Consider the following 52,652-nt stretch of genomic DNA (forward strand, 5'->3'; position numbering starts at 1 on the left):
GTTCGGTGGGCCTGGTGATCGAGCGCGAGCGTCTGCCGCACGAGCACGATGGGCTGCAATGGTATTGCCCGCAATGCAATCACCAGCTGTATGCGGCGATGTTCCCGCTGCGCAATATCGAAACCGATTTCCCGCCGGTGTTCGATCACTTCTATCGCTCGCTGACGCTGCGGACCTGCACGCAATGCGGCCACGTGCATCCTGCGCCCGAGCGCCATGCCACCGCCGAACAGTGAGTGGGCAACGGCATGGGGTCATGGCGGGCACACGCAGCGCAATGCAGGCGATCGCCCGTGCTGAAGTGAGCGTGCTGAAGTGAGCGCGGGCCCCGCGCGCGAAGGTGTTCAGCGCCACGGCGCAGCCTGCCAAGCAGCCGGCACAGAGGCACCGCAGGGCTGCGGAATGGGAAGGAACCTGCCCCACGAATTTGTCATGGTTCGGCCACATCGCCCGCATCGGGCTTGCGCGCACCGGCCACGCGGTTGTTTCGATCGCACTGGCGACGATGCTGCCCGCGCCCCTTGCCTCGGCGCTGCTTGCCCGCCGCCGCGCGCTTTCCTCGCGCCGCGCCGCATGTCTTGCGCACCCCACGCCGCCAGGTGCCCGATGCAGCGCACCGCTAGCCGCCGCCTGGCGAAACCCGACGTCTGCCTGGCACCGCCATTAATTCCGTCATCGGCACCATGCTGCGCGCACTGATCGACCTCAAGCCGCGCGATGTGCCGCTGCGCGTTGCCTTGCGCAATACGGCTGCGGTGGTGCTGCCGCTGGCGGCAGGCGTTGCTACCGGGCATGTCGCGGCCGGACTGGCAGTGTGCAGTGGCGCGCTCAACACCATGTTCTCCGACCAGCCCGGCCCGTATCGTGCGCGCCTGCAGCGCATGCTGATGGCCGCACTGGCGGCCGGCCTGGCGGCCTTGCTGGGTGTGTGGGTCGGGCACGACACGCCGGCCCTGGTCCTGGCCGGGCTGCTGCTTGGCCTGGGTGGGGGCCTGCTGGTCGCGCTGGGCCCGGTGGCAGCACGGGTCGGGCTGACCAGCATGATCCTGTTGGTGGTCAGTGCCGACATGCGGCTGCCGGTCGACCAGGCACCCGGCGTGGCCGCACTGATCTTTGCCGGCGGACTGCTGCAGGTGTTGCTCGCACTGGCGGCCTGGCCCTTGCAACGTTATCGCCCGGAACGCTTTGCGCTGGCCGAGCTGATGCGGCAACTGGCCGCCATCGCACGGCAACGTCCTGAAGCCAGCGCCGCACCACCGGCCACCCAGGAAGTGCTGGACGCGATGGTGATGCTGCACGGCGAACATCGCTCGCGCGCGATCGCGGTGCAAAGCTTTCGCATCATCGCCGAGCTCTGCGACCGCGTGCGGCTGGAGCTGTTGTCGCTATCCGACGCCGACACCCGATTGAGCGATTCGCAGGCGCGCCCGGCGATCGAACGCCTGCTCGAACGCAGCGCCATCGTGCTGGAACAGCTGGCGCATGCAATGACGGCAGGCGAAGACCCGCGGGCGGCCGATGCATCGATGACCGGCTTCGACGATCTGATCGCCGCATTGGCGCAGTTTCAGCACGACAACGCCGACACCCGCGAGCGCCGGCTGGTGCGCGTGGCAGTGGCCCGTGCGCAAGGCCTGGGCGGCCAATTGCGTGCCCTGGTCCGCAATGCGCACTGGGCCAGCAGCCGCGGCGAAATCCAGGCGCAGCTGGCCGAAGCGCGGCTTCCCGCGGCACTGCGGCCGGCCGCGACCTGGGCCACCCTGCGTGCGAATCTGGATCTGTCCTCGGTGGCGTTCCGGCATGCGCTGCGCTGCGGGGTGTGCCTGGCGCTGGCGATCGCCTTCCAGCGCTGGCAACAGATTCCGCACGGTTTCTGGATCCCGATGACCACCGCCATCGTGCTCAAACCGGATTTCGGCGGCACCTTCAGCTTTGGCGCGCTGCGCGTGGCGGGCACCTTCGTCGGCCTGCTGCTGGCCACCTTGCTGGCGCACCTGGCGATGGATGGCGCCAGCATCCGCCTGGCCCTGCTGGCACTGTTCTGCCTGGGCTTCCGGCTGCTGACCCAGGTCAACTATGGCATCGGCGTGGCCTTTCTCACCGGCATGCTGGTGCTGCTGCTGTCCTTCGAAGGCGTCACGCCCGGCGAAGCCGTCGGTGCGCGCCTGCAGGCCACCGTGGCCGGCAGCGCGCTGGCGTTGATCGCCTATGCGTTGTGGCCCACGCGCGAACGCCGGCATATCCGCAGCGCGCTGGCGCAGTTGCTCGCTGCCTACCGCGAGCACCTGCACAATCTGCTGCTCGGGCGGATGGAGCACCTGAGCGACAGTCGCGCCGCCGCGCGCGTGGCGCGCACCAATACGCAGGCCTCGATCGAACGGCTGCGTGGCGAGCCACGTAGCCGGCGCAACCTGCAGGAGCTCAAACTCGCTGAGTCGCTGCTGGCCAACGGCAACCGGCTGATCCGCGCGACCTTGCTGCTGGAAGCGGTGTTGCGCGATGGGCATCGCTTGCCCACGCTGGATGCGCTGCCGGCATTTGCCGAACGCGCCGACCAGGCCCTGGCCGAGCTCATTACCTGCCTGGCCAACGGCGGCACGCCGGCCGCAGCCACGTTGCGCAGCGCCGAGCGCACGCTCTCCGATGCGCTGGCCGCCTTGCCCGAGAGCTCGCCAGCCACCGCTGCGCTGGCCGATACCATCGACCGGGTCACCGACAGCATCGGCACGCTCACCCATCTGCTGCGCCCCGTCCGAGCGACCTCGACCGACACGGCGGCAGCGCATGACGGCGCCCAGGAAGCCGGCGGGTAAACTGCCGCATCGATTCAGACCACTGCGAGCCCGATGACCACCGACTCACTGTCCCGCTCCCATGCCGCGGCGCTGGATGCCGCCGACCCGCTGCACACACTGCGCGATGCCTTCCTGTTTCCGCAGCATGCCGGCGCCGATCAGACTTATTTCGTGGGTAATTCGCTGGGCCTGCAACCCCGCAACGCGCGCGCCATGGTGAGCGAGGTGCTCGATCTCTGGGGCGCATTGGCGGTGGAAGGCCACTTCACCGGCCCCACCCAATGGCTGACCTATCACCAGCTGGTGCGCGACGGACTGGCGCGCGTGGTCGGCGCGCAGCCTGGCGAAGTGGTGGCGATGAACACCCTCAGCGTCAATCTGCATCTGATGATGGCGAGCTTCTATCGCCCGACTGCAGAGCGCGGCGCGATCCTGATCGAAGCCGGCGCGTTTCCATCCGACCGTCATGCGGTGGAATCGCAGTTGCGCCTGCACGGGCTGGATCCGGCCACCCATCTGATCGAGGTGCAGGCCGATGAAGCCGATGGCACGCTGTCGATGGCCGCCATCGCCCAGGCCATTGCCGCGCATGGTCCGCGGCTGGCGCTGGTGCTATGGCCCGGCATCCAGTACCGCACCGGCCAGGCCTTCGATCTGGCCGAGATCGTGCGCCTGGCGCACGCGCAAGGCGCCGCGGTGGGATTCGATCTGGCGCACGCGGTGGGCAATCTCCCGCTGTGCCTGCACGACGATGGCGCCGACTTCGCAGTGTGGTGCCACTACAAATATCTCAATGCCGGCCCCGGCGCGGTGGGCGGCTGCTTCGTGCATGCGCGTCACGCCACCAGCGATCTGCCGCGCATGGCTGGCTGGTGGGGACATGAGCAACCCACGCGGTTCCGCATGGAGCCGCAGTTCGTGCCCTCGCCCGGCGCCGAGGGCTGGCAGCTGAGCAACCCGCCGGTGCTGGCACTGGCACCGCTGCGCGCTTCGCTGGCGTTGTTCGACCAGGCCGGCATGGCCGCGTTGCGCGCCAAGTCCGAACAGCTCACCGGCCATCTGGAACAGCTGATCCACGCGCGCCTGCCGCAGGTGCTGCAGATCGTCACCCCGGCCGAACCGGCGCGGCGCGGCTGCCAGCTGTCGCTGCGGGTGGCCGGCGGGCGCGCGCAGGGACGCGCACTGTTCGAGCATCTGCATGCCGCCGGCGTGCTTGGCGACTGGCGCGAACCGGACGTGATCCGCATTGCGCCGGTACCGCTGTACAACCGTTTCAGCGATCTGCACACCTTTGTGGAGCAGGTGGAAGCCTGGGCCGCCACCTGAGCGCGGCAGGCTGACTGCTGCGCCACCAGGCCGCGTGGCCGGCACGCGGAATCGCTGCATGCCCACGTACACTCCGAGCCCCGCCCAGGGCTGATGCCAGGGCGGCCGCCATTGCCAGTTGCTGTCTCCCCCTTTTTTGCCGGCGCTGCGTCCGGCTGCTGCCGGACATTGCATTGAGCCCAGTCTCCCCTCGCTCCCTGACCCTGATCGGCGCCGGCCTGGCCGGTTGCCTGCTGGCCATCCTGCTGTCGCGTCGCGGCTGGCAGGTCACCGTCTACGAACGCCGCGGCGACCCGCGCATCAAGGGCTATGAGTCCGGGCGCTCGATCAACCTGGCATTGGCAGAGCGCGGCCGCCACGCGCTGCGCCAGGCCGGCGCCGAAGACGCAGTGATGGCCAAGGCGGTGATGATGCGCGGGCGCATGGTGCACCCGGTCAGCGGCGAGCCGCAGCTGCAGCGCTACGGCCGCGACGACAGCGAGGTGATCTGGTCGATCCATCGCGCCGCCTTGAACATTGCGCTGCTGGATCTGGCCGAACAGGCCGGCGCACGCGTGCACTTCTATCGCCGCCTGCACACGGTGGACTTCGATGCGGGCTATGCGCGCTTCATCGACGACCGCGACGACCAGCCGCACGAGATCCACTTCCAGAGCCTGATCGGCAGCGACGGGGCCGGCTCGGCGCTGCGCGCGGCGATGCAGCGCAAATCGCCGTTGGGCGAGCGCATCGAGTTCCTGGATCACTCCTACAAGGAGCTGGAAATTCCGCCGCTGCCCGATGGCGGCTTCCGCATCGAACGCAATGCGCTGCACATCTGGCCACGCGGGCGTTACATGTGCATCGCGCTGCCCAACGATGGCGGCACCTTCACCGTCACCCTGTTCCTGCCCAACGCCGGTGAGCCCAGCTTCGCCACCACCCGCACTGGCGAAGAAGCGCATGCCCTGTTTTCCCGCGATTTTCCCGATGCGCTACCGCTGATTCCGCAGCTGGAAGAGCACTGGGAGGAACATCCGCCCGGCCTGCTCGGCACCCTGACCCTGGAGCGCTGGCACCTGGACAGCCGCGCGCTGCTGATCGGCGATGCTGCGCACGCGATGGTGCCCTTCCACGGCCAGGGCATGAACTGCGCGTTCGAAGATTGCGTAGCGCTGGCCGAACAGATGGATGCGCACGACGACATCGGCAGCGCATTCGCCGCGTTCGAAGCAGCGCGCCGCGACGATGCCGCCGCGATCCAGCAGATGGCGCTGGAAAACTACCTGGAAATGCGCGACCGCGTGGGCGATGCCGACTTCCTGCTGCAACGCGAACTCGAGCAGCAACTGCAGGCGCGCTGGCCCACCCGCTTCGTGCCGCACTACACCATGGTGACCTTCCTGCGCACACGCTATTCGATCGCGCTGGCGCGCAGCGAGATCCAGCGGCAGATCCTGGTCGAGGCCACGCGTGGGCACAACGACCTGTCGCGGATCGACTGGACCGCGCTGGAAGCGGTGGTGCATGCACGCCTGGAGCCGCTGGAAGGCGCGCACTGAGGCAGGCATGGGCGGGGCGGGAGTTGTGCGGGCACCATGCCCGTTCTCCCCCCGAACGGCCATCGGCACCTCGCGCGCCGACAACGGTGACGTGCCGACGCCCGGCAGGCGTGGTGGCGCCTCCAGGGTAGACGGATCCGCAGCATGGCCCTTGGCCCGCTCAACAGGTTGGACCGCCTCGCCTTGCCAAACGCGTGGCACAGCCATGCCTGCTGCTGCAAGGCGGCCGTGGACGCGTGCCGCGCGGGCAGGCAGGCCATTACCACACCGGTCATGCAAACCGCCCCGCCGGCCACGCTCATCGCCGATGGTCCAACCAATTGCCACTTGGTGGAAGAGCCTGCACCGCATGCACTGCATGACTGTTCCTGCGCTGCCGGCATGTGCCGGGCCACCCGCACAGCTGTGCCTCAGCGTGCCAGCGCCGCGATGAGGGATACTAGCGATCACTAGGCGGCGCATACGCCGTGCGCCGCGGATCTGGATGTCGCAACCGCATGCCCGAGAGCTTTCTCTTTTACGACCTGGAAACCTTCGGCCAGGACCCGCGCCGCACCCGCATTGCGCAGTTTGCAGCCGTGCGCACCGATGCGCAGCTGCGCGTGATCGAAGAGCCGATCAGCTTCTTCGTGCAGCCCGCCGACGACCTGCTGCCCTCGCCCTACGCCACCATGGTCACCGGCATCACGCCGCAGCATGCGCTGCGCGAAGGCGTGACCGAAGCCGAGGCGTTCGCACGGATCGCCGAGCAGATGAGCCGCCCGCAGACCTGCACGCTGGGCTACAACTCGATCCGCTTCGACGACGAGTTCGTGCGCTGCGGCCTGTTCCGCAATTTCTACGACCCGTACGAGCGCGAGTGGCGCGGCGGCAATTCGCGCTGGGATCTGCTGGACGTGCTGCGCCTGGTGCATGCACTGCGCCCGGACGGCATCGTCTGGCCGCAGCGCGAGGACGGCGCCACCTCATTCAAGCTCGAACACCTGGCCAATGCCAACGACGTGCGCGAGGGCGATGCGCATGAAGCGCTGTCCGACGTGTACGCCACCATCGGCATGGCGCGCAAATTCCAGCAGCACCAGCCCAAGTTGTGGGACTACGCGCTGCGCCTGCGCGACAAGCGCTTTGCCGCCACGCTGCTGGATGTGATCGGCATGCAGCCGGTGCTGCACATCTCCCAGCGCTATCCGGCCTCGCGCCTGTGCGCGGCAGTGGTATTGCCGCTGACACGGCACCCACGCATCGACAGCCGGGTGATCGTGTTCGATCTGGACGGCGACCCGGAGGTGCTGCTGCGGCTGAGTCCGGAGGAAATCGCCGAGCGGTTGTACATTCGCGCCGCCGATCTGCCCGAGGGCGAACACCGCATTCCGCTCAAGGAAGTGCATCTGAACAAGTCGCCGGCACTGGTCGCCTGGCAGCATCTGCGCGACGCCGATTTCCAGCGCCTGGGCGTGGACCGCGACGCAGTGCTGGCCAAGGCCGAACGCCTGCGCGGCCTCGGCCCCGCCCTCGCCGAGAAGGTCCGCCAGGTCTACGCCAGCGAGCGTGGCGCCGATGCCGCAGGCAACGATGCAAACGATGCAGACGCCTCGCTCTACGACGGCTTCCTGGCCGAAGGCGACAAGCGCCTGCTGGCCCAGGTGCGCGCAAGTGCACCCGCCGAGCTGGGCGCGCTGGAAGCGCGGTTCCGCGACCCACGCCTGATCGAGTTGCTGTTCCGCTACCGCGCGCGCAACTGGCCGCACACATTGTCGTTCGACGAGCAGGAACGCTGGACCCAGTATCGCCGCAAGCGCCTGCTCGAAGACCACGGGTTGGGCGAAGTCACCCTGGACCAGTACCGCGCGCAGATTGCGGATTTACGGCTTGCTCACCCCGACGATGCTACCAAGCAAGCCCTACTCGACCAGCTCGCCGCCTGGGGTTCGGACCTCCAACGCACGCTATGACCACCTATTTTTCCGACGCCAGTTTCAAGTTCCTGCGCGCTCTGGCCCGCCACAACGACAAGACCTGGTTCAACGACCACCGGCATCAGTACGAGGCGCACGTGCGCCAGCCGTTCCTGCAGCTGATCACCGATTTGCAACCGGGCCTGGCGCAGGTGAGCGAACACTATCGCGCCGACCCCAGGACCCAGGGTGGCTCGCTGTTTCGCATCTACCGCGACGCGCGCTTTTCCAACGACAAATCGCCGTACAAGAACTGGCAGGGCGCGCGCCTGTTCCATGCGCGCCGGCGCGAAGTACCGGCCCCTTCGTTCTATCTCCATCTGCAGCCGGGCGAGAGCTTCGTTGGCGCAGGTCTCTGGCATCCGGAACCGGACACCCAGCGCAAGCTGCGGCAGTTCATCTTCGACAACCCCGGTAGCTGGAAAGCGGCCGCGCACGCCCCCAAGTTGCGTCGCAAGTTTGCGCTGGACGACAGCGAAAAGTTGGTGCGTGCGCCGCGCGGCTTTCCCAACGATTTCGAGTTCATCGACGATCTCAAGCACCGCAACTGGGCCTACCTGCGCCACCTGGACGACGCCGTCATGACCGGGCCACGCCTGCGCCAGACCATCGAGGCGGACCTGGTGACGCTGGCGCCATTCGTCGATTACCTGTGTGCGGCGCTGGATCTGGAATTCTGATGCGGCAGGCGGCATGCGCAGTGCCGCCGTTGCCGTGGCACGTGTGATCCGGCCCATGCCTGCACGCACTGGCTGCACGCAACCACCGCCCCAACGACCCTGGCAACGGAGTGCGAACGATGAAGAAGCGTTGGTGGTTAGTGCCCTTGACACTGGTGGTCCTGCTGGCCGGCTATGTGGTGGCCGGGCCGTATCTGGCCATCCGTGGCATCAGCCACGCGATCGCCGAACGCGATGCTGCGCAGCTGGACCGCTACGTGGATTTCCCCAGCCTGCGCGTCAATCTCAAGGCGCAGCTGGATAATTACCTGGTGCGCCAGGCCGGCAGCGGCATGCAATCGAGCCTGCTTGGCGGCTTCGCCCTGCAACTGGCCAGCGGCATCAGCGGCGCAGGCGTGGATACCTTGGTGACGCCGCTGGGCATCGGTGCCTTGCTGCAAGGCCATAGCGTGTGGAATCGCATGATCGGCGATACTGTCAGTGCCGACACCTACGCGGCGCCGGCACCGGCGCGTCCGCTGCAAGGCGCCACGCAGCGCTTCGAATCCACCCGACGCTTCACCGCCACCACGCGCACTGCCAATGGCGCGCCGGTGACCTTCGTGCTGACCCGTCAGGGCCTGCGCTGGCGGCTGACCGATATCCAGTTGCCGCTGACCGACGCCACCCCAGCGCCAGCACGATAGCGCGCGGCGCAGCAGTGCGTTGCCGGGAGCAGGAGCGTCGCGCACAAGAGCCGCTGACCTAACGACCAGGCAACCGTCAGGCGGATCCGGCCCGGTGCCCGGAATCCTTCTGGACCACCCGTACATTCCGGCGCGTGCAATGCCAGCCGCACCCACTTGATGACCACTTGCCTTGGGGTGTGATCCCTCGCAGGTCGGCGTGCCTGTTCAATGGCACGCGCACGCCGCTGGATGATTGCCGGGCAACTGCGGTGACCGTTTAGCCTCAGCACAGATGCGGCATATCGCACGCTGTCGCGATCCACCCACCGGCCACGCTGCGTCGGCGCCACGCCAACCAGCCAGATCGTTTCGGCACTGGCCGGTTAGGAAAACCGCCAGGCACGCTCCAGCCACGCTGCCTGCAGCCGCTGCATCGCCGGACGCAGCTGGCGGCGTGCCGCCCACGGCAACCCGGCCAGGGCCTGCTCCGGCGTTCCCGGGGTACCTCGGCGGTTCCAGGCGATCACCACCTGGTTGCGCAGATCCTGCTCGGGCAATACCAGTACCAACCCGTCGAAGATCGAACGCAGCTGCGCCAGCGGCTCTGCGACCGGCACGTCGTACAGATTCAGCGCCATCACGCCACCGGGGGTCAGCGCGGCACGGCACTGTGCGTAGAACTCGGAGGTGCACAGCGTCGGCGGGATGCCATCGGCATCGTAGGCATCCAGCAGCAACAGGTCGTAACGCCCGTCACGCCCACCGATCCACTGCGCACCATCGCCCAGGCTGATCTCCAGCCGCGCATCGTCGGGCGGCAGCGCAAACGCATCGCGCAGTGCCAGCACCTGCGCATCGGCCTCCACCGCCTCGATACGCGCGTGCCGCAGATAGCGGTGGCAGAACTTCAACTGCGCGCCACCACCCACGCCGATCAAGCCGATACGTGCAGGATGCGGCTGCAACCACACTGCGGCCAGCATGCTGCGCGTATACGGCAACACCAGCCGATGCGGTGCCCAGCGCGCCATGCGGGTTTGCACCGTGTCGTCGCTGAAAGACAGCTCCAGCGCGCGCCAGCTGCGACGCAACGCCGCGCGTAATGGCGGCGGCGCTTCGCTCATCGGCTCGGCGGATCGTTGGCCACGCCATGTGGCACATGACCGGCGGCCACATGCTGGTGCTGGCGTGCGCTGTCGATGTTGTGCTGCGAATCGTCGAAGAAGATATCCGCGCCGAAGGCTTCAAGGAACGGCCCCTTGTGCCGGCCGCCGAGAAACAGCGCTTCGTCCAGGCGCACGCCCCACTCGCGCAGCGTGCGGATCACCCGCTCATGCGCCGGCGCCGAGCGCGCGGTGACCAGCGCGGTGCGGATCGGCGAGGCTTCGCCGGGCGGGAACGCCGCCTGCAGCGTGTGCAGTGCCGAGAGAAAGTTGCGAAACGGCCCCACCGACAACGGCTCGCGCGCACGTTCGCGCTCATGCCGCCCAAAGGCTTCCACACCCTGCTCGCGCGAGATGCGTTCGCTCTCATCGCCAAAGATCACCGCGTCACCGTCGAAGGCGATGCGCAACTGCGTGGACAGCCGGCTTTCGTCGTTGTCCACAATCGCTGCAGCCGCCTCCGCGCGTTCGCCCGGCGCACGCGGCATGATGGTGGCTGCGGCAATGCCATGGGTCAGCGCTCGCCGCACCGAGTCCGGGTTGGCCGAGAGGAACAGATCGGTGCCGAACGGCTTGACGTACGGCCAGGTCGGCTCGCCGGAGGTGAAGGTCGCGCGCACGATGCCCAGGTTGTAATGCTGGATCGAATTGAAGATGCGCAAGCCGGTATCGGCAGAATTGCGCGACAGCAGGATCACTTCCACGCGCGGGGTTTCTTCGGGCACGTCGTGGTTGAGCGCCAGCAGCTTGCGCACCACCGGAAACGCCACGCCCGGCTGCAGGATGTCGTCCTCGTGCTCGCGTTGGAACGCCGAGTAGGCCTCCACCCCGCTGGATTCGAACAAGGCATGGCCCTCTTCGAGATCGAACAGCGCGCGCGAGGTCACCGCGACGGTCAATAACCTGGGGGAGTTGTCAGCCATTTGGGTGCCGGGAATGGGGAATCGGGATGGGGGAATGGGGTGGAGCGACAACGAAGTTTCTGGGAGTTGAGATCGTTACCTGCACTGCATCGTACCTTGGGCACGCGCAGGCTCGGCTGCACCTCGCGCTGCTGCCGCTGCCAATCCCGAATCCCCACTGCCCCATCCCGGCCACTCACACCGCAAACTGCTCGCTGAAGATGCGTTCTTCCAGGTTATGTTCGGGGTCGAACAGCAGGGTCACGCGGCGCTCGGTGGATTCGCGGATGGTCACTTCCACCACATCGCGGATCTCGTGCGAATCGGCGGTGACGCTGACCGGGCGTTTGTAGGGATCGAGCACGCGAAAGCGCACTTCGGTATCGGCCTTGAGAATGGCGCCGCGCCAGCGCCGCGGGCGATACGGTGCGATCGGGGTCAGCGCCAGGGTGTGCGAGCCCAGCGGCAGGATCGGACCATGCGCCGAATAGTTGTACGCCGTGCTGCCGGCCGGGGTGGCCACCATCACGCCGTCGCCGATCAGCTCGGCAATGCGGGTCTGCCCATTGAGATCCACGCTCAGATGCGCAGCCTGACGGGTCTGCCGCAGCAGCGAGACCTCGTTATAGGCCAGCGAGCCGGCACTGGTACCGGATTCGGTCTGCACCAGCATTTCCAGCGGCCGCAGGTGGGCGGGCTCGGCGCGTTGCAGACGGGCCAACAGATCGTCTTCGTCGTCGCGGTACTGGTTCATCAGGAACCCGACCGAGCCCAGCTTCATGCCGAATACCGGTTTGTCGGCAGCACCATGGCGATGCAGGGTCTGCAGCATGAAGCCGTCCCCGCCCAGGGCGCAGACCACGTCGGCCGTTTCCAGCGGATGATCGCCGTAGCGCTGCACCAGGCGCGCGCGCGCAGTGGTCGCGGGCTCGGTCGGGCTGGCCAGGAAAGCGATACGGGGTGGTGCGGTCATCGTCGACTCCAGAACGTGCGAATCAGCATACCGCAGCCCCGTGGCGGGCTTGTTGCCCGCCGCGCCCTGCCCTCGCCTGCGCAGCCGTAGCTGCGTTCGCGCGTTCAGGCATTGCCACGCCTTGGCGCGGCAAACAAAACGTGGCGAGCGGTCGTCAGGTCAGTGCAGACGGCGCGCAGGAACCGGCGTGCATGCGTGGTAGATGCCGCACCGCGCACCGGCCGCGCCCACCTGGCGGTGAGCGCAGTCGTTTTGGTAGCTGCTCTGCGCCGTGTGTCGATGCGGCAACTGCGCGTGCTGGCGACGTTGCCACAGCACGCAGCACTGCATCGGACACAACCAGGCTGGGCTCAAGCCGTCAACCGCCATGCGCGATGGATGCGCGCATGCCGCTCGAAATCCGGGTCGATGGTACGCGGGCTGATTTCCTCGCATTGCGCGAACTCCGCCACCGCTTCCTCGTCCAGCTTGAAACGGCGGAAGTTGTTGGAGAAATACAGCACGCCGCCCGGCGCCAGGCGTGCCACCGCCGCGCGCAGCAAGCGCACATGCTCGCGCTGGATATCGAAATCCTCCGCGCGCGCGGAGTTGGAGAAGGTCGGCGGGTCGCAGAAGATCACATCGAAATGCGCACGCTCGGCTTCCAGCCAGGCCAGCGCATCGGCCTGCACCAGCTTGTGCTTGCTCCCGGCCTGGCCGTTCAAGGCCAGGTTGTCGGCGCACCATTGCAGATAGGTGCCGGACAGATCCACGCTGGTGGTGGCGCTGGCACCGGCCACCGCCGCCTGCACGCTGGCCACGCCGGTGTAGCAGAACAGGTTGAGGAAGCGCCGGCCCTTGCTCTGTTGCGCCATGGTGCCGCGCAATGGGCGGTGATCCAGAAACAGGCCGGTGTCCAGATAATCGAACAGGTTCACCCGCAGCAGCGCGCCGTGCTCGCGCACGTTGACGATTTCGTTACGCTGCTCGAAGCGGCCGTACTTGCTGCCGCCCTTGCCACGCTCGCGTGACTTCAATGCGACCCGCTCGGCCGGCACCTCGAACACTTCGCGCGCAGCCGCCAGCAGCTCGCCCAGGCGACGGCGCACATCCGCCTCGGGAATGGTCGCCGGCGCGGCATATTCCTGCACGTGCAGGAAGATGCGTCGGTCGCCATCGGCTTGCTGATACACGTCGATGGCAGCGGAATACTCCGGCAGGTCCGCATCGTAGACACGGAAGCACTCGATGCCTTCGCGGGCGCGCCACTTCTTGAACTTCTGCAGGTTCTTGCGCAGGCGGTTGGCGACCATCTGTGCGCCTTCGCTGAGCGCGGTGGGCGCCGCCCGCGGGGTGCGCCGCGGCACCGCGATCGGGTCGCAGACGATCAACGCGCACTCGATCGCGCCATTGAACAACTGGTATTTCTTGCCCGCGCGCAGCCCGGTGGCATAGGCCAGCTCGGCGTTGCCGCACAGCAGGCTCGCGCGCCACTGCGGCACCACGCGCTGCAGGGTGTCGCCCAGCTTGCGATACAAGGCCGCATCGGCAGCCAGGCGCTCGTCGTACGGCGGGTTGCACACCACCACGCCGGCGGCCTGCGGCGGGGACTGCAGGTCGCCGACCTCGCGCACGCCGAACCAGATCGCTTCGGCCACGCCGGCCACCTGCGCATTTTCTTTCGCCGCGCGGATCGCATGCGGGTCCATGTCGCTGCCGTGGATCACTTGCTTCAGCGCGGCACGCCCGGCACTGTCGCGATCGCGCGCCTCGTTCACCAATTGCTGCCAGCCCTCGCGGTCGAAGCCGCGCCAGCGGCTGGGCAGATCGCTGCCATAGCGCTGCAGGCCAGGCGCCACGTCGGCGGCCATCAAGGCACCTTCGATCAACAGCGTGCCGCTGCCGCACATCGGGTCCAGCAAGCCGCCGCCATTGGCATAGGCGCGCGGCCAGCCGCCGCGCATCAATACCGCCGCAGCCAGGTTTTCCTTCAACGGCGCCTCGTTCTGCGCCATGCGCCAGCCACGCCGGTGCAACGGGCCGCCGCCCAGGTCCACCGAGATGGTGGCGCGGCCCTTGCGCAGCGACAGGTTCAAGCGCAGGTCGGGGCTTTCCACATCCACCGACGGGCGTTCCAGGCCCTGCCGGCGCATGGTGTCGACCACCGCATCCTTGATGCGCTGCGCGGCATAGCGCGCATGCGTGATCGCGGTGCCGGAGACGTGCGCATCCACCGACAAGGTGTGGCCCACCGACAGATGCTCGTCCCACGGCAGTTCGGCAACACCTGCGTACAGCGCGTCCTCGTCCGGGCAGTCGAACTCGGTGAGCGGCCACAGCACGCGGCTGGCCAGGCGCGACCACATGACGGCGCGCAGCGCATCGCGCGGTTCGCCTTCGACGTTGACGCCGGAAATGGTGGCGGTGGCCTTGCTGGCGCCAAGCGTCAGCAGCTCGTCGGCAAGCAGGTATTCCAGGCCTTTGGCGCAGGATGCGAAGAATTTCACGTGGGCAGGTATCGATAAAGACGCTGGCCGCGGCGGCGAGCGTGGGAGCAGGACGGCGGGCCGGCGCCCGCAGGGGCAGTGCCGTGGCCGCCGGGGACGGGCGCAAATGGTCGGCCATCGCGGCCGGCATTACCACCCCCGCCGGCCGCATCGCCCGCCGCGCGGTTCACCACGGCGCCAGCCGCCACTGCGGCTGCCCGGTGTCCAGCCGCTGCTGCAGGGCCAGCCGCTCGAGGAAGGCGGCATCGTGCGAGGCCACCAGCAACGCGCCGGTGTAGCTGCGCAGCAGCGTCTCGATCGCTTCGACGGACGCCAGATCCAGATGATTGGTGGGTTCGTCCAGCAACAGCAATTGCGCCGGCCGTGCCCGGTACAGCGCGCAGGCCAGCGCCGCCTTGAGCCGCTGGCCGCCGCTGAGCTGACCGGTGGGCAGGTCGGCGCGCTGCCGGTCCAGCCCCAGCAACGCCAGCCGCAGCCGCTGGACGTGCTCGGCCGTGGCCGGGTGGGCATCGCACAGCTGCGCGACGGCCGAGCGGGCCGGGTCGAGCAGGGCCAGGTCCTGATCCAGATAGGCCACTGGCACATGCACCTCGCACTGGCCGGACTGTGCCGTCAGGCGCCCGCCCAACAGCTGCAACAGCGAGGATTTGCCGCTGCCGTTCGGGCCGACCAGCCTGATGCGGGGTTGGCCGTGCAGCAGCAGATCCACGCGTCGCCCACCCAGCCGCCCGTCCGCGAGTTCCACCTGCTGCAGGGTCGCCAGGCGGTGCGACGCGCCCACCGGCATTGCCGGTGCCAGCAATGCAATGGCCTGCGGGGCCTCCACCTGGGCGGCGGCCTGCGTCACCGCCGCCGCCAGGCGCGCCTGTTCGGCCTGGCGCTGCTGCTGCAGCCGGCCTGCACTGACCTCGCTGCGCTGCCGCTGGCCCCCGAGCAGGATCGGTGCCTGATTGGCCTGCGCTGCCGCCCGCGCACCGCGCGCCTGGCGTTGTTGCTGACGCATGTGCTGCTCGCGCAGTGCCTGTTCGCCGCGTGCGCGCGCCTGTTTGCGCTGCGCAAGCAGCTCGCCGGCCGCCTGTTGCTCGCATGCGTGCTGCTGCGCGTAGTGGGCGTAGTTGCCGCCATAACTGCGCAGCCCGTGCGCGGACAACGCCAGGATGCGCTGCATGCCGTCCAACAGCATCCGGTCATGACTGATGATCAGCAATCCGCAAGTCCACGCCTGCAACTGCGCCATCAGCCGCTGTCGCTGCTGGCCATCCAGGTGGTTGCTGGGCTCATCCAGGATCAACATGTCCGGCTGCATCAGCCAGGCACCGGCAAGCGCCACCCGCATGGCTTGGCCGCCACTCAGATGCGCGGCGGGAGCAGACGGATCGCGGCCACCCAGCCCCTGCTGATCGAGCGCTGCGGCGAACTCGGCGTGGGCGTTCCAGCGCTCGCCCACCCGCTCGAAATCGGCAGGCGCCGCGTTCCCGGCGGCGATCCGCTTCAACGCATCCAGCAGCGGCGCCACACCTGCCAGATCGGCGATACGCTGCCCCGGCGTTGCGCTCACGCGCTGCGGCAGGTAATGCACGCTGCCACCGCGCACGCAGCGCCCGCTACTGGGGGCCAGCTGGCCGGCCAGCAAACGGCCGAGCACACTCTTGCCGACGCCATTGCGCCCGACCAGGCCGGTATGGCGCTGATCGAGCTGCAGGGTCAGATCGGAAAACAGCGTACTGCCATCGGGCAGCACGAATGCGACGCTTTCCAGCGTCACCAACGGACAGGTCATCAGTGTCTCCATTGCATGCCAGGACACGTCGCGCTCCAGACGGAACAGCAACGGGTATGGCCGTCATTGCGACGGCGGCATCAATGGCGCATTGGACCAATCCTCGAATCGGGGGTGCGGCCCAAGTGTAGGCCGGTCTGCGGCTGCGGCGAAACCCTCGGGCCCGGATGCGCCGCAGGGCGGCTCGCTGCGGTGGTTTGGAGCGGCTAACAAAAGCTAGCGAGCAGTCGTCAGGTCGGTGTGGACGGCGTGCAGGAGCCGGAGTGTAGGTGGTACATGCCGATTCCGGGCGCTGGCCGCGCCCGCCTGGCGGGGAGCACAGTGGTTTTGTCAGCCACTCCTGGCCGCAGCAAGCACCCGCCTGCGCGGTGGATCGCCCTGGCCGCCACCTTGCCGGCACAGCAGATCAGCGCAGTGGCGATCAGCGGTGCCTGCAGGCCCGCGCCGACGCAGCGGACACGCCCCGGGAACGCAACAACACTCCATGCGGCGTGAGCGGCAGTGATTGGCCGCTGCCGTCAGTGGCCCATCGGCTTTTGCGCAATGACCGTGGGAAAAATGCTCGCCCGATCGTCGATGAAGCGCACGCTCGCAAAGCCGGCGCTTTCCAGCTGCGCGCGCGTCTGCGCATGGGTGCGAAACGAGGCCCAGCGCGCCTGCACGATATCGATGAAGACCTGGCTCTGCAGCACAAGCGACGCCTGATCCAACAGCGCCAGCTTCCACGGGGAGTGCGCACACAGGCTGGGCGGAGGCGTCAGGAAACTCGCCACCAGCGTACCGCCCGGCCGCAGCCTGTCGAAGAACGCGCGATACAGCGCGACCACGCGCGCATCGTCGGGCTCATAAAGATTCAGGCCGTTGCTGGTCACCACGTCCACACTGTCCGCATCGCCCTGCGCCCAGGCGTCTTCCAGACGCAGCGACAGCTGCTGCTCCAGGCCGTACCGACGTGCCAGCTGCAGCGCACCGTCCAGCGCCTGCGGGTCCAGATCGATGCCGATCAGATGCACATCCGGGCACTGCCGGTAATCCAGGCTCAGCACATCGCCCATCCAACCGCACGGCACCGACGCGATGGTCATCCCGGGCCGCAACAAGGCCTGCAATTGCGCACGGAAGATCCCGAACCGCTCGCGGGTCGCGAGCACGGCCGGCGTCTTCTCGAAAATTTCGTACTCCAGTGCCGGCGTGGTGTCCTGCGGCAGGGTGCCGGCCTGATAGGTGACCAACCGATGCGTCCACTCCGCATTGAGCCCGCGATTGCGTAACAGGAACCGGCCCAGTTCCATCGCCCACAGCGCATCGACCAAGTGCAGCAAACGCTCCACGTCGGCAGCAGAGCGGCTGGCGTCCTGTCGCAGTCGCGACCTGATCGACGTGAGCAGGGTCGCATCATCCTGCAAGGTGTCGCCCGCGTGCGAGATCAGGCGCGCATGCAGTGCGGCTGGCGGCACCGGTGGCTCGTCACGTTGCATCCTTCACCTCGGCAAGCGTTGATCGCTGGTGCCGACCATGGTGACGATGGCGGCGCTGCGCTGCGGCCGGAAGCGCGATGCAGGGTGCGGCTGAGCGAACGGGCACGGCGTGCGCGCAGGGTCGCGACGGCACCGGACACGCATGTGCGCCGCAGCGCGACTCAGCCCAGACCGAATGCCGGGTGATAGGCCACATCGGCCAGCGGCAACAGCCGGTCCCCGAACGCCAGCGCCTGCAATTCCGATACGGGGGCATCGGGTACGCTCAGGCCCGGCTCCACCGCAAACCCGAACCGGCGGAAAAAGTCGGGTTCGCCAAACACAACGCATCCCGCCGCACCGCGCTCGCGCAAGGTGGCCAGGGCTGCGTGCACCAGGCGAGTGCCCAGGCCCTGGCGTTGGTGGCCCGGGCCCACCGCCAGCGGCCCCAACGCGAACCAGCCGGACGAACCGTCGGACAAGCTCACCGGCGACACTGCCAGATGGCCGACCACATACCCATCGTGGTCGGCGACCAATGACAATGCCAGCGCATCATCCTCGCGCAACGCGGCGATCACATGCTGCTCGTCATGGCGGCTGTGCTCGGCGCGCATGAACGCCACCATGGTCAATACCTCGATGGCCGCCGCGTCGCCGTCGCTGGCCTCGCGGATCAGCACCGCCATCGGCGGCTCGGACTGCGCGGGCGGCATGTCGTCGGCCTCGTGCATCACAGGCGCTGCAACAGCTCGGCAAACGCGCTCGCTGCCGTCTCCACATGCGCGGCAAGATCGTGCTCATCGTCGACCAACAACAGCCGCGCCCGACGCGCCTGCGCCCAGGCGATGACATCGGCGGCAGGAATCAACGCATCGCGCCAGGCATGTACCACCGAGATCGGTACCGGCGCGGCATCCAGTGCCGGCATCGGGCCCATCGTGGTGGGCGGCACCATCAGGAACAGTCCGCGCGTCGGCACCTGCAGCGATACCTGCGCGGCGATATAGGCGCCCAGGCTGGACCCGACCAGCACCAACGGCCCCTTGCCCGCGGCGTCGCGTGCGATCTGCAGCAGGCGCTGCAAGCGTCCACGTACGTCGCCGAGCGGACTGACCTCGCGTTGCGCATCCAGATCGGTGAAATCCGGGCGTTCGTGGGTCCAGCCCAGGCGGTCGGCAACCTCGGCCAATGCGCTGACCTTGCGTGCCGCAGGGCCGCTCTCGAACCCGTGCGCCAGAATGCAATGGCCGCGGCTCATAGCGCCTGCACCGTATCGCCAACACGCAGCACACCGCCCCGCAAGACACGCGCGCACAGCCCGCCATGTCCACGCATCGCGTTGTAGCCGCCCGCGCCCAGCGCGTCTTCCATGCGCGAACACGGGTCGCACGGGTCGGTTCCTTCCAGCTCGACATCGCCGATACGGAAACGCCGCCCCTTCAATGCGATCAGCGGAATCCCGCTGACCACCAGATTGCGTCGCAGCGTGGCCGGCGCGATCGCCGCGTGCCCGGCCAGCGCCGCGATCACCGGCAGATGCTCGGCCTGGATCAAGGTGATCCCCCGCTTGCCGCTGCCGCCCTGGTAGCGATCGCCCACCAACCCGATGCCGGCGGTGGCCTGCGCGGCGTCCACCTCCAGCATCTCCACATCACGCGCCGGACGCACGCCGATCCAGGTCACCTGACCGGTCTGCGGCAGCGTCGCCATCAATTTGCCCAGGGGGCTGTCGGGATTCAAAGCCATCGTCGAATGCTAGCATCCGCTTCATGTCCGATGCCGTCCTGCCGTCGCCGCCGATCACCTACGCGCCGTTGCCCTACGAATCGCGCCTGGCCCGCCGCGCGCTTGGCCAGATCGACATGGTGGTCATCCACTGCACCGAATTGCCGGACATGGCGATGGCGCGCGACTACGGCGAGCGCGTGCTCTACGACAGCGGCACCGGCAATAGCGGCCATTACTACATCGATCGCAATGGCAGCATCCAGCAGTACGTCGCGCTCGAGCGCGTCGCCCATCATGTGCGTGGGCACAACCCGCACACGCTGGGCATCGAACTGGTCAACAGCGGGCGGTATCCGCACTGGCTGGATTCGCGCCATCAGGAGATGCGCGAGCCGTATCCGGAGGCGCAGATCGCAGCGCTTGTCACGCTGTTGCACTGGCTGCAACAACAACTGCCTGCGGTGCGTCGCATCGCCGGTCACCAGGAACTGGATACCACGCTGGAGGCGGCCAGCGACGATCCGGCGCGCAAGATCCAGCGCAAGCTCGATCCTGGCCCCCTGTTTCCGTGGTCACGCATCGAAGCGGCGGTCACCTGGTCGCATGCGCTGCGTTGAACGCATGCCCGGTCAGGGCGTGCAACGCCAGAGTGATCAGGGGTCCAGCGCGCGATAGGTCTTTTCGCCCGCGTTCACCGCCACGTCCAGCCGATTTTCCGGCGGCGCGATCGGGCAGACCACATGCGTGGTGAAGGCGCAGGGCGGATTTTCGGCCAGATTGAAATCCAGGCTCACCTGCCCGTCGCGTGGCATCGCGGTGAACAGATAACGCGCGCCGCCATAGCTCTCCTTGCCGCTGGTACGGTCGGCAAACAGGAAAAACAATCCACTGCCGTCATCCTGCACGATCGGCTGCAGGCGATACTCCCGGCCATCGCGCTTGAACACGGCCTCCCCCGGAACCTCCACCGTCAGTGGCGTGCCAATCGATGTCAGCAAGGTAATGCTGCGTGGCGTGGCATACGGCTGCCAGCGCGCCTGCAGGCGCCATTGCGGATCGGTGGGAAAATAGTCGAAACCCTGAAAACGGCTGATTGCCGCTGCGCCCGGGTCACGAAAGCGCCAGCCGAACAAGGTGCCGGTCTGCACCAGATAGAACTGCCGGTTCTGCACCTCGAGCCGGTCGCCACGCCGGCCTGCGCGTTCGGGCTCCAGACTGACCTCATCGACCGGCTGCCCGTTCAAGCGCACCGTCACGCCGGCCGCAGCGCGGAAACGCACATGTCCTTCGGCATCCAGGCTCAGCTCGCCCAACTGCGTCGGCCCGGCCGGCAGCACCAGATCGCTGTGCCGATCGCTGCCTACCCGGTAACGTCCTGCGCGCAGACGACCGGAGCCGGTGTAGCTCAGCCAGCCATCGGGTGCGCGCACCTGGTCCAGTCGCCGGGCGCGCGCCTCTTTCAGTGCGACCTGATAGACCTGCACCTGGTCCGCGTCATGGCGGCCGCTTATCCGCACACCGTCGGTGTCGGCAGTGGATCCCGCCGAACACGCCGCCATCGACATTACCGCGGCGCACACGACGCCAGCCTGCGAATGCAACCGCATGTCATACCCAACCCTGCAAGAAATCGCGCTCCGCGCCGCGAGCCTGCGTCCCCACAGACACCATTCCTGCCCGCATTGTGCCTGATCAGGCAGCGGTCGCGACCGGACGTGACGGATCCTGCAGCCATCCACTCCAGGAACCGGCGTACACACGCGCACCGGGCAGCCCGGCCTCTTCCAGCGCCAGCAACAGATGGCAGGCAGTCACGCCGGATCCGCACATCACCACCGCCTGCTCGGGCCGATACGTGCCCAGCAACGTGGACAGCTCCGCACGCAACTCGTGCGCCGGCTTGAAATGCCCATCGCGCAGGCTCAGGCCCAACGGGCGACTGAGCGCACCGGGCACGTGTCCGGCCACCGGATCGATCGGCTCTACTTCGCCGCGAAAACGCTCGCCGGCCCGCGCATCCAGCAGCCAGCCCGGCGCCTGCTGCAGCCGGGCCTGGATCTGCTCGGCCTCCACCACCGCATCGACATCGAAACATCCCGGATACGCAGGGCCGGCGTGCAATGCCGGTGGCTCGGTGGTCTCCGCCAGGCCTGCGCCGCGCCAGGCAGCCAGCCCACCATCGAGCACCGCCACCCGGCGATGCCCCATCAGCCGCAGCATCCACCAGGCGCGCGCGGCCGCCATGCTGCCATCGCCGGCGTCGTAGACCACCACCTGGCTCTCCGGAGCGATGCCCCATGCGCCCAGACGAGTGGCGAAATCGGCACTGTGCGGCAACGGATGCCGCCCCTGCCCGGGCCGCGACAGATCGGCCAGGTCTTGCTCCAGATCCACGTACTGCGCACCGGGCAGATGCCCCTGCGCGTAGGCCTTGCGTGCGGCATCCGGGTCCGGCGCGGTCGGCGGCGCGGCGCGCGCGTCCAGCACGCGCAGCTGCGGATACGACAAGGCGCCCGCCAGCGTGGCGCTGTCCACCAGCGTGGTCCAGTTCGGCTCTGCACTCATGCAACCTGCTCCAGGCGACGACGAAGATTGAGAAGAATGGCGGCCGTGGCACCCCAGATGCGTTGCCCCGGCCAGTCGTATTCGAGCACGCGGCGCGGCCGCCCGCGAAACTCCAGCTCCACGCTGCGCAGGTTGTCGGGGTCCATCAAATAAGCCAGCGGCACCTCGAAGACCTCGGCCACTTCCTCCGGCTGCGGCACCGCCACGAAACCGGGGTCCACCACCGCCACCACCGGGGTCACCCGAAAGCCGCTCACGGTCAGGAACGGATCCAGATAGCCCAGCGCGTGCACCTGCCCGGCGCCCAGCGCGATTTCCTCGCAGCTCTCGCGCAAGGCCGCCGCCGCCGCGTCGGCATCGGATGGCTCCATGCGCCCGCCCGGAAAGCTGACCTGCCCGGCATGATGGCGCAGGCTGTCAGTACGTCGGGTCAGCAGCACCGTGGTGCCCTGCTCGCGCGGCACCAGGCCGCACAACACCGCCGCTTCGGCGCAGGCACCGCCTTCGCTCAGATCGATCAGCTCGGCATGGTTCCAGCCCGGCCCGTCGGGTGCGGTGTCCAGTGGATACAACGCGCGCCGCAACCGCGCAGATTCGGGCAGCGCAGCGAGCAGCGCGCGCGTCGGCAAGACGGTGTGCAACAACTCCTGGCGTTCGGCGTCGCTCATGCTCATCCAGCGTGCAATTTCATCCAGGCTGCGCAGGCAGCCGACGCAGTGCGACTGCGCGTCCAACGAACATACACCGATACACGGGCTGGCCAGCTGCGCACCGGCCGAATCGGTATCGCTCATCGTTCGCTCCTGACACCCTGGTGCGGTATTCCCATCGCTCTGCTCGCGCCCGTCTGCCGATCTAAAACGACAACGCCGGCCTGGTGGCCGGCGTTGTCACTGCAACAGCAAACGCACTTACTTGACGCTGACCAGCTTGATCTCGAACTGCACGGCCACGTTCGGCGGGAACGGCGTACGCGGGTCGGCGCCGTAGGCCTGATCCGACGGCAAGGTCACTTCCCACTTGGAGCCGGCCGGCATCTGCAGCAGGGTCTCGCGCATGGCCTTCATTTCGACTTCGCTGACCTTGATGGCCGGGATCTGCTGGGCCGGACGCGCCTTCTCGCGGTCGCCGAAGGGGAACGGACCGGCCACTTCCAGCTGCACGGTGCTGGCCTGGGTCGGCTTGGCGCCCTTGCCGGCTTCGATCACGCGGTACTGCACGCCGCTCGGCAAGGTCTGCACGCCAGCGGTGCTCTTGTTCTTGGCCAGGAACGCATCGCTCTTGGTCTTATTGGCCGCAGCGGCCTTGTCGTACTCGGCCTTGGCCTGCTGGGCACGCCCCTGCTCACGCTTCTGGAACGCTTCGACCGCCGGCTTCAGCTGGTCGGCCGTGATCGCCGGCTGCTTCTTGGCATAGGCGTCCTGCAGACCCTTGACCACCGAGTTGATGTCGAGCTGCTCGCCGCGACCGGTGAGTTCGGCAAGGTTGTTGCCGTAGTCGTAACCGAAGTAATAGCTCAACTTGCCCTTTTCGGACGTCGTGTCCTGGGCCAGTGCATTGCCCGTCAGGGCCAGGGCCGCCACAGCGACCGCGATAGAACGCAACTTCATCAAACAATTCTCCAGGGTGGTGGCACAGGACGGGTCTGCCGCCTGAGATGACGCGCTAGGATAGCGGCCGCGATACCGAACCGCTACTTATCACGAAAGCTATGACCAGTAAGGCTTTCGGAAGTTCCGCATTTACTATTTTTTTACGTTCACAAGGGTTGTCGATGTCCAATCACGTCATTCTGATCGCCGATCACGCCAGTGTCCGGACCATTACGGTCAACCGGCCGGACAAACTGAACGCCTTGAACCGCGACACCATGCTGGCGCTGGACCAGGCCTTCGCCGACGCAGCCAAGGCCGACGACGTGCGCGTGGTGATCCTCACCGGCGCCGGGCCCAAGTCCTTCGTGGCCGGTGCGGACATCGCCGAAATGAGTGAGCTGTCGGCGATGGAGGGCCGTGACTTCTCGCTGGTGGGGCAGCAGCTGATGCGCCGGATCGAGCGCATGCCCAAGCCGGTCATTGCGATGGTCAACGGATTCGCGCTTGGCGGCGGGCTGGAACTGGCCATGGCCTGCCACCTGCGCATCGCCGCCTCCACCGCACGACTGGGCCAGCCGGAAATCAATCTTGGCCTGATCCCCGGCTTCGGGGGCACCCAGCGGCTGCTGCGCCTGACCGGACGTGCCGCCGCGCTGGAGCTGTGCCTGCTCGGCCAGCCCATCGATGCGGCCCGCGCCCTGCAGCTGGGCCTGGTCAACCGCGTGGTCGAACCGGATGCCCTGCAGGAAGAAACCCTGGCAGTGGCGCAGCGTCTGGCGGACTCGGCGCCGCTGGCGGTACGCGGCATCCTGGACGCGGTGGTCTTCGGTGGCGAATGCGGGCTGGAAGAGGGATTGCAGCTGGAAACCGCGGAGTTTGCGCTGTTGTTCGCCAGCGAGGACATGCGCGAGGGCACCCGCGCCTTTCTCGACAAGCGCCCCGCCCAGTTCCGCAATCGCTGACACATCATGCTGCCCGACTCCACGCAAGCCATACCCGCGTTGCCACTGCAGCTGTTCGACTGCGTGCAGGCGGACGACCTCGATCGTGCGCTTGCACTCGGACTGATGGACTACCAGCCGACCTCGCAACAAGACGGTGCGGACGCCACGCCAGCCGACGTCGTCGCTGCATTGCTTGCCGCGCAACAGCGCCTGCGCACGGCCTGGGCCGCACGCGAACGTTACCGCGCACGCGCAGCACGCCTGCAACGCCGCGCCGCCGAGCGCGAGGCGCGACGTGCGCCTGCCCCGGCTCCCAGCCAGGCGGCTGCGCCCGCATTGCCGCCGCTGGCTGCCGCCATCCTGGCGCGCGCCAAGGCCAAAGCTGCCGGAGGTGCGCAGTCTTGAAGACCGTTCGCTCCGCCGCTGCGCCACGCCGCGGCAGCATCCTGCGCAAACCCGAGATCCAGGAAATGTTCGCGCGGCTGCGCGAACTCAATCCGCATCCCACCACCGAGCTGGAATACACCACGCCGTTCGAACTGCTGATCGCCGTGTTGCTGTCGGCGCAGGCCACCGATGTCGGCGTCAACAAGGCCACCCGCAAGCTGTATCCGGTGGCCAATACCCCGCGCGACATCCTGGACCTGGGCGAAGAAGGCCTGAAGCGTTACATCTCCACCATCGGCCTGTTCAGCGCCAAGGCCAAGAATGTCATCGCCACCTGCCGCATCCTGCTGGAGCACTACGGCGGCGAGGTGCCGCACGATCGTGCAGCGCTTGAGGCATTACCCGGGGTCGGCCGCAAGACCGCCAACGTGGTACTCAACACCGCCTTTGGCGAACCGACCATGGCGGTGGATACGCATATCTTCCGGGTCGCCAACCGCACCGGCCTTGCACCCGGCAAGGACGTGCGTGTGGTGGAGGACACGCTGGTCAAGGTCATTCCCGCAGAATTCCTGCATGACGCCCATCACTGGCTGATCCTGCACGGCCGCTATGTCTGCAAGGCCCGCAAACCGGATTGCCCGGGCTGCGTGATCCACGACCTGTGCCGCTACCGCGACAAGACCCCGCCGACCCCAGAGCGGCAAACAAAAACGAGGAGTGATGCAGCTATGGCATCCACACAAGCCCGCAGCAAGACGACAGCGCAGTAGAGAACCCCAACCCACACCCAGCAAACGCACAGCCGTATGCTTTTGCGATTCCTGATTCCTGATTCCTGATTCCTGATTCCCGATTCCCGATTCCCGATTCTCGATTCTCGATTCTCGATTCTCGATTCTCGATTCTCGATTCCCGATTCCCGATTCCCGGCCAAAAAAAAAATCGTGACCGGATGATGCGTCTTGCGGCGCCATGCATCATCCGGTCACGACAGCAGTGCTCCCGGCGCAAACGCCGGGATGACAACAGGGTTACGCGGCCTTGCGGGGTTCCGGCAACGGCGCACCTTCGACGGCGCGCTTGCCTTCCACGCGCCGGTCCAGCTCCTTCCAGTCCACCACCAGCTCGCAGCCACGTGACGCCGCATTGCGGCTCCAGTCGCGCAGCAACTCGATGCAGGCGTGGTCTACGTGGTGCAGCTTGGCCACATCCAGATGCAGTGCGGTGTTGGGCGGCACGCTTTCCAGCGTACGCGCCATCGCCGGCACCTTCAGGAAGGTGGCCGAGCCCTGCAGGGTCAGGTGCATCTCGTCCTTCTTGTCGGCGTGCTCGCGCACTTCGACCTTCAGACGCGAGGAATGCAGCGCCAGACGGAACAACGACAGGCCGAAACCGATCAGCACGCCAGTCAGCAGGTCGGTCGCCACGATCGCGAAGGTGGTGGCCAGGTAGATCGCAGCCGTTCCGCGACCGTAGGTCGCCAGCTCCTTGACCTGCCCGATCTTGATCATCTTCACGCCCGTGTAGACCAGGATGCCGGCCAGACACGCCACCGGCGTCATCCGCAGCAACCACGGCAGCAACATCGCGAACACCAGCAGCCAGCTACCATGCAGGATGGTCGACGTACGCGTTGCCGCACCGGCCTGCACATTGGCCGCACTGCGCACGATCACGCCGGTCATCGGCAACGCGCCCAGGAAGCCGCACAGCATATTGCCCACGCCCTGCGCCGCCAGCTCACGGTCGTACTGCGTGCGAGCGCCCTGGTGCATACGGTCCACCGCTGCCGCCGAGAGCAAGGTCTCGGCACTGGCGATGAAGGCAAAGGTCACCGCCGACACCAGCAGGGTGTGGTTGAACACCCCGAAGATGTCGGAGAAGCTCGGGATGCTGATCGCGGAGAACAGGTTGCTCGGCACGTCGACGCGATTGACGTCCAGGCCCTGCAGCTGCGCTGTCGCGGTCACCGCAACCACTGCGATCAACGCACCGGGCAGGAAACGCAGACGCTGCGGACGCAGCTTGTCCCATGCCAGGATGATGCCGATCGTAGCCAGACCCACGAACAATGCAGTGCGGCCGGTGCCTGCGCTGATCGCCTGCCATACCACGGCAGGCAGTGCAGCGAAGTTCTCCAGACCACGCGCCTTGGGCGCGGCATCCATCAGCACATGCGCCTGCGATGCGACGATCAGGATGCCGATGCCCGACAGCATGCCGGCCACCACGGCCGGCGATGTCATCCGGAACCACACGCCTGCCCGGCACAGACCGGCAATCAGCTGGATCGCACCGGCCACCAGGATCACCGGCCCGAGCGCAGCGGCGCCGTGCTCGCGAACCAGTTCGAACACCAACACAGCCAGGCCGGCGGCCGGCCCGCTCACCTGCAAGGGAGAGCCCGCCAGGAAGCCAACAACCAGTCCACCGACGATGCCGGTGATCAGGCCTGTGGCCGGCGGCATGCCGGACGCGATCGCAATACCCATGCACAACGGCAGCGCGACAAGAAAGACCACGACAGACGCCAACAAATCACGCCCGAACAGTCCCTGGCGGAAATATCCGCCGATACCTGATGTGTTCATGATCGACTCCGTCAGGCGAGTTCAGCGCGAACGACTTGCTGCAGTCGCGGACGCGGAGTGGCTTCGGGGGTGCTTTCGGCCAGCAGCGGGCGGAAGCCACCCTTTTCGGCATCGAAGGCGCGGATCTCGCCGTGGGCGATATCGTAGATCCAGCCATGGATCCGCAAGGTGCCGGCGGCCAGACGCGCAGCAACCACCGGCTGCGTGCGCAGGTGGTCCAGCTGCGAGACCACATTCTCTTCGGTCATGCAGCTCAGTGCGTCCTGGCTGGCCGGATCATGCCCGTGATGCGCGGTGACGTGACGCGCCGCATCGGTGTGCTTGAGCCACGCCGCCACCGACGGCACGTCTTCCAGCGATTCCGGCTTGAGCACGGCCTTCATCGCGCCGCAGTCGGTGTGGCCGCAGATCACGATATGACGCACGCCGAGCACCGCAATGGCGTACTCGATCGCCGCCACCACGCCACTGACGTGCTGGGAGTAAGGCGGCACCACGTTGCCGATATTGCGGTAGACGAACAGTTCGCCCGGCTGCGCGGAGAAGATCAGCTCCGGCATGACGCGCGAGTCGGCACAGGTGATGAACAGGGTATGCGGGCTCTGGCCCCCGGCCAGCTCCTGAAAGCGCGCACTCTGGCGCGGATACACTTCCTTACGGAAATGACGAAAACCTTCTAGCAAACTTTCCATGGGAGATTCCTCTAGGCAACGAATGGCCGTTCGCGGCGCAAACCGCAAACTGCAAAGACAACAAATCAATAGGAAATCCGGCGCGCAGAGCACCGGGTGCAGCGACAGCGGGATCAGCCAATCAACGCGTTTGGAGGACGCAGTTGCGGGATCAGGTCGCGTTTCTGATTTGCCGGCGCGTGATGCGCGTGCCACGAAGGGGAATACCGCGCCAGCATCGGCCATGCTTGGGAGAGCAAGGGGATATCGTCTGCAGGCTGGGTATCGACTTGGCTCTGGGTATCGCCATCGTCCTGCGGATCTTCTGCTGCATCGCGTTCTTCGCCAGCATCCACCATGACCGCCAGACCGTCGCCCACCAGCGCATCCTGGATGCGTGTGTGTGCACTGGCGGCCGACCACGCGCTGAGCGCGAGCAGGCAGACCAGCAACAGTTGGAGGAATCGAGGAAACATGGCCTCGAAACTAACAATTTAGACGCAGCATGCGCAAGTGGTGCGTCGCACAAACTGACATATATGTTCATTCTGAAATGGTTACGGTTCAGGTCGCCAGTGACGTAGCCCTCAAAACAGGTCGAATCGGCGCGATCAACGCCCTGTCATAAACCAGCCCCGTTCAGATCTTTGACACACGATGACATAGTTGAAACCATCGTAAACTCTTGTCTTTATTGGCAAAAATCAATTGTGACGTTTCTTTCGTTTTGTCACATTAACGCAACTTTCACGCCATAGCCTGCGCCCACTTTCTCAGGTCGCAAGGCATCTATGAAACTCGCTCCCACCCTGCTTGGTTCCGCACTGTTGCTGGCGCTGGCCGCTCCGGCAGCACATGCCGAAATCGCCATCGATGTGATCGGCGGTTCCGAGGTCTCGCTGGAAGGCCTGGTCCAGGCCGACGGCAACTGGTTCCACAACGACGTGCAGGACCTCAACGGCCCGATCGGTGCCAATGGCGACAACTCCGAATTCAGCATCCGCCGCGCCGAGCTGGTGCTCAAGGGCAAGGGTCCGGGCAACGTCGAATGGGTGGCCGGCTACGACCCGAGCGTGTTGAAGGAAGTCACCATCCGCGGCACCACCATCCGCAGCACCGGTCGGTTCCTGGACAACAACATCAAGTACAAGTTTGGCGGCAACGCCAACAATTACCTGCAGATCGGCCAGTTCAAGCAGCCCAACAGCCTGGAAGAACTGTCCAGCACCAAAAACAACGACTTCGTCTCCAAGGCGTCGGTGACCAATACCTACGGCATCTCGCGCCGTCTGGGCGTGGCCTACGGCATGGGCGACAACAACTGGAGCCTGACCGCCAGTGCGTTCGGCCGCGAACTGACCCGTAACCAGGCACACGGCAGCGGCTACGGCGCGCGCGGCACCTGGGCGCCGATCAACGAGACCGGCAACGTGCTGCACTTCGGCCTCAGCTACCTGGCCTACGACACAGACGACGATACCCTGCGCCTGCGTGCCCGCCCGGACGCCGACCTGACCACCATCCGCCTGATCGACAGCGGCGCCATCACCAATGTCGACGACGTGGGCGTGGCCGGTGCCGAGGCAATGTGGATCACCGGCCCGTTCAAGCTGCAGAGCGAGTACTTCCAGGAAAACGCCAACCGCATCGGCGCCAACGCGCATGACTATAAGAGTGACGGCTGGTACGTCAGCGGCGTCTGGAACATCACCGGCGAAACCTGGGGCTACAAGGCTGGCGTGCCGACCACCCCGCTGCCCAACGAGCCCGCCTCGGGCATGTGGCAGCTGGCAGTGCGCTACGACACCCTGGACCTCAACGACGGCCACCTGGTCTCCAACGGCACCACGCCGTTCGTCGATGGCGTGCTGGGCGGCAAGATGAATGTGTGGACGGTCGGCGCCAACTGGTACTGGCGTTCGAATTTCAAGTTCGCACTGGACTACGCCAAGGTGGAAAGCACCCGCTACAACAGTGCCACCCGTGGCCTGGTTGACGACAATCCGTCGATCATCGAAGCACGCGCGCAGTTCTATTGGTAAGCCATCCGCTGCGCCGGCTGCCGGGGGTGCTTGCTGAGCATTCCCGGCACCCTCCGCGCCGCGCTCGGTCCAGCAGGCGCCTGCGCCTGCACGTCACTGCACTGTCATCTCTTCGACACCGCGCGGTCATGCCCCTGCCCTGCAATGGCAGGCCTGCGGGACGTCCTGACCTCAACCCTATTGGAGCTGTTCCGTGATCCATTCCTTCAAGACCCGCCTGGCCGTGGGCGTCCTTGCCGCTTCGCTGGCTTTGTGTGCCCAGGCTGCCGATGTCACCGGCGCCGGTGCGTCCTTCATCTACCCCGTCATGTCCAAGTGGTCGGCCGACTACAACGCCGCCACCAAGAAGCAGGTCAATTACCAGTCGATCGGTTCGGGCGGCGGCATTGCCCAGATCAAGGCAGCCAGCGTGGACTTCGGCTCTTCCGATGCCCCGTTGAAGCCGGAAGAATTGACCGCTGCCGGGCTGGCGCAGTTTCCCTCGGTGATCGGCGGCGTGGTGCCGGTGGTCAACGTCCCGGGCATTGCCGCCGGCACGCTCAAGCTCGATGGCAAGACCCTGGGCGACATCTTCCTGGGCAAGATCAGCACCTGGAACGATCCGGCCATTGCCGCGCTCAACCCGGGTGTGAAGCTCCCCGAGGGCAAGATCACCGTGGTGCATCGCTCCGACGGCTCGGGCACCAGCTTCAACTTCACCAACTACCTGTCCAAGGTCAATCCGGACTGGAAAAGCAAGGTTGGCGAAGGCACCGCCGTGCAGTGGCCGACCGGCATCGGCGGCAAGGGCAACGAAGGCGTGGCCGCCTATGTGAAGCAGATCAAGGGCGGCATCGGCTACGTCGAGCTGTCGTACGCGCTGCAGAACAAGATGGCCTACACCGCGATGAAGAATGCCGCCGGCAAGTTCGTGCAGCCGTCCGATGAAACCTTTGCCGCCGCCGCCAACAGCGCCGACTGGGGCACGGCCAAGGACTTCTACCTGGTGATGACCAATGCCGCAGGCGAAAACGCCTGGCCGATCACCGCCACCAACTTCATTTTGGTGCAGAAGAAGCCGAAGAACGCCGCTGGCCTCAAGAACACCCTGGAGTTCTTCCGCTGGGTCTACAGCAAGGGCGACGCGCAAGCCAAGGCGCTGGACTACGTGCCGCTGCCGGACAGCCTGGTGACGCAGATCGAAGGGTATTGGGCCAAGAACCTGCCGCACTGATCGCGTGCAGCGAGGTTGCCGCATGCATCGCCAGGTGCATGCGGCTGCCGTCGAAGACGGTGGTTGCGAGCGAGCACAGGCTTGGCGTGCCCCACCCGGCCGGGCTGACACCTGCGTGTCACGTTGACTGGCCACTCTCAGCACGACAGGAACGACGCCGTCTCTCTCCCCGGCGTCGGGACCGGGACGCGGATCCCGGAGGGTGCGACGCCCTCCGTGGTCCGCGTCTTTTTTTGTGATGCCTTCGCCAGAAGGCACTGTCATGCACGTGTAACAAAAACATCATTTCATAGCGTGGCCTGCCGGACACCCGGCCAATCCAGCCTCGGAGCTTCCATGAAATTGCAGTCGGCCAGCCTGACCGCCCTGTCCCTCACCATCGCCCTTGCCCTGGCTGCGTGCTCGCCCGGCAAGGACGCGCAGTCCGGCGACGCCGCCAAGGGCGCACCCAGCGCCGGCGCCACGGCCAGCGACAGCAAGGGCGCCGAGATCTCCGGTGCCGGCGCTTCCTTCATTTACCCGTTGGTGTCCAAGTGGTCGGCCGACTACAACGCCGCCACCGGCAACAAGGTGAACTACCAGTCGATCGGCTCCGGCGGCGGCATCGCGCAGATCAAGGCCGGCACGGTGGATTTCGGTTCGACCGACAAGCCGCTCGATAGCGCCGAATTGCAGCAGGCCGGTCTGGGCCAGTTCCCGTCCGCCATCGGCGGTGTGGTGCCGGTGGTCAATCTGGAAGGCATGGCACCGGGCAAGCTGCGCCTGACCGGCGCACTGCTGGGCGACATCTTCCTGGGCAAGGTCACCATGTGGAACGACGCGGCCATTGTCGCGGCCAATCCCGGCGTGACCCTGCCGGCCACCAAGATCAACCTGGTGCATCGCTCGGATGGTTCGGGCACCACCTTCAACTTCTCCAACTACCTGTCCAAGGTCAGCCCGGAGTGGAAGAGCAAGGTCGGCGAAGGCACCTCCGTGCAGTGGCCGGGCGGCGTCGGCGGCAAGGGCAACGAGGGCGTGGCATCGTACGTGCAGCAGATCAAGGGTTCGATCGGCTATGTCGAGCTGGCCTACGCGCTGCAGAACAAGATGCCCTACACCTCGCTGCAGAACGCGGCCGGCCAGTGGGTCGAGCCGAATGCCGACAGCTTCGCCGCTGCGGCCGCCAGCGCCGACTGGGCCAACGCCAAGGACTTCAACCTGGTGATCACCAATGCGCCGGGCGAGAAGGCCTGGCCGATCACCGCCACCAACTTCATGCTGATGCACAAGCAGGCCAAGGACGCGGCGCGCAGCAAGGCGACGCTGGACTTCTTCAAGTGGGCGCTGGAAAACGGCCAGGCCCAGGCCAGCGAGCTGCATTACGTGCCGCTGCCGCCGGAGCTGGTGAAGCAGATCGAAGCCTACTGGGGCAGCGAGTTCAAGTAATGCCTGCATCCCGCCTGCACGGCGGGCTGCGCGGCGGTGAGGTGCCTGCGGGCGCCTCACCGTTCCTGATGTCTCACGCTCCCGCCAATGCGCGGGTGACGAGTTCAATCGAATGAATGCCACCGCCCTTCCCGAAGCGATGACCGCCCCCCGCGGCCGCGACCTGCGCGATGCGCGCGCCGATCGCCTGTTCAAGCTTGCGCTGGCCGCCACTGTCGTCTTCGTGCTGCTGGCGCTCGGCAGCGCGGCACTGTCGATGCTGTGGGGCGGACGCCACGCACTGCAGATGCAGGGCCTGAGTTTTTTCTATTCCGCCGACTGGAATCCGGTTGAAAACAAATACGGTGCGCTGGCACCGATCTACGGCACCTTGGTCACCGCGCTGATTGCGATGGTGATCGCGGTGCCGGTGAGCTTTGGCATCGCGTTCTTTCTCACCGAAGTGGCGCCGCGCTGGCTACGTGGGCCGGTCGGCACGGCAATCGAATTGCTGGCAGGCATTCCGTCGATCATCTACGGCATGTGGGGCCTGTTCGTGCTGGTGCCGGTGATGACCGAACACGTGACGCCCTGGCTCAACGATCACCTGGGCACGCTGCCGGTGATCGGCCCGTTGTTTCAAGGTCCGCCGCTGGGTATCGGCCTGCTCACCGCCGGCTTCGTGCTGGCGATCATGGTGATCCCCTTCATTTCCTCGGTGATGCGCGAAGTGTTCCTGACCGTGCCGACACGCCTGAAGGAATCGGCGTACGCGCTGGGCTCGACCAAGTGGGAAGTGAGCTGGGACATCGTGCTGCCGTATACGCGCTCTGCGGTGATCGGCGGCGTATTCCTGGGCCTGGGGCGTGCGCTGGGCGAAACCATGGCGGTCGCTTTTGTGGTCGGTAACACGGTGCGGCTGTCGCCGTCGCTGCTGGAGCCCGGCACTACCATTGCCGCATTGATCGCCAACGACTTCGGCGAGGCCACCGAAACCTATCGTTCGGCCTTGTTGTTGCTGGGCTTTGTATTGTTCATCGTGACCTTCATCGTGCTGGCGATCGCGCGCTTCATGCTGATACAGCTGTCGCGTCGGGAGGGCAACTGATGTCTGCGTCTTCGGTCTCGCAATCGCTGTACAACCGGCGCCGCATCACCAATGTGGTGGCACTGTTGTTGTCGTGCATCACCGCGCTGTTCGGGCTGTTCTTCCTGGCCTGGATCCTGTGGACCTTGTTGTCCAAGGGTATGCCCGGCATCGATCTCAACCTGTTTACCAAGATGACACCGCCGCCGATGCAGGAAGGAGGCCTGCTCAACGCCTTCTTCGGTAGCGCGGTGATGTGCGGGCTGGCGCTGGCGATCGGCACCCCGCTGGGTGTGGCCGCCGGCACCTGGCTGGCCGAGTACGGCAATGCGCGCAAGGCCGGCATCGTGGTGCGTTTCGTCAACGACATCCTGTTGTCGGCGCCATCGATCGTGCTGGGCCTGTTTGTGTACACCTTGTACGTGATGCAGACCGGCGGGCGCTTCTCGGCATTTGCCGGTGCATTGTCGCTGGCCTTCATCGTGCTGCCGGTGGTGGTGCGTACCACCGACGAGATGCTGCGGCTGGTGCCGGCGCAGATGCGCGAAGCGGCGTTGTCGCTGGGCATTCCGCAGTGGAAGGTGACCGTGCAGGTGCTGTACCGCAGCGCCTCGGCCGGCATCGTCACCGGCGTGCTGCTGGCGCTGGCGCGCATCAGCGGCGAAACCGCACCACTGCTGTTCACCGCGTTCGGCAATCAGTACTGGAACAGCAACATCTTCCAGCCGATGGCCAGCGTCCCGGTGATCATGAACCAGTTCGCCGGCAGCCCGTACGAGTCCTGGCAGACGCTGGCCTGGGCCGGCGCACTGGTGCTGACCGTGTTCGTGCTGCTGGTGAGCCTGGGCGCGCGTGCGCTGCTGTTGCGCAACAAGATTTCCAATGACTGACCTTTCCCTCCGGACACCCGACATGAACGATCTCCAAAACGCCAAGCCGATGCATCGCATCGCTGTCCCGGCCGCCAAGGGGGCGCCGACGGCGCAGGCGCCGGTGAAGGTGGCCGCACGCAATCTGGATTTCTACTACGACAAGTACCACGCGCTGAAAGGCATCAACCTGGAGATCCCGGAAAAGCGCGTCACCGCGCTGATCGGTCCGTCCGGTTGCGGCAAGTCGACCCTGCTGCGCATCTTCAACCGCATCTATGCGCTGTACCCGAAGATGGAAGCACGCGGCGAGGTGCTGCTGGACGGCGAAAACATCCTGTCGCCGAAGTACCCGATGAACCGCCTGCGCAGCAAGGTGGGCATGGTGTTCCAGAAGCCGGTGCCGTTTCCGATGACGATCTTCGAGAACGTGGCCTACGGCATCCGTCACCACGAAAAACTCTCCAAAGCCGACATGCAGAACCGCGTCGAACAGGCGCTGCGCCAGGGCGCACTGTGGGACGAGGTCAAGGACAAGCTGGGGCAAAGCGCGCTGGGCCTGTCCGGTGGCCAGCAGCAGCGCCTGTGCATTGCACGCGCGGTGGCCCTGCGGCCGGACGTGCTGCTGCTGGACGAACCCACCTCGGCACTGGACCCGATTTCCACCAGCCGTATCGAACAGTTGGTGGAAGAGCTCAAGCGCGATTACACCATCGTGATCGTGACCCACAACATGCAGCAGGCCGCGCGCGTATCCGACTACACCGCCTTCATGTACCTGGGCGACCTGATCGAACACGACCGCACCGAAACTATTTTTTCCCAGCCGTCCAAGCAGCAGACCGAGGACTACATCACCGGCCGCTTCGGTTGATGTAAGGGGAGCCGTCGCAACGCCCACTGACGCAGCGCCATCGCATACATCGGCACGACAATTGCATCACGTGTCATACCGCCAGGGTCAAGGCGGACATCCACCACTGCCAAGAATCGAGAACACGATGAACCAGCACCTCAACGACCATATCGTCAAAAGCTACGACGAGGAGCAGCACCGTCTTGTTGCCGAGATCGTGCGCATGGGCGACACGGCGGTGGCGCAGCTGGAAGCGGCGCTGGATGTGGTGGAGCGTCGCGACGACAATGCCGCCCATCGCATCGTGGTCAACGACGAGGCGATCGACGCACTGGAACACGCGATCAGTCACGACGTGATGCGCCTGGCACTGCGCGGCCCGATGGCGCGCGATCTGCGCGAAATTCTGGCCGGCCTGCGGATTCCTGCGGATATCGAGCGCATCGGCGATTACGCGGCCAACGTGGCCAAGCGCTCGATCGCACTCAATTCCGCACCGCCGCTGCCGCAGACGGTAGGCCTGCGCGCGCTCGGTCAGATGGCCGCCGATGCCGTGCGCGAAGCGGTACAGGCCTACCGCGACAAGGATGCCAATGCCGCGATCCGTGTGCGCGACGAGGATGCACGCCTGGACGCGCAGTACACCGCCCTGTTCCGCGAGCTGTTGACCTACATGATGGAAGACCCGCGCAACATTACGCCGTGCACGCACCTGCTGTTCATGGCCAAGAACCTGGAGCGCATCGGCGACCATGCGACCAACATCGCCGAGAACGTGTGGTTTCTGGTGCATGGCGAACAGCCGCTGCCGCCGCGCGTGAAGCGCGACGACACCAGCACCACCGGCGTGATCTGATCACGCAGGCCTCGCACGCCCTTCCCTGCCAGCGCTAGACAAACACGCCAGAATCCCTTGCTTCATTACGTATTCATCCAAAAAACCGATGGTGTGGGCGTATAGGCCGTTCCTGTGCAGCAGGAGTACGCAGACGAAACGCATCATCGGATCTTTCATGGCGTTGTCACTGCTGGCATCCACCGCTGCGATGGCCGCACAACAGCACGACGATCGTGGGCGCAGCGCGCAGCAGCATGACGAGCACGGCCCCAACGACCGACACGATCATCGCGACGACAGGCACGACGATCAGCGCAACGCGCGCCACGACGACCATCGCAATGACCGTCACGGCCCACCGTTCCGACGTGGCGAGCGTCTGGCGCCCGACCATCGCGGCAACCGCGTCGCCGACTATCGCAAGCATCATCTGAAGGCACCGCCGCGCGGGCATGAGTGGCGCCGCGTGGACAACCAGTACGTGTTGATTGCCGCGGCGAACGGCCTGGTCGCCAGCGTGGTCGCCGGCCGCTGACCGGCCGCCCCAGGTGTCGTCAGGTTGGTTCGGCCTGTGACCACACGGGTCGGGCCTTCTCTTTCACCGCGCTACACCCCGCGCTGGATGCGCAAGCGCAAAGGTCCAGGCTCGAGCGCGCGGTGCGACCTGCTAGGCTATGCGGATGAACGAACCGGTCGACCCACAGCCTGCCCCTACCTTCCTGCCGATGTCACGGCGTTTCCGCGGCTATCTGCCGGTGGTGGTCGATGTGGAGACCGGCGGCTTCGACTGGAACAGGCATGCGCTGCTGGAGATCGCCTGCGTGCCGATCGAGATGGATGACCAGGGGCGATTCTTCCCCGGTCAGACCGCCAGCGCGCATCTGGTGCCGGCCCCCGGACTGGAGATCGACCCGAAGTCGCTGGAGATCACCGGCATCGTGCTCGATCACCCGTTTCGCTTCGCCAAGCAGGAGAAGGACGCGCTGGACCACGTGTTCGCGCCCGTGCGCGCGGCGGTGAAGAAATACGGCTGCCAACGCGCGATCCTGGTGGGCCACAACGCGCATTTCGATCTGAACTTCCTCAACGCGGCAGTCGCACGCGTGGGACACAAGCGCAACCCATTCCACCCCTTCAGCGTGTTCGATACGGTCACCCTGGCTGGCGTCGCCTACGGGCAGACGGTGCTGGCGCGCGCCGCGCAGGCCGCCGGCCTGGATTGGAACACGGCAGACGCGCACAGCGCGGTCTACGACACCGAGCAGACCGCACGGCTGTTCTGCACGATCGCCAATGCCTGGCCGGGGCCGGTTTAGATGGGAATTGGGAATTGGGAATTGGGAATGGCAAGAGCGTGCAGCTGGCTGCTGCACGCTTGTCCTCAGGCTGGCATAGCAAATGCCTGGCGCAAGGCCTCGCGTGGGCGTAAGGCCTTGCCCTGGCGATCGGATAAGGCACATCATCGTTGCAAGGCGTAATCGTTCCTCCCGAACGGTAAAAACGCCGACGGCGCCCGCTTTACGATTCCCGACTCTCCATTCCCTATTCCCCGCCCCTAAGCCGCGCTGATCCGGTCGCGCCCCGCGCTCTTGGCCTCGTACAACGCGTGATCGGCGCGCTGCATCAGCGATGAGCCGGTGTCGTCGTCGCGCAGTTCGGCGATGCCGGCACTGAAGGTCACCTGCAGGCCTTCCACGCCACCCCAGTCGTTTCGCGCGTGGAAAAGCGCACGAATGCGCAGGCACAGCGCCCGTGCGTCGGCCAGGGTGGTATCTGCCAGCAGCAGGGCGAACTCTTCGCCGCCCAGGCGGGCCGGTAGATCCGAGGCGCGGGCGGCCGCGGTGAGCAGCGCGCCCACCTCGTGCAGCACCGCATCGCCGCTGGCATGCGAATAGCGGTCGTTGATGCGCTTGAAGTGGTCGATGTCCAGGATCGCCAGCACCAGCGGCCGGCCGCTGCGGCGGGCGCGGCTGAGATCGCGCGCCAGTGCTTCATCGAAATGGCGGCGGTTTGGCAACCCGGTCAGTGCGTCCTCGTGTGCCTGGCGTTCGAACACATCGGACTTGATGCGCAGCCGGGTCAGCAATTCGCTCTTTTCCTGATTGGCCTGCAGCAGGCGTTGCGCCTGCAGCTGCAGGTCCTGCGTGCGCTTGCGGACCAGCTCGGCCAGGCGGTCGTTATGGGTCTTGTAGCGATGCAGCAGCACCCGATACAGCAGGGCGAGCGCAAACAGCGCGCCCAGCACGGCGGCAAACCGTACGTCCTGGCGCTGCCACCACAGCGGCAGCACGTCGAAGGTCCAGCGCGCTTCCTGCCGGCTCCATGCACCGCCCGGGTGGCGTGCGGTCACCCGCAAGGTGTAATGCCCCGGCGGCAGGCCGATGAATTCCACGCTGCGCTGACGGCCGCGATCGATCCACGCGTTGTCCAGCCCATCCAGGCGGGTGCGGTACTCGATGCGCTCGGACAGCAGAAAACTCATGCCCGCATACGAGATGTTGAGCCGGTCGCCACCGGGCAACTGCGCCTGCTGCCGCCAGGCCAGCGGGCGGCCATCCTGCTGCACGCTTTCGATCACTGCCGGCGGTGGGCGCCGTTCGCGAAACCGCTGCAGCCGCGCGGGATCGACCATGCTCACGCCACCGGCCGTGACCACCCACACCGACCCGTCCGCACGCTCGATCATGCTTGGACCGGAACTGCCGTTGGCCTGCGCATTGCCCATGCCGTCGATCTCGCCATAGCGCTCGATGGCAAGCGTGTCGCGTCCGTCGGCAACCGCATTGAGCGCGGCGAACTCGGTGCGCAGCACGCCCCGGTTACTGCTGATCCAGGCATTGCCCAGGCGGTCGTCGATGAGCTGGAACACCGTGTCCACCGGCATGCCCTGCTCCAGGCCCACGCGCGCCAGCGTGCCGCCACGCACCCGGTACAGGCCGCGATCGGTGGAGATCCAGACCACGTCGCCGACCGCCTGGAAACCGAACACGCTGCGCGCGCCGCCGAGGCGTTCCAGCTCCAGTTGCTGCAACCTGCCATCGCGCAACACCGCCGCCCCGTCGACCGAGCCGATCCACAACGCACCATCGACACTGGCCAGCGCGGTGATCACGCCATCGGGCATGCCGGCGATCGCCAGCGGCATGCGCTTACCATCCACCAGCTTCACCACGCCGCGCTGGGTGGCCAGCCACACTGCTTCCTGCGCGTCGATTGCAATGGCACGGATATGGCCATTGGGAATGCCTTGCGCCTCACCGAAGTGCTGCAGCAGTTGTCCATTACGCAGCACGAAGACGCCGTCGGCGTAGGTGCCCACCCACAGATCGCCGCGCCGATCCAGCGCCAGGCTGAGTACCGACAGCCGGCGCCCCGATGGCGTGGCCACCGGTACCTGGACGATCCGGCCATCCGGCAACATGCGGTCCAGGCCCGCGGTACCGGCGATCCACAGACTGCCATCGCGGTCTTCCAGCACTGCGCGGGCGTAGTCACCGCTCAGGCCGTCGCGCTGGCTGTAGCTGCTGAACAAGGTCTCGCGCAGCCGGAACAGGCCACCGTTGGCGCCCACCCAGATGCTGCCTTCGGCATCCTCGCGCAGGCTGACGATGCGTCCGGTGGGCAGGCTGCGGCCAGCAGGCAGATACTCCACGCCATGGCTGCCGATGCGCAGCAGACCCTGGTTTTCGCTGCCCAGCCACAGATCGCCATTGCGATCCTGCAGCATCGCGGTGAAGTGGCCCTGCCCCGGCACCCGATGCACCAATTCGGCGTGTTCATCGTGCAACCGGTACAACCCCTCGCCCGCCACCACCCACACCGTGCCGTCCGGGGCGCGGTACGGCCACGCCAGACCGGGCGGCAAGCCGAATGCCGCCGGCGCGCGGTGCATGCGTCCGTCCGGCTCGCGATAGATCAGCCCGTCCAGCGTGCCGATCAGCAGCCGGCGACGGTCGTCGAACAGCATGCGCGGAAAGCTGCTCTGCAGCGGCACGCCATCGCGCGGCGGAAAATAGTCAAAGCGCCCATCCGGCCACAGGCAGCCCAGCCCATGCCCCTCAAACAGCAGCCACATGCGGCCTTCAGCATCCATGGTCATCGCGTGGATCAGCGCCTGCGGCCACTGCCCGCTACGCTGCCAGTGCCGCCATTGCCCATCGGCGCTCCGGCGCACCAGATTGCCGCGCGCATCGCTGAGCCATAGCGCGCCATCGCGATCCACGTACAGTGCGCCCACGCCGTTGTCGGGCAGTCCGGGCCGGGTGCTGCGATCAATGACGGCAAATTCCAGGCCGTTGTAGCGCACCAGCCCTTCCCAGGTGGCGAACCACAGCGCGCCGTCGGGCGTCTGGGCGATATCGCGCAGCGAGTTGTGCGGCAGGCCGTTGCGCGAACTCCAGCTGTCGATGGCGTAATCGCGCAGTGGCGCAGTGCCGACCGGCGCTGCGGTCGCCGCAAGCGAGCACAGCATCAGCAACACGCACACACCGACACCGAGCCAGCGCCGCCACTGCCTATGCCGTCGTGCCGACGCCTGGCCGGCGCCCCCATTCTCGCCCCTACCGCAGGCGCCCACCCCAAGTTTCATCAGACACGACACGCCGTTTGCTGCCGTTATGGTAGGCAAAAAGCCGCGTGCGCGCTGGCGCGATGACGGCACCGGGCACCGGAAGCGTTGATCCAGCAGCGTTGCACGCGCATCCCGCGTGACCGCATCAGCCGGATCCAGGCGACGATCTGCGCAGATTCGATTGTCACGCACGCACGTGGGCGGCACGCACCCGGCAGCCGGAGAGCGCCACCCAGAACGGAGCGAGCGCTCGTCAGGTGGGTGCGGACGGCGTGGAGGAACCGGAGCGGTACATGCCGCACCCAGCACCGGCTGCGCCCACCTGGTGGTGAGCGCACCAGGTTTGTTCGCTGCTTTCAGCGCTTCACCCGCGGTGCGAACCCTGGAAGGTCACTTGCCCAGGCGCTGGCGCACGACCTCGAACAGGGTCACGCCAGTGGCCACCGACACATTGAGGCTTTCGATATCGCCCGGCATCGGAATCTTGACCAGGCCGTCGCAATGCTCGCGGGTGAGCCGGCGCAGGCCATCGGCCTCGCCCCCGAGCACCAGTCCGACATTTCCACGCAGGTCCACGCTGTACAGCGAGGCCTCCGCTTCCCCAGCCAGGCCATACAGCCATACGCCCTGCTTCTGCAGATCGCGCAGGCAGCGCGCCAGGTTGGTCACCGCCACCACCGGAATGCGGTCCGCGGCACCGGCCGAGGTCTTGCGCACGGTGGCGTTCACCGTGGCCGACTTGTCCTTGGGGATCACCACTGCGGTGACGCCCGCCGCTGCCGCGCTACGCAGGCAGGCGCCCAGGTTGTGCGGGTCCTGCACGCCATCGAGCACCAGCACCAGCGCACGCCCTTCGGCGGCCTCGACCAGCCCTTCCAGCTCGTTTTCGGCCCATAGCCGCGCCGCCGCATAGCGTGCGGCCACGCCCTGGTGGCGCACCTGCCCGCCGACGCCGTCCAGCGCCTGGGTGTTGACCCGGCGCACGTCGATTCCCTTGCGGCGCGCCTGTTCCTCGATCTCGGTCAGGCGCGGGTTCTTGCTACCGGCCTCGATCAGGACCTCGCGCACGTTGTCGGCGTCGTTCTCGACGGACGAGGCGACAGCGTTGACGCCGACGATCCACTGGTTCTGCTTGCTCATTGCGTCGGCACTACGAAAATGGAGGGGGAATGGTAGGGCCTGCGGCCGGTTACGTCACGGCCGGGGCATGGAAACCCCGGATGGCACCGGCGTAACGGTGCGGCGATGACAGCGGGACTGCCCGCAGGCATGTGCGGATTTCGCTGACGCGCGCCTGGCTTGAACGCCTGACTGCCTGCCGTACCAATCATCGTGCCGATGGATCGGCCGTCAGACCGGCCGTGAGGGTGTCCGACTGCGGCGACCCACGGTAGCAAGCGTCCTGACGCCTCGAACCAGACGGCTCAGATGCCCGAATCAGCCGCACCGCAGCGCCCGGACCTGGCCTCATACCGGCCATTGGTCGGTGTCGTGATCCGGATGCTGCCGCGACACCACGCTGGCCAGGAAGGCCTCCGCAGCGGCATCGTTTTCCGGTGGACGCGTGGGCAGCTGGGCCAAGTGATCGACGAAGGGGAGCTTGCGATCCAGCCCGTACTGGATATGCGGCGGCAGCTGTTGCGGGGTGTCGAATGCCCCGGCAGCAATCGCCACGCCGTCGGGCGCTTCATAGGTCAACGGCGTGCCGCAGTCGGCGCAGAAACCACGCTGCACCACCGACGAGGATGCAAAGCGCCTGGGCATGCCACGGGTCCAGCGAAACTCGGTGCCGCGCACGGACACCAGGGGTGCGTAATACGCACCGAAGGCCTTCTGGCACATCCGGCAGTGGCAGATGGAGGCGTCGGTCAGTGCCCCGCGCACATGAAAACGCACGGCGCCACACTGGCAACCGCCGCTGTATTCGTTCGTTGCGTCCATTGCCCTCTCCACACGCCAGTCTGCCGGGATCGCCGCTGCGGACATGGAGCATCCCTGGCGGCACCACACTACGCCTGCCGATCCAACGGGTTGCCGGCGGCACGGGGCCACCGGCAACGTCCTGCTCACATCAGTGCGACTTCTTCTTGCGCTTGGCGGGCTTTTCCCGCGGCGGCAATGGTGCCTCGCCGGGGTCGCGCTCTTCGGCCAGGCGGAAATCGATCTTGCGCTCTTCCATGCTGGCCTTGAGCACCAGCACGCGCACCGGGTCGCCCAGACGGAACTCGCGGCCACGGCGCTCGCCGCTCAGCGTCTTGCGAATCGGGTCGAACTGGTAATAGTCCTGCGGCAACTGGGTGACATGCACCAGGCCGTTGACCTTGGATTCGTTCAATTCCACGAACAGGCCGAAGCCGGTCACACCGCTGATCACGCCATCGAACTGGCCACCGACATGCTTTTCCATCCAGGCGGCGCGATAACGCTCGTCGACTTCACGTTCGGCTTCATCGGCACGCCGGCCACGCTCGGAGCATTGCAGCGCCAGTGCCGCCATCTGCCGCGGCGTGTAGATGAATTTTTCCGGGCTGGCGCCAGTCAGCGCGTGCTTGATCGCGCGGTGCACCAGCAGGTCCGGATACCGGCGGATCGGTGAGGTGAAGTGCGCATACGCCTCCAGCGCCAGGCCGAAGTGACCGTTGTTGTCGGGCGAATACACCGCCAGGCTCTGGCTACGCAGCAGCACCGATTCCAGCAACGCCGCATCCGGGCGCGCACGCACCTTTTTCAGCAGCTTGGTGTAATCGCCCGGGCGCACCTTGCTCCAGGCCGGCAGGCTGAGCTGGAACTCCTTGAGGAACTCCAGCAGGTCTTCGTACTTGCTCTCCGGCGGGCGCTCGTGCACGCGGTACGGTGCAGGCACATGCACGCTCAGCAGATAGCGCGCGGCCTCGACGTTGGCGGCGATCATGCATTCTTCGATCAGCTTGTGCGCATCGTTGCGCACCAGCATGCCGGCCTGGGTGACCTCGCCGGCGTTGTCGAGCACGAAGCGCACTTCGGAGGTTTCGAACTCGATCGCGCCGCGGTGCGTGCGCGCCTTCGACAGCAGGTGATACAGCTGATGCAGACGCTGCACCTGCGGCAACAACGGGCCGATGAAGGCCTTGGTGTCGGCATCGTCCTCGCCCACGGCCTTCCAGACCTGGTTGTAGGTCAGGCGTGCATGCGAGTTCATCACCGCTTCGTAGAAGCGCGAGCCGGTCACTTCGCCGTCGCGTCCCACCTGCATGTCGCAGACGAAACACATGCGGTCGACCTTGGGCATCAGCGAGCAGATGCCGTTGGACAAGGTCTCCGGCAGCATCGGCACCACGAACCCGGGGAAATACACCGAGGTGGCACGCTTTTGCGCTTCGTCGTCCAGCGGCGTGCCGGGACGGACATAGTTAGACACGTCGGCGATCGCCACCACCAGGCGGAAACCGTCGGCATTGGGTTCGCAGTACACCGCGTCGTCGAAATCCTTGGCGTCTTCGCCATCGATGGTGACCAGCGGCATCTGCCGCAGATCCACGCGTCCACCGATCATCTGCGGTTCGACCACCAACGGCACCGCAGCGGCTTCGTCCAGCACTTGCTGCGGAAATTCGTGCGGCAGTTCGTGGCCATGGATGGCCATTTCCACCACCAGCGACGGCGTCAGCTTGTCGCCCAGCACCGCGATGATCTTGCCGATCGCCGGGCGGCGCGCATCCGGCGGCGCGATCAGTTCGCACACCACCAGCTGGCCTTCGCGGGCCTCGCCGATACCGTCCGGCGCAATCTGCACATTGCGTTGCACGCGCTTGTCGTCCGGGTCGACATAGGCCACGCCGTGCTCGTAGAAGAACCGCCCGAGCATGCGCGACATGCGCCGTTCCAGTACGCGCGCAATGGCGCCTTCGCGGCGGCCGCGGCGGTCGATGCCGGTGACGTTGGCCAGCGCACGGTCGCCGTGCATCACCTTGCGCATTTCGAACGGCGGCAGGAACAGGTCGTCGCCACCTTCGTCCGGCTTGAGGAAACCGAAGCCCTCGGGGTTGGCGATCACCACGCCGGCGATCAGGCTGGTCTGCTGCACCGGGGCGTAGCCGCCACGACGGTTCTGTACCAGTTGCGCTTCGCGCACCATCGCAGCCAGGCGCTTGCCCAGCGCATCGATGCGGTCGCTCAGGCCAAGCTGCTCGGCGATCTCTTCGGCGGTCTGCGGGCCGTCGCAGGCCTCCAGCAGCTGCAAGATGGCCTCACGGCTGGCGATCGGCTCGGCATAGCGCAGCGCCTCGCGGTCGGCATGCGGGTCCTTGAAGCCGGCGGCAAGAGCCGGGGCAGCCTCTGCAAAGCGCTCGGGCGGCGGTGCCGGCGGGCCGCTCTTGCGCGGATGCGGCGCGCGCGGGGCGGCAGGCAGTGGAGCGGAAGGCTGCTCCGGTGCCGCCTTGGCGGCAGCGCGCTTGTTGGCGGACTTGGTCGATGCGCCGGCGGCGGCGCGGACCAGGAAGTCTGGCATCCACCCTGGCAGTTTCTGCTGTTCGGCGGTGGAGGAGTCGTCCGGGCTGGCGGATTTACGGCGGCTGGGCCGGGCGGAATCTTGGGGGGTTTTCTTTGTCATTGCCCTAATGGTACCCCCTGCGGTCCTGGCGTGGGCAGCAGGCGGGCCCCGGTGGTCCGCAACAGATGCGCGAAACCCGTTGACAAGGCTGCCAGGAGTCTGCAAAATTCGCGGCTCACCTGCCCAGGTGGCGGAATTGGTAGACGCACTAGCTTCAGGTGCTAGCGGGGGCAACTTCGTGGAGGTTCGAGTCCTCTTCTGGGCACCAGTTTAAAAAGACCTCCGAGCGATCGGGGGTCTTCTGGTTTCTGGGGTCGGAGTTCCTGCAGTGCCGCGATCGATCATCGGCCGCAGGGATCGCCAGCCCCTCCGGCGATCATCAGCCCCTGTGATGCCGGTTGCACGCTGCGTGGGAAGACAAGACGCGCATGGCACTGCGGCAGGCAGCGTGCTTGGCATCTACGCGATGCACGACACCGCAGCCTGCAACCACGCCTGCAGCCTCACCGCCTCGATCGGCGCGCGCCGGGCCATGCAACCTCAGCAGCATGACGCTTCGTGTTGAGCGAGACGCCCAGGCAAGCCACAGTGCACTCGCCCGTCATCACGCCTGCCGCGCGTACCAACGAGCCATCCGCAGGCCTGCCTTGCCATCGCGCTGACTGGCGCTCAGATCACCGTTGCCAAGCGCTTCCACCAGAGGCCTGCACGCCGACGTCGTTGCATCGGCGCGCCCTGATTTGCAGCGCTACGGGATCTCGACTGCCACAAGCGAGCGCAAGCGACGACATGCAGTGCGCCCACGGCTCGCCAGCACCGGTAGCGCCGCCATCAGCATTTCGCCGGCCCGCGACAGAGACGGCCCTGCCCCACCGCGTCATGGCGCTGCCGTAATGCCGGCCGCGCGCAGTGCCTGCGCCCAGATGCGGTAACCGGCTTCGCTGGGATGCGTGCTGTCGGGCATCAGGGCTTCGGGCAGGGAGCCGTCGGGTTGCAGCATCTGCGGGCCGATGTCCAGCAGACGCACCGATGGGTCCTTGGCGAAGCGGGCGACCAGCAGGCGATTGGTCTCGGCGATCGGCGCACGCAGCGGACTATCGGCACGGAAACCGCGCGGCATGATCTGCATCAGGATCAACCTGCTGTTGGGCAACCGGCGACGCACCTCGGCAACCACCGCCTCCACGCCCTGGGCAACCTCGGCCGGCGTGCTGGCGCGCGACTGCGCGGTGCCGGTGAGATTGTTGGTGCCGATATGCAACACCACCCACTGCGGATCCAGGCCGTCGAGTTCGCCCTGGCGGATGCGCCACAGCACGTTCTGGGTGCGGTCCCAGCCGAAGCCCAGGTTCAACACCGGCCGCTTGCCGTACAACCATTGCCAGGACTCCGGGCCACTGACGCGGGTGGCCTGCGGCGGACCGGCCCAGAAATGAGTGATCGAATCGCCGATCATCACCACCTCCGGCTTGAGCGTGCGTGCCGCCGCCAGTGCAGCATGATGGCGCGCATACCAGTCGTAGGAATCCTGTTCCAGCCAATCGACCGGCATCAACGACGTCGCCGCATCGCGGCCGAGCTCGACCACTGGCTTGACCGGCGGCTCGCCGAGCAGCCGCGCCAGGGTCGGCTCGATTGCCTCGGCCAGCATGCGCTGCCCCCGGGTATCCGGATGCAGGGCGCCGGCGGCAGGCCGAAAGCGGGTGTCGTAGAACAGCTCGGTCCGCAGCTTGCCCGCACGCTGGAAGACCGTACCCGCGTCCAGATAGGTCACACGCGGGTTGTCCCCGTAACGCACCGCCAGGCCCTGATTGACCTGCGCATCGCGGCGCGACTTCTCCGCGGAAATATCGGTGGGCAATACGCTCAGCAGCAGGATGTGCGTGCGCGGCAGCTTTTGCTCGATCGCCGCGACCACCGCATCGATGCCGAGCTGGGTCTGCTCGGCGCTCTGACCGAGGTGACCGGTATTGTTGGTGCCGATCAGGACCAAGGCGACCTTGGGATTCAGGCCGTCCACTTCGCCATTGGCCAGCCGCCACAGCACGTTCTCGGTGCCATCGCCGCTGAAACCCAGGTTGAGCGCGCCACGGCTGCCGTAGAAGGTCTGCCAGGTGGACTGGAAGTCTTCGTCCGGCGCCTTGGCCTTCTCGTAGTTCTGGGTGATCGAATCGCCGATCAGCAGCAACGGCGTGTTGGCGTGCTGCTTCACCTGCTCCAGCACCTGTGCATGCCGCTGCGCCCACCAGGGCTCCTGCAGACGGTCGGAGGGCACGATCGAGGGCGAGGTCTGCGCACCTGCCGCGGCGCAGACCAGCAACAGCCCCCAGCACACCAGCGCGGGCGCGACGGCAGGCAGCAAAGGACGGCAAAGCACAGCGTGCAACGAGCGGAACATGCGCGCACCAGCAGCGGGGAGAAGCGGCGATTGTGGTCCGCGGGCGCAGCGAACGACAAGCGCGCACACGCAGCGCCTGTGTTCAGCCGATGTGCGTTGGCCGATGTGCGATGGCTGATGTGTACGGGCGGCTCGGCGGCTCACGCAACGTAACTGCATCCAAGCCACGCGCGCCAGCTGGTGCAGGAGCGTGCCTGCGCGCGATGTGGACTGATCGACAACGCTTCGTCGCGCGCGGGCACGCTCCTACCAAGCGATACCTGACAGTGAACGCGACCCAGCACCGGAGCGGCCACGAGTAGATGGTGCGCTGACCGATGGCGCGCAGACGGCACACAGCCCATTCTCCGCACAGCCGGTCTTTCGCGCGATCACCAGGCGTTGAATCTCCGAGGTGCCTTCGTAGATCTCGGTGATCCTGGCGTCGCGGAGAGCACTCCAGCGTTGCCGCATCTGCGGCAGCGCTGGAGTGTGGCCGACCTCAGCGCAGGCCGGTCTCGCCGCGCGCGATCACCAGGCGTTGAATCTCCGAGGTGCGTTCATAGATCTCGGTGATCCTGGCATCGCGGAGAGCGCTCCAGCGTTGCCGCATCTGCGGCAGCGCTGGAGTGCGGCCGACCTCAGCGCAGGCCGGTCTCGGCGCGCGCGATCACCAGGCGTTGAATCTCCGAGGTGCCTTCGTAGATCTCGGTGATCTTGGCATCGCGGAAGTAACGCTCCAGCGGCATTTCCTTCGAATAGCCCATGCCGCCGTGGATCTGCACCGCCTGGTGGGTGATCCACATCGCCGCTTCGGATGCGGTGAGCTTGGCCACCGCCGCCTCGGTGCCGAATTTCTGCCCCTGGCCCTTGAGCCAGGCCGCGCGCAGCGTCAACAACAGCGCCGCATCAAGCTTGCACTTCATATCGGCGATCTTGGCCTGGGTCATCTGGAAGGTGCCGATCGCCGCACCGAACGCCTTGCGCTCCTTCACGTAGGCCAGCGTGGCTTCATAGGCGGCACGCGCGATGCCTACCGCCTGCGAGGCGATGCCGATGCGCCCGGCATCCAGCACGCTCATCGCGGTCTTGAAGCCCTCGCCCTCGGCGCCCAGCACTTCGTCCGGCTGCGCCACGTAGTCGGCGAACTCGATCTCGCAGGTGGCCGAGGCGCGAATGCCCAGCTTGGGCTCGGTCTTGCCGCGATGGAAGCCGGCGCGCTCGGTATCGACCATGAAGGCGGTGATGCCGCGCGAGCCCTTGTCCGGTTCGGTCATCGCGAACAGCACGATGTACTTGGCCACCGGGCCGGAGGTGATCCAGCTCTTCTTGCCGTTGATGACGAAGCTGCCGTCGGCCTGCTTGACCGCGCGGCACCGCATCGCCGAGGCATCGGAGCCGGACTGCGGCTCGGTCAGTGCGAAGGCGCCGATGTGGGTGCCTTCGGCAATCGCGCGCACGTAGAGCTGCTTCTGCGCTTCGGTGCCGTTCTTCAGGATGCCAGTGCAGAACAGCGAGTTGTTGACCGACATGATGGTGGAATGCGCACCGTCGGCGGCGGCGATCTCGATCATTGCCAACGCATAGCTGATCGGGTCCATACCGGCACCGCCGTACTCGGCCGGCACCTCGATGCCCATCAGACCGTTCTCACCCAGCAGCTGGATATTCTCCAGCGGAAATTCGCCGCTGCGATCGAACTGCTCGGCGCTGGGGGCGATCTTTTCCTGGCCGATCCGGCGGGCTACGTCCTGGATCATCAGTTGTTCTTCGGTAAAGCTGAAATCCACGTTCGACCCCTCCCGGGGATTGGCTGTGCACCCATTGTAGCCACAACCATTCGCATGCGTATGTAGTTGACCCCATCTCCTGCCCGGCCGAAAATATCTCCATATCGCGATATAGAGATATTCATGGATCTGGAAGACTGGTCGGCCCGCCTGAAAGTATTCGCCGACGCCACCCGTGTCCGCCTGCTGGCCCTGCTGGAACAGGAAGAACTCACCGTGGCCGAGCTGTCGGCCATCACCCGCCTGGCCCAGCCGCGGGTGTCCACCCACCTGGCCAAGCTCAAGGAAGCCGGGCTGGTGCGCGACCGCCGCGCCGGTGTGTCCGCGTATTACCGCTTTGACGAGGTGTCGCTGGACCCGGCCCAGCGTGCGCTGTGGCTGGCGCTGAGCACCGGCAGCGACGATCCGCTTCTGCGCCAGGATGCCGAGCGCGTGGCCGCCGTGCTCGCCAACCGCGCCGCCGACCAGAACTGGGCCGATTCGGTGGCCGGCGACATGGAGCGGCATTACTCCCCGGGGCGCACCTGGGAAGCGCTGGCACGCACCGCCCTGCCCCTGCTTGAAACCGGCGACGTCCTCGACATCGCCTCCGGCGATGGCGTGCTGGCCGAGCTGGTGGCCCCGCACGCCACCCGCTACATCTGCATCGACACCAGTGCGCGCGTGGTGGCCGCCGCCAGCGAGCGCCTGCGCAAGCTGCGCAATGTGGAAGTGCGCGAAGGCGACATGCATGCGCTTCCCTTCCCCGACGCCAGCTTCGACCTGGTGGTGCTGATGCATGCACTCACCTATGCCGCCAAGCCGGCGCAGGCGGTGGCCGAATCGGCGCGTGTGCTGCGCCCCGGCGGCCGGCTGCTGCTGTGCAGCCTGGCCAAACACGAACACCGCGCGGCCGTGCATGCCTATGGCCACGTCAACCTGGGTTTTGCCGCCAAGGAATTGCGCAAATTTGTCGAGAAAGCCGGGCTGGAGGTGTCCAGCCTGGAGACGGTGACACGCGAAAAGCGGCCGCCGCATTTCGAAGTGATCTCGTTGATTGCGGTGAAGCCGGGAATTGGGAGTCGGGAATCGGGAATCGTTGAAAGCAGCACCACTGCCTCACGGAGAATCGCATCATGACGCCCGCAGCAATCGCCAATCCCCAATCTCCAATCCCGTTTACTTTGCCGTGGCTGCATCCGGAGCGTGCCGCCAAGCTTACTGCCGCGTTGCGCGAGCGCATCCTCATCATCGATGGCGCGATGGGTACCATGATCCAGCGCCACGACCTGCAGGAACCGGATTACCGCGGCACCCGTTTTGCCGACGGCTACGACAGCGCGCACGTGCATGGGCCGGGGTGCGATCACGCACACGCGCCGGAAGGGCATGACCTGAAGGGCAACAACGACCTGCTGCTGCTGACGCGCCCGGAGATCATCGCCGGCATCCACCGCGCCTACCTGGATGCCGGTGCCGATCTGCTGGAGACCAACACCTTCAACGCGACTTCGGTGAGCCAGGCCGACTATCACCTGGAACATCTGGTCTACGACTTGAACAAGGCCGGCGCCCAGGTCGCGCGCGATTGCTGCGATGCGGTCGAAGCGCTGACCCCGCACAAGCCGCGCTTCGTGATCGGCGTACTCGGCCCGACCAGCCGCACGGCCTCGATCAGCCCCGACGTCAACGACCCCGGGTATCGCAATACCAGCTTCGACGCACTGCGGCAGACCTATCGCGAAGCGATCGAAGGCCTGATCGACGGCGGCGCCGACACCGTGATGGTGGAAACCATCTTCGACACGCTCAATGCCAAGGCCGCGCTGTACGCCATCGAAGAAGTCTTTGAAACGCGCGGCGGACGGCTGCCGGTGATGATCTCCGGCACCATTACCGATGCGTCCGGGCGCACCCTGTCCGGGCAGACCGCCGAAGCGTTCTATGCCTCCGTGGCGCACGGCCGGCCACTGTCGGTGGGTTTGAATTGTGCGCTGGGCGCCAAGGACCTGCGCCCGCATGTGGAGACGCTGGCGCAGATCGCGGATGGCTACGTCAGCGCGCATCCGAATGCCGGCCTGCCCAATGCCTTTGGCGAATACGACGAAACCCCGGAAGAAATGGCGCAGACGCTGCGCGAGTTCGCCCAGGCCGGCCTGCTCAATCTGGTCGGCGGGTGCTGCGGCACCTCGCCGGACCATATCCGCGCCATCGCCGAAGCGGTCGCCGATCTGCCACCGCGGCAATTGCCCGGCGCGCAGGAGTTGGCGGCGTGACGCGGCAAGTGAGCCCTCATCCGCCCTCCGGGCACCTTCTCCCGCAGGCGGGAGAAGGACAGCGAATGGCTTGGCTTGCCACACATACGCACCGTGCGCCGCGAATTACCCTTCTCCCGCTTGCGGGAGAAGGACAGCGAATGGCTTGGCTTGCCACGCATACGCACCGTGCGCCGCGAATTACCCTTCTCCCGCTTGCGGGAGAAGGACAGCGAATGGCTTGGCTTGCCACGCATACGCACCGTGCGCCGCGAATTACCCTTCTCCCGCTTGCGGGAGAAGGACAGCGAATGGCTTGGCTTGCCACGCATACGCACCGTGCGCCGCGAATTACCCTTCTCCCGCTTGCGGGAGAAGGACAGCGAATAGCTTGGCTTGCCACACATACGCACCGTGCGCCGCGAATTACCCTTCTCCCGCTTGCGGGAGAAGGACAGCGAATGGCTTGGCTTGCCACGCATACGCACCGTGCGCCGCGAATTACCCTTCTCCCGCTTGCGGGAGAAGGACAGCGAATAGCTTGGCTTGCCACACATACGCACCGTGCGCCGCGAATTACCCTTCTCCCGCTTGCGGGAGAAGGACAGCGAATGGCTTGGCTTGCCAC

The 52,652-nt window shown here is 66.4% G+C and carries 47 protein-coding genes, 1 tRNA gene, 2 other RNA genes and 1 pseudogene (1 of these 51 only partly in view); 24 read left to right on the top strand and 27 right to left on the bottom strand.

Going from position 1 to position 52,652, the window contains the following annotated elements:
- The 7 genes from A7D17_RS11665 to A7D17_RS11695 form a co-directional block, all read left to right on the top strand.
- Positions 1 to 236, top strand: the 3' end of a protein-coding gene (locus tag A7D17_RS11665; protein ID WP_064509274.1) for a 3-hydroxyanthranilate 3,4-dioxygenase. It extends 295 nt beyond the left edge of the window; the window shows 236 of its 531 coding nt (coding positions 296-531); the start codon falls outside the window, past its left edge; the stop codon is at positions 234 to 236.
- 447 nt (positions 237 to 683) lie between these two features.
- Positions 684 to 2,813 (top strand): FUSC family protein, encoded by a 2,130-nt coding sequence (locus tag A7D17_RS11670; protein ID WP_064509231.1) that lies wholly within the window; start codon positions 684 to 686, stop codon positions 2,811 to 2,813.
- 33 nt (positions 2,814 to 2,846) lie between these two features.
- The gene (gene kynU / locus A7D17_RS11675) at positions 2,847 to 4,121 is read left to right on the top strand and encodes a kynureninase (RefSeq protein WP_064509232.1); all 1,275 of its coding nucleotides are present in this window, start codon (positions 2,847 to 2,849) and stop codon (positions 4,119 to 4,121) included.
- A gap of 173 nt (positions 4,122 to 4,294) precedes the next feature.
- A complete protein-coding gene (locus A7D17_RS11680; protein WP_064509233.1) occupies positions 4,295 to 5,662 on the top strand; it encodes an FAD-dependent oxidoreductase in 1,368 nt (455 codons plus the stop codon).
- A 497-nt stretch (positions 5,663 to 6,159) separates the two neighbouring features.
- A complete protein-coding gene (sbcB, locus tag A7D17_RS11685) occupies positions 6,160 to 7,614 on the top strand; it encodes an exodeoxyribonuclease I (RefSeq protein ID WP_064509234.1) in 1,455 nt (484 codons plus the stop codon).
- A complete protein-coding gene (locus tag A7D17_RS11690) occupies positions 7,611 to 8,297 on the top strand; it encodes a DUF2461 domain-containing protein (protein WP_064509235.1) in 687 nt (228 codons plus the stop codon). The genes sbcB and A7D17_RS11690 overlap by 4 nt, the downstream gene beginning before the upstream one ends.
- A gap of 119 nt (positions 8,298 to 8,416) precedes the next feature.
- Positions 8,417 to 8,983 (top strand): DUF2939 domain-containing protein, encoded by a 567-nt coding sequence (locus A7D17_RS11695; RefSeq protein ID WP_064509236.1) that lies wholly within the window; start codon positions 8,417 to 8,419, stop codon positions 8,981 to 8,983.
- A gap of 365 nt (positions 8,984 to 9,348) precedes the next feature.
- Here the strand turns inward: A7D17_RS11695 and A7D17_RS11700 are convergent, their stop codons facing one another.
- The 12 genes and pseudogenes from A7D17_RS11700 to A7D17_RS11750 all read right to left on the bottom strand — a co-directional run bounded on the left by A7D17_RS11700 (position 9,349) and on the right by A7D17_RS11750 (position 19,475).
- Positions 9,349 to 10,089, bottom strand: a complete 741-nt coding sequence (locus A7D17_RS11700) for a fused MFS/spermidine synthase (RefSeq protein ID WP_064509237.1) — start codon at positions 10,087 to 10,089, stop codon at positions 9,349 to 9,351.
- On the bottom strand, positions 10,086 to 11,051 hold the full coding sequence (locus A7D17_RS11705) for a 5'-nucleotidase (RefSeq protein ID WP_064509238.1): 966 nt from the start codon (positions 11,049 to 11,051) through the stop codon (positions 10,086 to 10,088). Before A7D17_RS11705 ends, A7D17_RS11700 begins: the two co-directional genes overlap by 4 nt.
- 175 nt (positions 11,052 to 11,226) lie before the next feature.
- Entirely contained in the window at positions 11,227 to 12,003 is a 777-nt protein-coding gene (locus A7D17_RS11710) for an NAD kinase (protein ID WP_064509239.1), read from the bottom strand.
- A 128-nt stretch (positions 12,004 to 12,131) separates the two neighbouring features.
- Positions 12,132 to 12,207, bottom strand: a non-coding RNA gene (locus A7D17_RS11715) — sX9 sRNA.
- A gap of 146 nt (positions 12,208 to 12,353) precedes the next feature.
- Complete coding sequence (rlmKL, locus tag A7D17_RS11720; RefSeq protein ID WP_064509240.1) at positions 12,354 to 14,489, bottom strand: bifunctional 23S rRNA (guanine(2069)-N(7))-methyltransferase RlmK/23S rRNA (guanine(2445)-N(2))-methyltransferase RlmL; 2,136 nt, start codon at positions 14,487 to 14,489, stop codon at positions 12,354 to 12,356.
- Positions 14,486 to 14,677, bottom strand: a pseudogene (locus A7D17_RS24700) (hypothetical protein). The gene rlmKL and the pseudogene A7D17_RS24700 overlap by 4 nt, the downstream one beginning before the upstream one ends.
- Positions 14,656 to 16,269, bottom strand: a complete 1,614-nt coding sequence (locus A7D17_RS11725; protein WP_064509275.1) for an ATP-binding cassette domain-containing protein — start codon at positions 16,267 to 16,269, stop codon at positions 14,656 to 14,658. Before A7D17_RS11725 ends, A7D17_RS24700 begins: the two are co-directional and overlap by 22 nt.
- Positions 16,270 to 16,473: 204 nt before the next feature.
- A non-coding RNA gene (locus A7D17_RS11730) (sX9 sRNA) lies at positions 16,474 to 16,547 on the bottom strand.
- A gap of 240 nt (positions 16,548 to 16,787) precedes the next feature.
- A complete protein-coding gene (locus A7D17_RS11735) occupies positions 16,788 to 17,747 on the bottom strand; it encodes an SAM-dependent methyltransferase (RefSeq protein WP_064509241.1) in 960 nt (319 codons plus the stop codon).
- A 161-nt stretch (positions 17,748 to 17,908) separates the two neighbouring features.
- Positions 17,909 to 18,415, bottom strand: a complete 507-nt coding sequence (locus A7D17_RS11740) for a GNAT family N-acetyltransferase (protein WP_064509276.1) — start codon at positions 18,413 to 18,415, stop codon at positions 17,909 to 17,911.
- Positions 18,416 to 18,459: 44 nt separating this feature from the next.
- Entirely contained in the window at positions 18,460 to 18,987 is a 528-nt protein-coding gene (locus A7D17_RS11745; RefSeq protein ID WP_064509242.1) for an alpha/beta fold hydrolase, read from the bottom strand.
- On the bottom strand, positions 18,984 to 19,475 hold the full coding sequence (locus tag A7D17_RS11750) for an MOSC domain-containing protein (RefSeq protein WP_064509243.1): 492 nt from the start codon (positions 19,473 to 19,475) through the stop codon (positions 18,984 to 18,986). Before A7D17_RS11750 ends, A7D17_RS11745 begins: the two co-directional genes overlap by 4 nt.
- Before the next feature lie 23 nt (positions 19,476 to 19,498).
- Here A7D17_RS11750 and A7D17_RS11755 point away from each other — a divergent pair, with 23 nt between their 5' ends.
- Positions 19,499 to 20,074 (top strand): N-acetylmuramoyl-L-alanine amidase, encoded by a 576-nt coding sequence (locus A7D17_RS11755; RefSeq protein WP_064509244.1) that lies wholly within the window; start codon positions 19,499 to 19,501, stop codon positions 20,072 to 20,074.
- Between the two features lie 36 nt (positions 20,075 to 20,110).
- Here A7D17_RS11755 and A7D17_RS11760 read toward each other — a convergent pair whose 3' ends face one another.
- The 4 genes from A7D17_RS11760 to A7D17_RS11775 all read right to left on the bottom strand — a co-directional run bounded on the left by A7D17_RS11760 (position 20,111) and on the right by A7D17_RS11775 (position 23,632).
- Entirely contained in the window at positions 20,111 to 21,064 is a 954-nt protein-coding gene (locus A7D17_RS11760; protein ID WP_064509245.1) for a DUF1684 domain-containing protein, read from the bottom strand.
- 85 nt (positions 21,065 to 21,149) lie between these two features.
- Positions 21,150 to 22,022, bottom strand: coding sequence for a sulfurtransferase (locus A7D17_RS11765; RefSeq protein WP_064509246.1), 873 nt, complete (start codon positions 22,020 to 22,022; stop codon positions 21,150 to 21,152).
- The gene (locus tag A7D17_RS11770) at positions 22,019 to 22,816 is read right to left on the bottom strand and encodes a CoA pyrophosphatase (RefSeq protein ID WP_064509247.1); all 798 of its coding nucleotides are present in this window, start codon (positions 22,814 to 22,816) and stop codon (positions 22,019 to 22,021) included. The genes A7D17_RS11765 and A7D17_RS11770 overlap by 4 nt, the downstream gene beginning before the upstream one ends.
- Positions 22,817 to 22,933: 117 nt before the next feature.
- Positions 22,934 to 23,632 carry an FKBP-type peptidyl-prolyl cis-trans isomerase N-terminal domain-containing protein gene (locus A7D17_RS11775; protein ID WP_064509248.1) on the bottom strand — a complete coding sequence of 233 codons (699 nt, stop codon included), beginning with the start codon at positions 23,630 to 23,632 and terminating at the stop codon, positions 22,934 to 22,936.
- Between the two features lie 164 nt (positions 23,633 to 23,796).
- Here A7D17_RS11775 and A7D17_RS11780 point away from each other — a divergent pair, with 164 nt between their 5' ends.
- Genes A7D17_RS11780 through nth form a run of 3 tightly spaced genes read left to right on the top strand, consistent with a single transcriptional unit; the run spans position 23,797 to position 25,721 of the window.
- Positions 23,797 to 24,579: an enoyl-CoA hydratase/isomerase family protein gene (locus A7D17_RS11780; RefSeq protein ID WP_064509249.1), complete on the top strand. Its 783-nt coding sequence runs from the start codon at positions 23,797 to 23,799 to the stop codon at positions 24,577 to 24,579.
- A 6-nt stretch (positions 24,580 to 24,585) separates the two neighbouring features.
- Positions 24,586 to 24,966 (top strand): hypothetical protein, encoded by a 381-nt coding sequence (locus A7D17_RS11785; protein ID WP_064509250.1) that lies wholly within the window; start codon positions 24,586 to 24,588, stop codon positions 24,964 to 24,966.
- On the top strand, positions 24,963 to 25,721 hold the full coding sequence (gene nth, locus A7D17_RS11790; RefSeq protein WP_064509251.1) for an endonuclease III: 759 nt from the start codon (positions 24,963 to 24,965) through the stop codon (positions 25,719 to 25,721). The genes A7D17_RS11785 and nth overlap by 4 nt, the downstream gene beginning before the upstream one ends.
- Positions 25,722 to 25,982: 261 nt before the next feature.
- Here nth and A7D17_RS11795 read toward each other — a convergent pair whose 3' ends face one another.
- The 3 genes from A7D17_RS11795 to A7D17_RS11805 form a co-directional block, all read right to left on the bottom strand.
- Positions 25,983 to 27,542: a SulP family inorganic anion transporter gene (locus A7D17_RS11795; protein ID WP_064509252.1), complete on the bottom strand. Its 1,560-nt coding sequence runs from the start codon at positions 27,540 to 27,542 to the stop codon at positions 25,983 to 25,985.
- Positions 27,543 to 27,553: 11 nt separating this feature from the next.
- The gene (locus A7D17_RS11800; protein ID WP_005996719.1) at positions 27,554 to 28,234 is read right to left on the bottom strand and encodes a carbonic anhydrase; all 681 of its coding nucleotides are present in this window, start codon (positions 28,232 to 28,234) and stop codon (positions 27,554 to 27,556) included.
- Positions 28,235 to 28,347: 113 nt separating this feature from the next.
- The gene (locus A7D17_RS11805; protein ID WP_193395337.1) at positions 28,348 to 28,668 is read right to left on the bottom strand and encodes a hypothetical protein; all 321 of its coding nucleotides are present in this window, start codon (positions 28,666 to 28,668) and stop codon (positions 28,348 to 28,350) included.
- 336 nt (positions 28,669 to 29,004) lie between these two features.
- On the opposite strand from A7D17_RS11805, the gene A7D17_RS11810 reads away from it, so the two are divergent.
- From A7D17_RS11810 to rnt, 9 genes are all read left to right on the top strand, one after another.
- A complete protein-coding gene (locus A7D17_RS11810; protein WP_064509254.1) occupies positions 29,005 to 30,255 on the top strand; it encodes an OprO/OprP family phosphate-selective porin in 1,251 nt (416 codons plus the stop codon).
- A gap of 193 nt (positions 30,256 to 30,448) precedes the next feature.
- Positions 30,449 to 31,468: a phosphate ABC transporter substrate-binding protein PstS gene (pstS, locus tag A7D17_RS11815; RefSeq protein ID WP_064509255.1), complete on the top strand. Its 1,020-nt coding sequence runs from the start codon at positions 30,449 to 30,451 to the stop codon at positions 31,466 to 31,468.
- A gap of 336 nt (positions 31,469 to 31,804) precedes the next feature.
- Positions 31,805 to 32,896, top strand: a complete 1,092-nt coding sequence (gene pstS, locus A7D17_RS11820) for a phosphate ABC transporter substrate-binding protein PstS (protein ID WP_064509256.1) — start codon at positions 31,805 to 31,807, stop codon at positions 32,894 to 32,896.
- A gap of 112 nt (positions 32,897 to 33,008) precedes the next feature.
- Positions 33,009 to 33,983 (top strand): phosphate ABC transporter permease subunit PstC, encoded by a 975-nt coding sequence (gene pstC / locus A7D17_RS11825; protein ID WP_064509257.1) that lies wholly within the window; start codon positions 33,009 to 33,011, stop codon positions 33,981 to 33,983.
- The gene (pstA, locus tag A7D17_RS11830; protein ID WP_064509258.1) at positions 33,983 to 34,852 is read left to right on the top strand and encodes a phosphate ABC transporter permease PstA; all 870 of its coding nucleotides are present in this window, start codon (positions 33,983 to 33,985) and stop codon (positions 34,850 to 34,852) included. The genes pstC and pstA overlap by 1 nt, the downstream gene beginning before the upstream one ends.
- Positions 34,853 to 34,874: 22 nt before the next feature.
- Complete coding sequence (gene pstB, locus A7D17_RS11835) at positions 34,875 to 35,705, top strand: phosphate ABC transporter ATP-binding protein PstB (protein ID WP_064509259.1); 831 nt, start codon at positions 34,875 to 34,877, stop codon at positions 35,703 to 35,705.
- Between the two features lie 127 nt (positions 35,706 to 35,832).
- Positions 35,833 to 36,543, top strand: coding sequence for a phosphate signaling complex protein PhoU (gene phoU / locus A7D17_RS11840; protein WP_064509260.1), 711 nt, complete (start codon positions 35,833 to 35,835; stop codon positions 36,541 to 36,543).
- A gap of 157 nt (positions 36,544 to 36,700) precedes the next feature.
- Positions 36,701 to 37,060 (top strand): RcnB family protein, encoded by a 360-nt coding sequence (locus tag A7D17_RS11845; protein ID WP_064509261.1) that lies wholly within the window; start codon positions 36,701 to 36,703, stop codon positions 37,058 to 37,060.
- A 139-nt stretch (positions 37,061 to 37,199) separates the two neighbouring features.
- Positions 37,200 to 37,841 carry a ribonuclease T gene (gene rnt, locus A7D17_RS11850; protein ID WP_082861919.1) on the top strand — a complete coding sequence of 214 codons (642 nt, stop codon included), beginning with the start codon at positions 37,200 to 37,202 and terminating at the stop codon, positions 37,839 to 37,841.
- 239 nt (positions 37,842 to 38,080) lie between these two features.
- Here rnt and A7D17_RS11855 read toward each other — a convergent pair whose 3' ends face one another.
- The 4 genes from A7D17_RS11855 to rnr form a co-directional block, all read right to left on the bottom strand.
- Positions 38,081 to 41,113 carry a ligand-binding sensor domain-containing diguanylate cyclase gene (locus A7D17_RS11855; protein WP_064509263.1) on the bottom strand — a complete coding sequence of 1,011 codons (3,033 nt, stop codon included), beginning with the start codon at positions 41,111 to 41,113 and terminating at the stop codon, positions 38,081 to 38,083.
- Between the two features lie 372 nt (positions 41,114 to 41,485).
- Positions 41,486 to 42,235, bottom strand: a complete 750-nt coding sequence (rlmB, locus tag A7D17_RS11860; RefSeq protein WP_064509264.1) for a 23S rRNA (guanosine(2251)-2'-O)-methyltransferase RlmB — start codon at positions 42,233 to 42,235, stop codon at positions 41,486 to 41,488.
- Positions 42,236 to 42,562: 327 nt separating this feature from the next.
- Positions 42,563 to 43,036: a GFA family protein gene (locus A7D17_RS11865; RefSeq protein ID WP_064509265.1), complete on the bottom strand. Its 474-nt coding sequence runs from the start codon at positions 43,034 to 43,036 to the stop codon at positions 42,563 to 42,565.
- 130 nt (positions 43,037 to 43,166) lie between these two features.
- Positions 43,167 to 45,683, bottom strand: coding sequence for a ribonuclease R (gene rnr, locus A7D17_RS11870; protein ID WP_064509266.1), 2,517 nt, complete (start codon positions 45,681 to 45,683; stop codon positions 43,167 to 43,169).
- Positions 45,684 to 45,804: 121 nt separating this feature from the next.
- On the opposite strand from rnr, the gene A7D17_RS11875 reads away from it, so the two are divergent.
- Positions 45,805 to 45,891, top strand: a tRNA-Leu gene (locus A7D17_RS11875).
- A 609-nt stretch (positions 45,892 to 46,500) separates the two neighbouring features.
- On the opposite strand, the gene A7D17_RS11880 is transcribed toward A7D17_RS11875, so the two are convergent.
- The 4 genes from A7D17_RS11880 to A7D17_RS11890 all read right to left on the bottom strand — a co-directional run bounded on the left by A7D17_RS11880 (position 46,501) and on the right by A7D17_RS11890 (position 49,790).
- Positions 46,501 to 48,021, bottom strand: a complete 1,521-nt coding sequence (locus tag A7D17_RS11880) for a platelet-activating factor acetylhydrolase IB subunit (RefSeq protein ID WP_064509267.1) — start codon at positions 48,019 to 48,021, stop codon at positions 46,501 to 46,503.
- A 246-nt stretch (positions 48,022 to 48,267) separates the two neighbouring features.
- Positions 48,268 to 48,474, bottom strand: a complete 207-nt coding sequence (locus A7D17_RS25235; RefSeq protein WP_082861920.1) for an acyl-CoA dehydrogenase family protein — start codon at positions 48,472 to 48,474, stop codon at positions 48,268 to 48,270.
- Positions 48,475 to 48,502: 28 nt separating this feature from the next.
- Complete coding sequence (locus tag A7D17_RS11885) at positions 48,503 to 48,613, bottom strand: acyl-CoA dehydrogenase (RefSeq protein WP_064509268.1); 111 nt, start codon at positions 48,611 to 48,613, stop codon at positions 48,503 to 48,505.
- 28 nt (positions 48,614 to 48,641) lie between these two features.
- Complete coding sequence (locus A7D17_RS11890) at positions 48,642 to 49,790, bottom strand: acyl-CoA dehydrogenase family protein (protein WP_064509269.1); 1,149 nt, start codon at positions 49,788 to 49,790, stop codon at positions 48,642 to 48,644.
- Positions 49,791 to 49,913: 123 nt separating this feature from the next.
- Between A7D17_RS11890 and A7D17_RS11895 the strand changes: the two genes are divergently transcribed.
- The 3 genes from A7D17_RS11895 (at position 49,914) to A7D17_RS24075 (ending at position 52,414) form a co-directional block, all read left to right on the top strand.
- On the top strand, positions 49,914 to 50,909 hold the full coding sequence (locus A7D17_RS11895; RefSeq protein WP_064509270.1) for an ArsR/SmtB family transcription factor: 996 nt from the start codon (positions 49,914 to 49,916) through the stop codon (positions 50,907 to 50,909).
- Complete coding sequence (locus A7D17_RS11900) at positions 50,906 to 52,045, top strand: homocysteine S-methyltransferase family protein (RefSeq protein WP_064509271.1); 1,140 nt, start codon at positions 50,906 to 50,908, stop codon at positions 52,043 to 52,045. The genes A7D17_RS11895 and A7D17_RS11900 overlap by 4 nt, the downstream gene beginning before the upstream one ends.
- Positions 52,046 to 52,138: 93 nt before the next feature.
- Entirely contained in the window at positions 52,139 to 52,414 is a 276-nt protein-coding gene (locus A7D17_RS24075) for a hypothetical protein (RefSeq protein ID WP_153041935.1), read from the top strand.
- Positions 52,415 to 52,652 lie beyond the last annotated feature (238 nt).

This window comes from Xanthomonas floridensis (assembly GCF_001642575.1).
Classification (GTDB): domain Bacteria; phylum Pseudomonadota; class Gammaproteobacteria; order Xanthomonadales; family Xanthomonadaceae; genus Xanthomonas; species Xanthomonas floridensis.

Coding starts and splice junctions, on each gene's coding strand:
- A7D17_RS11670 (WP_064509231.1), top strand. CDS start 684: ATGCTGCGCGCACTGATCGACCTCAAGCCGCGCGATGTGCCGCTGCGC.
- kynU (WP_064509232.1), top strand. CDS start 2,847: ATGACCACCGACTCACTGTCCCGCTCCCATGCCGCGGCGCTGGATGCC.
- sbcB (WP_064509234.1), top strand. CDS start 6,160: ATGCCCGAGAGCTTTCTCTTTTACGACCTGGAAACCTTCGGCCAGGAC.
- A7D17_RS11690 (WP_064509235.1), top strand. CDS start 7,611: ATGACCACCTATTTTTCCGACGCCAGTTTCAAGTTCCTGCGCGCTCTG.
- A7D17_RS11695 (WP_064509236.1), top strand. CDS start 8,417: ATGAAGAAGCGTTGGTGGTTAGTGCCCTTGACACTGGTGGTCCTGCTG.
- A7D17_RS11700 (WP_064509237.1), bottom strand. CDS start 10,089: ATGAGCGAAGCGCCGCCGCCATTACGCGCGGCGTTGCGTCGCAGCTGG.
- A7D17_RS11705 (WP_064509238.1), bottom strand. CDS start 11,051: ATGGCTGACAACTCCCCCAGGTTATTGACCGTCGCGGTGACCTCGCGC.
- A7D17_RS11710 (WP_064509239.1), bottom strand. CDS start 12,003: ATGACCGCACCACCCCGTATCGCTTTCCTGGCCAGCCCGACCGAGCCC.
- A7D17_RS11725 (WP_064509275.1), bottom strand. CDS start 16,269: ATGACCTGTCCGTTGGTGACGCTGGAAAGCGTCGCATTCGTGCTGCCC.
- A7D17_RS11735 (WP_064509241.1), bottom strand. CDS start 17,747: ATGCAACGTGACGAGCCACCGGTGCCGCCAGCCGCACTGCATGCGCGC.
- A7D17_RS11740 (WP_064509276.1), bottom strand. CDS start 18,415: ATGGCGGTGCTGATCCGCGAGGCCAGCGACGGCGACGCGGCGGCCATC.
- A7D17_RS11745 (WP_064509242.1), bottom strand. CDS start 18,987: ATGAGCCGCGGCCATTGCATTCTGGCGCACGGGTTCGAGAGCGGCCCT.
- A7D17_RS11750 (WP_064509243.1), bottom strand. CDS start 19,475: ATGGCTTTGAATCCCGACAGCCCCCTGGGCAAATTGATGGCGACGCTG.
- A7D17_RS11755 (WP_064509244.1), top strand. CDS start 19,499: ATGTCCGATGCCGTCCTGCCGTCGCCGCCGATCACCTACGCGCCGTTG.
- A7D17_RS11760 (WP_064509245.1), bottom strand. CDS start 21,064: ATGCGGTTGCATTCGCAGGCTGGCGTCGTGTGCGCCGCGGTAATGTCG.
- A7D17_RS11765 (WP_064509246.1), bottom strand. CDS start 22,022: ATGAGTGCAGAGCCGAACTGGACCACGCTGGTGGACAGCGCCACGCTG.
- A7D17_RS11770 (WP_064509247.1), bottom strand. CDS start 22,816: ATGAGCGATACCGATTCGGCCGGTGCGCAGCTGGCCAGCCCGTGTATC.
- A7D17_RS11775 (WP_064509248.1), bottom strand. CDS start 23,632: ATGAAGTTGCGTTCTATCGCGGTCGCTGTGGCGGCCCTGGCCCTGACG.
- A7D17_RS11780 (WP_064509249.1), top strand. CDS start 23,797: ATGTCCAATCACGTCATTCTGATCGCCGATCACGCCAGTGTCCGGACC.
- A7D17_RS11785 (WP_064509250.1), top strand. CDS start 24,586: ATGCTGCCCGACTCCACGCAAGCCATACCCGCGTTGCCACTGCAGCTG.
- A7D17_RS11795 (WP_064509252.1), bottom strand. CDS start 27,542: ATGAACACATCAGGTATCGGCGGATATTTCCGCCAGGGACTGTTCGGG.
- A7D17_RS11800 (WP_005996719.1), bottom strand. CDS start 28,234: ATGGAAAGTTTGCTAGAAGGTTTTCGTCATTTCCGTAAGGAAGTGTAT.
- A7D17_RS11810 (WP_064509254.1), top strand. CDS start 29,005: ATGAAACTCGCTCCCACCCTGCTTGGTTCCGCACTGTTGCTGGCGCTG.
- pstS (WP_064509256.1), top strand. CDS start 31,805: ATGAAATTGCAGTCGGCCAGCCTGACCGCCCTGTCCCTCACCATCGCC.
- pstC (WP_064509257.1), top strand. CDS start 33,009: ATGAATGCCACCGCCCTTCCCGAAGCGATGACCGCCCCCCGCGGCCGC.
- pstA (WP_064509258.1), top strand. CDS start 33,983: ATGTCTGCGTCTTCGGTCTCGCAATCGCTGTACAACCGGCGCCGCATC.
- pstB (WP_064509259.1), top strand. CDS start 34,875: ATGAACGATCTCCAAAACGCCAAGCCGATGCATCGCATCGCTGTCCCG.
- phoU (WP_064509260.1), top strand. CDS start 35,833: ATGAACCAGCACCTCAACGACCATATCGTCAAAAGCTACGACGAGGAG.
- A7D17_RS11845 (WP_064509261.1), top strand. CDS start 36,701: ATGGCGTTGTCACTGCTGGCATCCACCGCTGCGATGGCCGCACAACAG.
- rnt (WP_082861919.1), top strand. CDS start 37,200: ATGCGGATGAACGAACCGGTCGACCCACAGCCTGCCCCTACCTTCCTG.
- A7D17_RS11855 (WP_064509263.1), bottom strand. CDS start 41,113: ATGAAACTTGGGGTGGGCGCCTGCGGTAGGGGCGAGAATGGGGGCGCC.
- rlmB (WP_064509264.1), bottom strand. CDS start 42,235: ATGAGCAAGCAGAACCAGTGGATCGTCGGCGTCAACGCTGTCGCCTCG.
- A7D17_RS11865 (WP_064509265.1), bottom strand. CDS start 43,036: ATGGACGCAACGAACGAATACAGCGGCGGTTGCCAGTGTGGCGCCGTG.
- rnr (WP_064509266.1), bottom strand. CDS start 45,683: ATGACAAAGAAAACCCCCCAAGATTCCGCCCGGCCCAGCCGCCGTAAA.
- A7D17_RS11880 (WP_064509267.1), bottom strand. CDS start 48,021: ATGTTCCGCTCGTTGCACGCTGTGCTTTGCCGTCCTTTGCTGCCTGCC.
- A7D17_RS25235 (WP_082861920.1), bottom strand. CDS start 48,474: ATGCGGCAACGCTGGAGTGCTCTCCGCGACGCCAGGATCACCGAGATC.
- A7D17_RS11885 (WP_064509268.1), bottom strand. CDS start 48,613: ATGCGGCAACGCTGGAGCGCTCTCCGCGATGCCAGGATCACCGAGATC.
- A7D17_RS11895 (WP_064509270.1), top strand. CDS start 49,914: ATGGATCTGGAAGACTGGTCGGCCCGCCTGAAAGTATTCGCCGACGCC.
- A7D17_RS11900 (WP_064509271.1), top strand. CDS start 50,906: ATGACGCCCGCAGCAATCGCCAATCCCCAATCTCCAATCCCGTTTACT.